Origin of the sequence: Buttiauxella sp. WJP83 (assembly GCF_027594725.1) — a bacterium.
GTDB classification, from domain to species: domain Bacteria; phylum Pseudomonadota; class Gammaproteobacteria; order Enterobacterales; family Enterobacteriaceae; genus Buttiauxella; species Buttiauxella selenatireducens.
Genome location: NZ_CP110080.1, coordinates 4,202,741 through 4,260,411 on the forward strand (window position 1 = coordinate 4,202,741; position 57,671 = coordinate 4,260,411).

The 57,671-nt window shown below is 49.5% G+C and carries 57 protein-coding genes, 1 tRNA gene and 1 pseudogene (2 of these 59 running past the window's edge); 27 read left to right on the plus strand and 32 right to left on the minus strand.

Annotated features, from left to right (window positions below):
• The 15 genes from OH773_RS19415 to OH773_RS19480 all read left to right on the plus strand — a co-directional run.
• On the plus strand, window positions 1–488 hold the end of the coding sequence (locus OH773_RS19415; RefSeq protein WP_270141093.1) for an anaerobic C4-dicarboxylate transporter. The gene continues 814 nt to the left of window position 1, outside the view; only the last 488 of its 1,302 coding nucleotides appear in the window; its start codon lies off the left edge, out of view; it ends in the stop codon at window positions 486–488.
• A gap of 98 nt (window positions 489–586) precedes the next feature.
• Complete coding sequence (cutA, locus tag OH773_RS19420; protein ID WP_183272513.1) at window positions 587–910, plus strand: divalent cation tolerance protein CutA; 324 nt, start codon at window positions 587–589, stop codon at window positions 908–910.
• The gene (locus OH773_RS19425) at window positions 886–2,607 is read left to right on the plus strand and encodes a protein-disulfide reductase DsbD (protein WP_270141096.1); all 1,722 of its coding nucleotides are present in this window, start codon (window positions 886–888) and stop codon (window positions 2,605–2,607) included. Before cutA ends, OH773_RS19425 begins: the two co-directional genes overlap by 25 nt.
• Before the next feature lie 105 nt (window positions 2,608–2,712).
• Window positions 2,713–3,288 carry a transcriptional regulator gene (locus OH773_RS19430; protein WP_270141098.1) on the plus strand — a complete coding sequence of 192 codons (576 nt, stop codon included), beginning with the start codon at window positions 2,713–2,715 and terminating at the stop codon, window positions 3,286–3,288.
• A gap of 114 nt (window positions 3,289–3,402) precedes the next feature.
• Window positions 3,403–3,478: transfer RNA gene (locus OH773_RS19435), tRNA-Phe, on the plus strand.
• Window positions 3,479–3,584: 106 nt separating this feature from the next.
• Window positions 3,585–4,076: a hypothetical protein gene (locus OH773_RS19440; protein WP_270141100.1), complete on the plus strand. Its 492-nt coding sequence runs from the start codon at window positions 3,585–3,587 to the stop codon at window positions 4,074–4,076.
• A 282-nt stretch (window positions 4,077–4,358) separates the two neighbouring features.
• Window positions 4,359–4,448, plus strand: coding sequence for a hypothetical protein (locus tag OH773_RS19445; RefSeq protein ID WP_270145962.1), 90 nt, complete (start codon window positions 4,359–4,361; stop codon window positions 4,446–4,448).
• Window positions 4,449–4,550: 102 nt separating this feature from the next.
• Complete coding sequence (locus OH773_RS22380; protein ID WP_333482183.1) at window positions 4,551–4,646, plus strand: hypothetical protein; 96 nt, start codon at window positions 4,551–4,553, stop codon at window positions 4,644–4,646.
• A gap of 29 nt (window positions 4,647–4,675) precedes the next feature.
• Window positions 4,676–5,020, plus strand: coding sequence for a YkvA family protein (locus OH773_RS19450; RefSeq protein WP_270141102.1), 345 nt, complete (start codon window positions 4,676–4,678; stop codon window positions 5,018–5,020).
• A complete protein-coding gene (locus OH773_RS19455) occupies window positions 5,004–5,237 on the plus strand; it encodes a hypothetical protein (protein WP_270141104.1) in 234 nt (77 codons plus the stop codon). The genes OH773_RS19450 and OH773_RS19455 overlap by 17 nt, the downstream gene beginning before the upstream one ends.
• A 413-nt stretch (window positions 5,238–5,650) precedes the next feature.
• Complete coding sequence (locus OH773_RS19460) at window positions 5,651–6,058, plus strand: PPC domain-containing DNA-binding protein (protein WP_270141106.1); 408 nt, start codon at window positions 5,651–5,653, stop codon at window positions 6,056–6,058.
• Window positions 6,059–6,102: 44 nt separating this feature from the next.
• Complete coding sequence (locus tag OH773_RS19465) at window positions 6,103–6,681, plus strand: ECF transporter S component (protein ID WP_183272510.1); 579 nt, start codon at window positions 6,103–6,105, stop codon at window positions 6,679–6,681.
• The gene (locus tag OH773_RS19470) at window positions 6,681–7,391 is read left to right on the plus strand and encodes an energy-coupling factor transporter transmembrane component T (RefSeq protein WP_270141109.1); all 711 of its coding nucleotides are present in this window, start codon (window positions 6,681–6,683) and stop codon (window positions 7,389–7,391) included. Before OH773_RS19465 ends, OH773_RS19470 begins: the two co-directional genes overlap by 1 nt.
• Window positions 7,376–8,050, plus strand: coding sequence for an energy-coupling factor ABC transporter ATP-binding protein (locus OH773_RS19475; protein ID WP_333482175.1), 675 nt, complete (start codon window positions 7,376–7,378; stop codon window positions 8,048–8,050). The genes OH773_RS19470 and OH773_RS19475 overlap by 16 nt, the downstream gene beginning before the upstream one ends.
• Entirely contained in the window at window positions 8,044–8,718 is a 675-nt protein-coding gene (locus OH773_RS19480) for an ABC transporter ATP-binding protein (protein WP_270141111.1), read from the plus strand. The genes OH773_RS19475 and OH773_RS19480 overlap by 7 nt, the downstream gene beginning before the upstream one ends.
• Before the next feature lie 16 nt (window positions 8,719–8,734).
• Here the strand turns inward: OH773_RS19480 and OH773_RS19485 are convergent, their stop codons facing one another.
• The 5 genes from OH773_RS19485 to OH773_RS19505 all read right to left on the minus strand — a co-directional run bounded on the left by OH773_RS19485 (window position 8,735) and on the right by OH773_RS19505 (window position 13,649).
• A complete protein-coding gene (locus OH773_RS19485; RefSeq protein WP_270141113.1) occupies window positions 8,735–9,193 on the minus strand; it encodes a GNAT family N-acetyltransferase in 459 nt (152 codons plus the stop codon).
• A gap of 97 nt (window positions 9,194–9,290) precedes the next feature.
• Entirely contained in the window at window positions 9,291–10,412 is a 1,122-nt protein-coding gene (locus tag OH773_RS19490) for a DUF4056 domain-containing protein (RefSeq protein ID WP_270141115.1), read from the minus strand.
• Entirely contained in the window at window positions 10,412–11,545 is a 1,134-nt protein-coding gene (locus OH773_RS19495; RefSeq protein ID WP_270141117.1) for a BamA/TamA family outer membrane protein, read from the minus strand. Before OH773_RS19495 ends, OH773_RS19490 begins: the two co-directional genes overlap by 1 nt.
• The gene (locus OH773_RS19500; RefSeq protein WP_270141119.1) at window positions 11,545–12,507 is read right to left on the minus strand and encodes a hypothetical protein; all 963 of its coding nucleotides are present in this window, start codon (window positions 12,505–12,507) and stop codon (window positions 11,545–11,547) included. Before OH773_RS19500 ends, OH773_RS19495 begins: the two co-directional genes overlap by 1 nt.
• Before the next feature lie 47 nt (window positions 12,508–12,554).
• Window positions 12,555–13,649, minus strand: coding sequence for a BamA/TamA family outer membrane protein (locus tag OH773_RS19505; RefSeq protein WP_270141121.1), 1,095 nt, complete (start codon window positions 13,647–13,649; stop codon window positions 12,555–12,557).
• A gap of 252 nt (window positions 13,650–13,901) precedes the next feature.
• Here OH773_RS19505 and OH773_RS19510 point away from each other — a divergent pair, with 252 nt between their 5' ends.
• Window positions 13,902–14,996 carry a GGDEF domain-containing protein gene (locus tag OH773_RS19510; RefSeq protein WP_270141124.1) on the plus strand — a complete coding sequence of 365 codons (1,095 nt, stop codon included), beginning with the start codon at window positions 13,902–13,904 and terminating at the stop codon, window positions 14,994–14,996.
• Window positions 14,997–15,052: 56 nt separating this feature from the next.
• Here OH773_RS19510 and cspE read toward each other — a convergent pair whose 3' ends face one another.
• From cspE to OH773_RS19530, 4 genes are all read right to left on the minus strand, one after another.
• On the minus strand, window positions 15,053–15,265 hold the full coding sequence (gene cspE, locus OH773_RS19515) for a transcription antiterminator/RNA stability regulator CspE (RefSeq protein ID WP_034461105.1): 213 nt from the start codon (window positions 15,263–15,265) through the stop codon (window positions 15,053–15,055).
• Window positions 15,266–15,573: 308 nt separating this feature from the next.
• Window positions 15,574–16,410 (minus strand): shikimate dehydrogenase family protein, encoded by an 837-nt coding sequence (locus OH773_RS19520; protein WP_270145964.1) that lies wholly within the window; start codon window positions 16,408–16,410, stop codon window positions 15,574–15,576.
• A gap of 57 nt (window positions 16,411–16,467) precedes the next feature.
• The gene (locus OH773_RS19525; protein WP_270141127.1) at window positions 16,468–17,784 is read right to left on the minus strand and encodes an MFS transporter; all 1,317 of its coding nucleotides are present in this window, start codon (window positions 17,782–17,784) and stop codon (window positions 16,468–16,470) included.
• 55 nt (window positions 17,785–17,839) lie between these two features.
• Window positions 17,840–19,723, minus strand: a complete 1,884-nt coding sequence (locus OH773_RS19530; RefSeq protein ID WP_270141129.1) for a bifunctional sugar phosphate isomerase/epimerase/4-hydroxyphenylpyruvate dioxygenase family protein — start codon at window positions 19,721–19,723, stop codon at window positions 17,840–17,842.
• Between the two features lie 194 nt (window positions 19,724–19,917).
• Here OH773_RS19530 and yghU point away from each other — a divergent pair, with 194 nt between their 5' ends.
• The gene (gene yghU, locus OH773_RS19535; RefSeq protein ID WP_270141131.1) at window positions 19,918–20,784 is read left to right on the plus strand and encodes a glutathione-dependent disulfide-bond oxidoreductase; all 867 of its coding nucleotides are present in this window, start codon (window positions 19,918–19,920) and stop codon (window positions 20,782–20,784) included.
• Window positions 20,785–20,920: 136 nt separating this feature from the next.
• On the plus strand, window positions 20,921–21,316 hold the full coding sequence (locus OH773_RS19540) for a hypothetical protein (RefSeq protein ID WP_270141133.1): 396 nt from the start codon (window positions 20,921–20,923) through the stop codon (window positions 21,314–21,316).
• A 55-nt stretch (window positions 21,317–21,371) separates the two neighbouring features.
• On the opposite strand, the gene OH773_RS19545 is transcribed toward OH773_RS19540, so the two are convergent.
• The 4 genes from OH773_RS19545 to OH773_RS19560 all read right to left on the minus strand — a co-directional run bounded on the left by OH773_RS19545 (window position 21,372) and on the right by OH773_RS19560 (window position 25,008).
• The gene (locus OH773_RS19545; protein ID WP_183272496.1) at window positions 21,372–21,773 is read right to left on the minus strand and encodes a Spy/CpxP family protein refolding chaperone; all 402 of its coding nucleotides are present in this window, start codon (window positions 21,771–21,773) and stop codon (window positions 21,372–21,374) included.
• Window positions 21,774–22,485: 712 nt separating this feature from the next.
• On the minus strand, window positions 22,486–23,028 hold the full coding sequence (locus OH773_RS19550; RefSeq protein WP_270141136.1) for a YfaZ family outer membrane protein: 543 nt from the start codon (window positions 23,026–23,028) through the stop codon (window positions 22,486–22,488).
• 109 nt (window positions 23,029–23,137) lie between these two features.
• Window positions 23,138–24,193 carry a porin OmpA gene (gene ompA / locus OH773_RS19555; protein ID WP_183272494.1) on the minus strand — a complete coding sequence of 352 codons (1,056 nt, stop codon included), beginning with the start codon at window positions 24,191–24,193 and terminating at the stop codon, window positions 23,138–23,140.
• 185 nt (window positions 24,194–24,378) lie between these two features.
• Window positions 24,379–25,008, minus strand: coding sequence for a winged helix-turn-helix transcriptional regulator (locus tag OH773_RS19560; protein WP_270141140.1), 630 nt, complete (start codon window positions 25,006–25,008; stop codon window positions 24,379–24,381).
• Window positions 25,009–25,333: 325 nt separating this feature from the next.
• Here OH773_RS19560 and OH773_RS19565 point away from each other — a divergent pair, with 325 nt between their 5' ends.
• From OH773_RS19565 to OH773_RS19580, 4 genes are all read left to right on the plus strand, one after another.
• Window positions 25,334–25,654: a DUF3302 domain-containing protein gene (locus OH773_RS19565; RefSeq protein WP_183272492.1), complete on the plus strand. Its 321-nt coding sequence runs from the start codon at window positions 25,334–25,336 to the stop codon at window positions 25,652–25,654.
• Between the two features lie 24 nt (window positions 25,655–25,678).
• Window positions 25,679–26,818: an HlyD family secretion protein gene (locus OH773_RS19570; protein ID WP_183272491.1), complete on the plus strand. Its 1,140-nt coding sequence runs from the start codon at window positions 25,679–25,681 to the stop codon at window positions 26,816–26,818.
• A 23-nt stretch (window positions 26,819–26,841) separates the two neighbouring features.
• Window positions 26,842–27,753 carry a DMT family transporter gene (locus OH773_RS19575; RefSeq protein WP_270141144.1) on the plus strand — a complete coding sequence of 304 codons (912 nt, stop codon included), beginning with the start codon at window positions 26,842–26,844 and terminating at the stop codon, window positions 27,751–27,753.
• Window positions 27,754–27,831: 78 nt separating this feature from the next.
• A complete protein-coding gene (locus tag OH773_RS19580) occupies window positions 27,832–28,797 on the plus strand; it encodes a sensor domain-containing diguanylate cyclase (RefSeq protein WP_270141146.1) in 966 nt (321 codons plus the stop codon).
• On the opposite strand, the gene yghX is transcribed toward OH773_RS19580, so the two are convergent.
• Complete coding sequence (gene yghX, locus OH773_RS19585) at window positions 28,794–29,681, minus strand: YghX family hydrolase (RefSeq protein WP_270141148.1); 888 nt, start codon at window positions 29,679–29,681, stop codon at window positions 28,794–28,796. The genes OH773_RS19580 and yghX overlap by 4 nt on opposite strands.
• Before the next feature lie 64 nt (window positions 29,682–29,745).
• Complete coding sequence (locus tag OH773_RS19590; protein ID WP_270145968.1) at window positions 29,746–30,633, minus strand: DMT family transporter; 888 nt, start codon at window positions 30,631–30,633, stop codon at window positions 29,746–29,748.
• 388 nt (window positions 30,634–31,021) lie between these two features.
• Here OH773_RS19590 and OH773_RS19595 point away from each other — a divergent pair, with 388 nt between their 5' ends.
• Window positions 31,022–31,786, plus strand: a complete 765-nt coding sequence (locus OH773_RS19595) for a hypothetical protein (protein WP_270141150.1) — start codon at window positions 31,022–31,024, stop codon at window positions 31,784–31,786.
• A gap of 72 nt (window positions 31,787–31,858) precedes the next feature.
• On the opposite strand, the gene OH773_RS19600 is transcribed toward OH773_RS19595, so the two are convergent.
• From OH773_RS19600 to tssB, 17 genes are all read right to left on the minus strand, one after another.
• A complete protein-coding gene (locus OH773_RS19600) occupies window positions 31,859–32,317 on the minus strand; it encodes an adhesin (protein ID WP_270141152.1) in 459 nt (152 codons plus the stop codon).
• 1,033 nt (window positions 32,318–33,350) lie between these two features.
• The gene (locus tag OH773_RS19605) at window positions 33,351–34,220 is read right to left on the minus strand and encodes a hypothetical protein (protein ID WP_270141153.1); all 870 of its coding nucleotides are present in this window, start codon (window positions 34,218–34,220) and stop codon (window positions 33,351–33,353) included.
• Between the two features lie 18 nt (window positions 34,221–34,238).
• Entirely contained in the window at window positions 34,239–34,718 is a 480-nt protein-coding gene (locus OH773_RS19610; RefSeq protein ID WP_270141154.1) for an Hcp family type VI secretion system effector, read from the minus strand.
• A gap of 24 nt (window positions 34,719–34,742) precedes the next feature.
• Window positions 34,743–36,083, minus strand: coding sequence for a VasL domain-containing protein (locus OH773_RS19615; protein ID WP_270145969.1), 1,341 nt, complete (start codon window positions 36,081–36,083; stop codon window positions 34,743–34,745).
• A 17-nt stretch (window positions 36,084–36,100) separates the two neighbouring features.
• Window positions 36,101–39,625 (minus strand): type VI secretion system membrane subunit TssM, encoded by a 3,525-nt coding sequence (gene tssM / locus OH773_RS19620; protein WP_333482176.1) that lies wholly within the window; start codon window positions 39,623–39,625, stop codon window positions 36,101–36,103.
• Between the two features lie 19 nt (window positions 39,626–39,644).
• Window positions 39,645–41,051 (minus strand): type VI secretion system protein TssA, encoded by a 1,407-nt coding sequence (tssA, locus tag OH773_RS19625; protein ID WP_270141156.1) that lies wholly within the window; start codon window positions 41,049–41,051, stop codon window positions 39,645–39,647.
• A gap of 3 nt (window positions 41,052–41,054) precedes the next feature.
• Window positions 41,055–41,789, minus strand: coding sequence for a type VI secretion system-associated protein VasI (vasI, locus tag OH773_RS19630; protein WP_270141159.1), 735 nt, complete (start codon window positions 41,787–41,789; stop codon window positions 41,055–41,057).
• On the minus strand, window positions 41,786–44,452 hold the full coding sequence (tssH, locus tag OH773_RS19635) for a type VI secretion system ATPase TssH (RefSeq protein ID WP_270141161.1): 2,667 nt from the start codon (window positions 44,450–44,452) through the stop codon (window positions 41,786–41,788). Before tssH ends, vasI begins: the two co-directional genes overlap by 4 nt.
• 8 nt (window positions 44,453–44,460) lie before the next feature.
• Window positions 44,461–45,276: a type IVB secretion system protein IcmH/DotU gene (gene icmH / locus OH773_RS19640; protein ID WP_270141164.1), complete on the minus strand. Its 816-nt coding sequence runs from the start codon at window positions 45,274–45,276 to the stop codon at window positions 44,461–44,463.
• Between the two features lie 4 nt (window positions 45,277–45,280).
• A complete protein-coding gene (tssK, locus tag OH773_RS19645; protein ID WP_270141166.1) occupies window positions 45,281–46,624 on the minus strand; it encodes a type VI secretion system baseplate subunit TssK in 1,344 nt (447 codons plus the stop codon).
• Between the two features lie 2 nt (window positions 46,625–46,626).
• Window positions 46,627–47,151 carry a type VI secretion system lipoprotein TssJ gene (tssJ, locus tag OH773_RS19650; RefSeq protein ID WP_270141168.1) on the minus strand — a complete coding sequence of 175 codons (525 nt, stop codon included), beginning with the start codon at window positions 47,149–47,151 and terminating at the stop codon, window positions 46,627–46,629.
• On the minus strand, window positions 47,148–48,446 hold the full coding sequence (tagH, locus tag OH773_RS19655; RefSeq protein ID WP_333482184.1) for a type VI secretion system-associated FHA domain protein TagH: 1,299 nt from the start codon (window positions 48,444–48,446) through the stop codon (window positions 47,148–47,150). Before tagH ends, tssJ begins: the two co-directional genes overlap by 4 nt.
• A 16-nt stretch (window positions 48,447–48,462) precedes the next feature.
• Entirely contained in the window at window positions 48,463–49,509 is a 1,047-nt protein-coding gene (tssG, locus tag OH773_RS19660; protein ID WP_270141172.1) for a type VI secretion system baseplate subunit TssG, read from the minus strand.
• Window positions 49,476–51,296, minus strand: a complete 1,821-nt coding sequence (gene tssF, locus OH773_RS19665; RefSeq protein WP_270141174.1) for a type VI secretion system baseplate subunit TssF — start codon at window positions 51,294–51,296, stop codon at window positions 49,476–49,478. Before tssF ends, tssG begins: the two co-directional genes overlap by 34 nt.
• A 5-nt stretch (window positions 51,297–51,301) precedes the next feature.
• Window positions 51,302–51,727, minus strand: coding sequence for a type VI secretion system baseplate subunit TssE (tssE, locus tag OH773_RS19670; RefSeq protein ID WP_270145970.1), 426 nt, complete (start codon window positions 51,725–51,727; stop codon window positions 51,302–51,304).
• A gap of 5 nt (window positions 51,728–51,732) precedes the next feature.
• A complete protein-coding gene (tssC, locus tag OH773_RS19675) occupies window positions 51,733–53,208 on the minus strand; it encodes a type VI secretion system contractile sheath large subunit (RefSeq protein WP_270145972.1) in 1,476 nt (491 codons plus the stop codon).
• A 29-nt stretch (window positions 53,209–53,237) separates the two neighbouring features.
• Window positions 53,238–53,738 (minus strand): type VI secretion system contractile sheath small subunit, encoded by a 501-nt coding sequence (tssB, locus tag OH773_RS19680; RefSeq protein ID WP_270141176.1) that lies wholly within the window; start codon window positions 53,736–53,738, stop codon window positions 53,238–53,240.
• A gap of 660 nt (window positions 53,739–54,398) precedes the next feature.
• Between tssB and OH773_RS19685 the strand changes: the two genes are divergently transcribed.
• The 4 genes and pseudogenes from OH773_RS19685 to OH773_RS19700 form a co-directional block, all read left to right on the plus strand.
• Complete coding sequence (locus OH773_RS19685; RefSeq protein WP_270141178.1) at window positions 54,399–54,917, plus strand: Hcp family type VI secretion system effector; 519 nt, start codon at window positions 54,399–54,401, stop codon at window positions 54,915–54,917.
• Window positions 54,918–55,001: 84 nt separating this feature from the next.
• Window positions 55,002–57,023, plus strand: coding sequence for a type VI secretion system tip protein TssI/VgrG (tssI, locus tag OH773_RS19690; RefSeq protein WP_270141180.1), 2,022 nt, complete (start codon window positions 55,002–55,004; stop codon window positions 57,021–57,023).
• A gap of 86 nt (window positions 57,024–57,109) precedes the next feature.
• Complete coding sequence (locus OH773_RS19695) at window positions 57,110–57,394, plus strand: type VI secretion system PAAR protein (RefSeq protein ID WP_270141182.1); 285 nt, start codon at window positions 57,110–57,112, stop codon at window positions 57,392–57,394.
• Window positions 57,395–57,428: 34 nt separating this feature from the next.
• Window positions 57,429–57,671 (plus strand): annotated as a pseudogene (locus OH773_RS19700) (type VI secretion system Vgr family protein); it runs 1,940 nt beyond the window's last position.

Genomic DNA, 57,671 nt, shown 5'->3' on the forward strand with positions numbered 1-57,671 from the left:
TTATCTGCGTCACCTGTAAAATTGATACTGGCGAAATCCTCAACGCCAGCACCTTCAAATCGGGCATGAGTGCATGTATCTGCGTGCTGGGTGTGGCCTGGTTGGGTGATACCTTCGTCAAAAACCATATCCAGGATATTCAGGCTGTTGCAGGCGACTTGCTGCAAAGTTATCCGTGGTTGTTAGCGGTGGTATTGTTCTTCGCTGCAACGCTGCTTTACTCTCAAGCGGCAACGACTAAAGCCCTGATGCCAGCAGCCTTGATGCTCGGCGTAAGCCCGCTGACGGCCATCGCCTCTTTTGCTGCGGTTTCTGCATTGTTCGTCCTGCCGACCTACCCAACATTGTTGGCGGCGGTGGAAATGGACGATACCGGCTCGACGCGTATTGGTAAGTATGTGTTTAACCATGCGTTCTTAATTCCAGGGGTGATTGCTATCACGCTGTGCGTCATCCTCGGTTTTATCGTCGGCGGCATGGTTCTGTAAATCTTTTAAAACACGGGTCGCGCTGCGGCCCGTTTAACACCTCCCTTCTCTCCGCCATGCTATAGTCAACCGCTGTTTCCCCAGATACGAGGTTTGCTATGCCAACGACCCAGGCTGTTGTCATCCTTTGTACTGCCCCTGACGAAGCCACCGCCCAGGACCTTGCCACCCTTGTGCTGTCTGAAAAACTGGCCGCCTGCGTCACCTTATTACCTGGTGCCACTTCGTTGTATTACTGGGAAGGGAAAATGGAACAGGAGTATGAGGTGCAGATGTTGCTAAAAAGCGATATCGACCATCAAGAAGCCTTGATAGCGTGTCTCAAATCGCATCACCCATACCAAACCCCTGAATTACTGGTTCTGCCAGTTACCCACGGAGATAGTGATTACCTCTCATGGCTCTACGCATCTTTGCGCTAATCTTTGCGCTTTTCAGCACCCACGCTTTTGCAGGCCTGTTCGATAACCAGAGCAAATCTCAATTTGTTCCTGTCGACCAGGCTTTTGCTTTCGATTTTCAGCAATCAGGAAACCAGCTCAACCTGAACTGGCAGATAAAACCTGGCTACTACCTTTATCGTCAGCAAATCAAGCTGACCCCGGCGCAAGCTGAGCTCGCACCGCTAGAATTGCCGAAAGGCACCTGGCATGAAGACGAGTTCTACGGCAAGACCGAGATTTACACCCAGCAGCTCAATCTGCCCGTCACGCTTCAAACGACAGCCAAAGGCGCGAGCGTCAGCGTGACTTACCAGGGTTGTGCCGAAGCAGGGTTCTGTTATCCACCTGAAACGCGCGTCGTGCCGCTGAGTGCGGTGGTTGCGGGTGATGAAAACCGCCCTCACCCTAACCCTCTCCCCCAGGAGAGGGTCGGGGTGAGGGACTCAGACAATTCAGCCACTACCCAGCTCCCGTTTTCCGCACTCTGGGCATTCCTGATCGGTATCGGCATCGCCTTCACGCCTTGCGTGCTGCCGATGTACCCACTGATTTCCGGCATCGTGTTGGGCGGAAAACAGCGCTTATCCACCGCCCGAGCCCTGCTTCTGACCTTTGTTTATGTGCAAGGGATGGCGCTGACCTATACCGCTCTGGGCCTGGTCGTCGCCGCTGCTGGCCTTCAATTCCAGGCCGCGCTGCAACACCCTTACGTGCTTATCGGGCTGTCAGTCCTCTTTGTGCTACTGGCCGCCTCGATGTTTGGGTTATTTACGCTGCAACTACCATCATCACTGCAAACGCGTCTGACGCTGATGAGTAATCGCCAGCAGGGGGGATCAGCAGGTGGCGTCTTTGCGATGGGTGCCCTGGCCGGATTAATTTGCTCGCCTTGTACCACCGCACCATTGAGCGCCATTCTTCTGTATATCGCCCAAAGCGGGAACATGTGGCTGGGTGGCGGCACGTTGTATCTCTACGCGTTGGGCATGGGTCTGCCGCTGATGTTGATCACTGTTTTCGGCAACCGTCTGCTGCCAAAAAGCGGCCCGTGGATGGAAACTGTCAAAATCGCGTTTGGTTTTGTGATCCTCGCACTACCAGTATTTTTGCTGGAACGCATACTGGGAGAAACATGGGGCATTCGTTTGTGGGGATTGCTCGGCGTGGCGTTCTTTAGCTGGGCGTTTATCACAAGCCTGCACGCCAAAAAGTCATGGATGCGCATCGTGCAGATCGTTTTGCTCGGCGCGGCGCTGGTTTGTGCTCGCCCTGTGCAAGACTGGGTATTTGGCAGCACTGTCACGACAAGCCAGGCACACCTCAATTTCACGAAAATTGCCAGCGTTGAACAACTTGAAACGGCTCTCGCTAATGCGAAAGGCAAACCCGTGATGCTCGATTTGTACGCCGACTGGTGCGTGGCCTGCAAAGAGTTTGAGAAATACACCTTTAGCGATCCTAAAGTGCAGCAACGGTTGGCAAATACTGTTTTACTGCAAGCGGACGTTACAGCCAATAACGCGCAAGATGTCGCATTGTTAAAGCATCTACAGGTTTTAGGGCTACCCACTATATTGTTCTTTGATGATCAAGGCCGCGAGCAGCCGGAAGCACGCGTGACAGGCTTTATGGATGCAAGCACGTTTGATGCGCATTTGCGCAATCAAGCACCGTAAACAACACTACTATGGGACGTACACTAAATAGTTCAAGTTGCATCGCAGCGGCAAGAGAACGCAGAAGCAGCTTGAAGTATGACGGGTACAAGGGAGGAGAATACCGTGCAACGCGAAGACGTACTTGAGCACGCCCTACACGTCCTTGAACGTGTGGGGATTGCAAGCACCACTCTGGAGATGGTCGCGAATGAAGCTGACTATCCGGTAAAAGAAATTCGTCAATTTTGGCCCGATACAGAAGCCGTGCTTTACGATGCCCTGCGCTATCTGAGCCAGCAGATTGATGTCTGGCGTCGTCAGTTAATACTCGACGATGAGCTATCGCTGGAACAAAAACTACTGAAGCGCTACCAGGCGTTGACCGAATGCGTTAACAACCAGCGCTATCCGGGCTGCCTGTTTATCGCCGCTTGCACGTTTTATCCAGAAGCAGCACATCCCATTCATCAACTGGCCGATCAGCAGAAAAAAGCCGCATGGGAATTCACCCACGAGTTGCTGACGCAACTGGAAGTAGATGACCCAGCGATGGTGGCTCACCAAATGGAACTGGTGCTGGAAGGCTGCCTGAGTCGTTTACTGGTGAAACGTAGCCAGGCAGATATCGAAACCGCTCGCCGACTGGCCGAAGACATTCTACGGTTTGCGCAGTGCCGACAGGGTGGCGCTTTAACGTGATGAGTGATTTTCTCGCCACTCTGCATGAAAAGCAGGCAGTTAAACGCATTTAACACCTTTTTTATGACAAAGCCGTTGACGGCAAACGGCCTTTACGGTTTAATGCGCCCCGTTGCCCGGATAGCTCAGTCGGTAGAGCAGGGGATTGAAAATCCCCGTGTCCTTGGTTCGATTCCGAGTCCGGGCACCACTATTTAGAAGAACCCGCCTATGGCGGGTTTTTTGCTTTCTGAGTCGACAACTTGTTGGTTTTCCAGTAGTTACCACCCTTATCTTTCCTCCGGCCCTTCTTCCCAGTGGTACAAAATGGGCATTATGATAAAGCCAACCAAAGACCGAAACGGCACCTACTACATCCGCAAAGCGGTTCCTCAAGTGCTACGTTCGTTATCCGCAAAGGCGAACTAAAACGCTCCCTTGAGACGAAAGACCTTGAGCAAGCCAAACTCACGGCTCCTGCCGCACTGACTGAAATCAACGCCATCAGCCAGAACGCCAAAGCAGATCGTACAGTGACACAGGACGATACCGAGGTTATCGCTTCGGTATCGATGACCCGAATCCTCCAGCAACCAGAAACCATCAAAGCACGTTATCTGCGGCGTTATTATTATGGTATTGGCCTGACTGCTGATAACGAGCAGCTAAGCAAATGCCTGCGTAAAGGCGAGCAGGCAAGCGAAGCCGACTTCCAGCTAGTCACCCAGCTTCTGCTGCCAGAACTCGAAGAACCCCTCCAGTGGGCGCCTGTCGGGATTACGCCGTCGTGGAAACAGAAACTCGCATGACGTCTTGCAGAGTACAGAATCAGTGCAGCGGAAATGTATATTATTGATGAGCTTCCTGCGTACACCGTCATTACCGCCACGCAGAAAAAGAAAGTCTGACCTCGCTGGTCTTTTCGAACGTTACAAAGCACACATAAAGCGGACCGAAGAAGACAGAGAGGAATCACGTCTTCGGGACTACACTCCATCGGCTAAAAAAGCTGGACCGCCTCGCCCGTAACACTCGCCACCTGCTGGAAATTTCGGAATACCTCTAAGGCGTTAAACATCCTCAATATCGGTATCAACACGGCAATACCGACAGGAAAGCTGATGCTCACATTGATTGGAGCTATCACCACATTCGAACGTGAAATGATTCTGGAACGTTAGGCCGAAGGTATTGCCCTTGCGAAACTCAAAGGCAAATACAAAGGCCGGAAAGCTACTGCCAGAAGTAAATCTCAAGAATTTATAGATTTGGCCGAAAAAGGTATGAGTAAACCGGAGATTTCCCGGCAGTTAGGTATTGGGATCACAAGTATTTACCGGATTGATCGGAACGAACGCCCTGATCTGCTAGATAAGTGATATGAAAACACTAATGTGAGGAAATGTTAATGGATGAGACTGGCAAGATCGAGATTGAGGACTATAGCGAAGACGGTTTTTGGTCAAAAACTAAAAAATACTGCAAGACTATCGGGAAAGATTCCCTTGAGCAGGTATTCCGTCTGTATTACGGCTTAGAAAGTGACAACTGCACAACTAAACACAGGGCAACCATTTACGGGGCGCTGGCTTACTTAGTGTCACCGATAGATATTATCCCCGATTTAACACCGATCCTTGGGTATACAGATGACATGGCTGTAATAGCCGCAGCCCTTGTAGCAGTGGCAAATTGCATAGACGATGCGGTTAAAGGCAAAGCAAAGGAGAAGGTCGATGAGCTTTTTGACTAGAGTAGCGAATAAGCTACTGCCTGATACTGCAAAAGAAAAAATCATCAAGCACGAAGCAAAAAAACTGGTTAACGACAAACTTAAGCTTGATGGTGAGTTAGACAAGCATGTTGATGCCTTAGCCGAAAAGGTAATGGGTAAGGTGGATGCCTCGGCTATATTCGATGCCAAGGATATCTACGACAAGTTCAAGGCTGCTAAATCCAGCAAGGATTAATTGTCAGCTCGTCAACATTCATACCGTTGAATATGATACAAAATAGTGGTGCATTCGGAATCGAATGCGTAAAGGTAACTTACTGTTATTCGTTGATTTCGTTGTCGCAGAAACGAATCCTTGGTTCGATTTCGAGTCCGGGCACCACTATTTAGAAGAACCCGACTACGGCGGTTTTTTTACTTGCTGGATTCTCTGCCTCCTTAAAAACTACACCCGCTTTAACTGATGTACGTCATATACATCGCTAATATCCGTCCTTATGATGTGCCCCAACGTCCGAGGTTCGGAGTTATCTGGAAATAATTACCCTCCCAAATGCTGCATCCTGCCCTCCTGACGCCACTTTTACCTATGCTTTGTCCTGAGCTTTAATTTTCAGTCTCTCAGAGGATTTCATCGTGGTGACATCTATGCCATCAACGGCTCGTTTCTATGCTCTACGTCTGCTGCCACAACAAGAAGTGCTCAGTGCGTTGCGCGATTTTATCCGTTTAAACGGGCTTCGTGCCGCGTGGATAAGCGGTTGCGTCGGTAGTCTGAGTGACGTCGCTTTTCGCTTTGCCGGGCGTGAAGAAACCACCTTATTGAGCGGGAAGTTTGAAGTGGTGTCGCTGATTGGCACGCTGGAAAAAGGTGGCGAACATCTTCATTTGTCGATAGCCGATGAAAATGGGCAAATGACTGGCGGCCATGTGATGGAGGGTTGCCTGGTGCGCACAACACTTGAGCTAGTGATTGGGGAATTAAGCGAGATTTCATTTAGCCGACAACCTTGTACGCATTCGGGGTATGACGAACTCATCGTCACGCCTCGCTAAAAAACGCTAAACATTACTTAGTTCTTTTTATCTTTGAGGTATTTATGGCACGTAAAGGGTTGTCGAGTCAGACACTGGTTTTGATTGTCATTTCTATCGCGATCAACATGATTGCGGGTCAGTTAGTGTCGATGTTGAAATTGCCTATTTTCCTCGACTCTATTGGGACATTGCTCAGTGCGGTGCTGGCGGGGCCAATTATCGGCATGCTGACAGGCTTACTGACGAATATTATTTGGGGATTATTAACCGATCCTATGGCGGCGGCTTTTGCCCCGGTAGCCATGGTCATCGGCCTGGTCGCAGGTTTACTGGCGCGTATTGGCTGGTTCCGTTCGCTGCCAAAAGTTATCGCCAGCGGCGTGGTGATCACTCTGGCAGTTACCGTCATTGCCGTGCCGATTCGTACTTATCTGTTTGGTGGGGTGACGGGTAGCGGCGCTGATTTCCTGGTTGCCTACGTGCATTCAATGGGCAACGACCTGATTGAATCCGTTGCCATGACGGTGCTGGGCGCAAACCTGGTTGATAAAATACTGACCGCGATAATTGTCTGGCTGCTGGTGCGTAATATGCCACAACGCACGTTACGTAGCTTCCCAGCCATGGCAGCCGTTCGTTAATGCACCCTTTTACCTCCCTGACAATCTGGGTGGTGCTCGGCATCAGTAGTTTACTGATGCCGCTGGGTTATCCACTACTGGTCTACAGTCTTGCCATATTCCTCGCGCTCATCCTGATGAAAAGCACCCGCCACCGCTGGCGTTATGTGGTGTGGATTATGCTACCGATGGCGGGCGGTTTATGGCTGGTACACAGTGGTTGGCTGGCGTGGTGGTTACACGGTGAAGCGCGAGATAACAGTCAGTTGCTGAGAGCCGCCGCTTTATGGTTACGATTGCTCGCCTTGCTCAGCAGCGGACAAATCCTGCTGCAATTTATGCCGACACAACGCTTTATTCGCGCGCTGTTTGCCAGCCGATTACCGCTCTGGCTTTCCTATTTACTTGCTGGACCTCTGCTGATTGTCGAGCAATTACGCGCACAACTGGCAGCCATCTATGAGGCACAGCTGGCACGCGGTGTTCCCCTTGATGGCCGTTGGTATCAGCGCCTGCGCTACATCCCGGCGCTCGTGATGCCACTGGCCCACAGTGCGCTGAATGATTTAACGGCCCGCAGTTCCGCACTGGATATGCGTGCATTCCGCCTGCACCCAAGGCGCACCACGCTTTGGGCTCCACCTGATAGCACTTTTCAGCGTGGTGTTCGCTACGTTCTGTTGTTGGTGATGATACTGGAAACTGGAGTCTGGCTATGGCTGTGGCATTGAGTGCGCTGGGTTTTACCCCGCAAGGTAGCCGAAGCTGGCAACTGCAAAATATCAATTTGCACTGCTCCATACCGGGGATCTACGGCATCAGCGGGGGCAATGGCAGCGGAAAAACGACGCTTGCGCAGCTTCTGGCAGGCTGTTTTCCGGACTTCTTACCGGGAACGTTAGTAGGCGAAGGACGAGTACTGGATACGGTATTGGGCTCGCGCCCTCTGGTGGAAATGGCGCAGCAAGTGCAATTAATTCAGCAAGCGCCACAACTACACCTGTCAGGATGCACCTTTAGCGTCGAAGAAGAGGTTGCCTTCGGGCCAGAAAATCTGTGTCTCAGTGAAGCTGAGATTATGGAACGCATCGACGAGGCGCTGACGTTTACCGATTGCCATGCGTTACGTTTACGCCATCCGGCCACCCTTTCTGGTGGTGAAGCGCAGCGTGTCGTGATGGCCTGTGCATTAGCGATGCGCCCGAAATTATTAATCCTTGATGAAGCCTTTAGCCGTCTGACACCGCAAGCAACTGCGACATTGCTGCAACGGCTGGCAGACTACGCCCAGCAGCAGCAGTGCATCATTATTCTTTTTGAACGATCACTGGCACACATTGCTGTCGAGTGCCGACAAACCTGGATGCTGACTGAGGGGACGTTATGCTAAACATTGAATCGCTGGAATTTCAGTGGCCCTCGGCGACTCAGCCCACAATTAAAGGGTTGAACCTGACGGTTAACACCGGCGAATGGGTAGCGTTGATTGGCGATAATGGTGCGGGGAAATCCACACTGCTGCGTTTAATGGCCGGATTATTAAAACCGAACAGCGGGCAAGTCAGTTTGCAGGGAAAAAACATCGCAAGCCTGAAAGCCGCACAGCGGGCACCGTTACTGGGGGTGTTATTTCAGGAAGCTGAGCGGCAAATATTTCACAATCGGGTTCAGGATGAGATAGCGTTTGGTTTACGCCATCAAGGGATTAAAGGTGAGGCACTGGACGATAAAATTGCGCACACCCTCGCACTGTGTGAATTAACAGACGTTGCAGATGCTCATCCTCTGGACTTGCATGCCGGTCAACGCCGCATGGTCGCCGTAGCAAGCCTCGCCGCCGTTGCACCACCGTTACTGCTATTAGATGAACCCAGCCGCGATTTTGATAGCCACTGGTTGGGGATTTTTAACAAGTGGCTCACGTGCTGCCGCGCTCAAGGTACAACCATTCTGACTATCAGCCATGATTATACGTTTGTAAAACAACACTTCGCCCGCACCATCCGGCTTGCCGATGGGCGGATTGCAGAGGATGGAGAAACTCAGCACATCCTCTGAGAGCGGTAAATATTCACTACAACACCCGCGTCATAAAACGGCTGTTCGGGTCGAATTGATAATCAGCAAACGGTTCGCAATCGACAAAACCATGCTTGAGATAAAGTTGATGGCAGGCCGCAAATCCCGGTTGTGTCCCCGTTTCTAAGCTCAGGCGCTGTAGACCACGCTCGCGGGCAACGTGCAGGATGTGAACTAAAAACTGGTTAGCGACGCCACGGCGTAAAAATGCCGTGGCCGTGCGCATGGATTTCAGCTCGCCATGTCGTTCATCCAGCATTTTTAGCGCCCCAATTCCGGCTAACTGCTCCCCTTCCCACGCCGACCAGAAAGTCACCACAGGGTCACGCAACTTTTGCACATCCAACGCATGGCTGCTTTCAGGTGGGGACTGTTCCAGCATTCCAGAAATATGAATAGCCACTAATGACTGCACCGAGTGATGTGTAAGATCATCAACTTTGATAGTGAACATGCTCTGGTTCCAAATGAGTGTTTTGAGAATCTACAACATATTTGCAACATCAAAGCTGACATCAGAAACCTCGTCCAATACAAAGTACTTATGACACTTACTTATTCATTCGCTGGAGCTGAATCTGATCGGCAGCTTTAGCCTGCTCTGCCAGCTCGGAAAACTGCGATGGCAGATAAAAACGCTCAGGCGCTTTAAGGCTGTGCATATCACTGCCGGTATGGATTTGTAGCTCCCCGAGCTGGCTTAGCGTAACGCCTGCAACTGTCGCGGGCATCTCCAGACGATAAGCCTGGGTATTTTCGAACGGCACTTTGGTCGGATAGCGGTTTTCGCTCAAATCGTAGTTACGATTGAGCACCAAAAATTTATCCGGCACGCGGCGCTTACTGTTCCACCAGTCACCGTCAACGGCGCGGAATTGCCTTTCGGTTTCTGCTTTACTGACAGCGCCAAGTTGCACCAACGCCTTGTGGAGCGCTTTATCCATCGCTTTATTGTATGAATCAACCGACCCGGCATTGCCGTGCAAAATCACGTTTATCGCAAGCCTTGCCCCTAATAAATTGGAATAGAGATCTTCTGGTGAGAAAGCGGATATTTCCTCAGGAAACCCCGGTACAGACTCGAAACCGTACCACTGGGCAATCTCATGCCATTGCGCGAGTTGAAATGCGAGATGTCCCGCAAGCCACGCCGCAATTGTGTAGCGCTCAACCATGGAAGCTGGCGGTGTAAACGCATGCAATTGAATGCGTCTGACCCCCAGCTCTTCGCTGTAGAACAAGCGCCAGTCCTGGCCGAGTCGGGAGTAAATCTGCGAGAATAGATAAAAGGTATTATCAGCAGTATCACGGACGTGGGCGATGTCGATAAAGCCACCACGGTGGGTATAAATCAGGCCGCTTTTTTCTTCGCTCAGACCGACGATATTTTTGACGGCTCCCAAGGCACTATCGTTATAACGATGCTGGCCGAGTGTCCCGAGCGTCAGAATATTACCTATCTGGTAAACCGGAATCGGTACGCCAACGGCTCGTACCTGCAAGTCATAACCAAATGCGCAGCAAGGGCGCAGAGACTCAGGCGCGATCAAATTTTGCGCCACTGGCCACACTCGCCGCGCTTGCTCGATGGGCAAAATATCGGCTGACTGCGGTTGCGCACCATAACTCAAAGAGGCTACGCCCAGTAGCAGAGTAACAATCCAGACCCGCATTAAAATGCCTCCGCAACTTGAAAGTAAAAACCGGCACTCTCTTTGCCAAATCCCAGATCAAGACGGATGTTCATGTCTGGTTTAACCTCGAAACGGTAGCCCGCGCCGAAGGTGGGTAACAACGGATGATCCCCAAGGTTTTGCGGGCTATCGCCCAATGCACCTGCCCCCACCCACAGAACATAGCCATGTCGCCAGTTGAGCTTCTTGCGATATTCTATCTGAGTGCTGACCACGTCTTTATCGCGATAACGCCCCTGATAATATCCGCGCAATCTCTCGCTATCTCCCGCCTGAGATAGACGATCCCATGGCACATCACCGCGCGTAAAACGTCCCCAAAGATCAAACGCTAATACGTCCTGATCATTGAGCGGGAAGTAATAATTATATTGCATCTCCAGCGCGGTGAAATGGGTATCCGAGCCGATGGAAGGATCAAAAAGGCTGTATTCGGCGCTAAAAAATTGGCCGTGCCGCGGGCGGGTGATCACATCTCGCGTATCGTAATTAATGCTGGTGGTAACGCCGGAGCTTAGCGTCCTCCCACCTGCATCGTAGCGGGAAAAATTATCGTCCGGATTCGGATCGTCAATGTTCTCAGCGTCATAGGTTGAAAAGTCCCACCCCACGCCAACATACAGATTATCAACGATTTGGCGCATTATCTTCGGATGGAGACTAAACGACTGCTGGGTATATTTCTGCTCGTTGCCTTGGGCCGCGTCATAACCAATACCCCAAAACCCAGTTGGGATTTTCGCAAGCGATCCATCAACAAATAGCCGCCATTCGTCACCCGTGAAAAACGTGTAGTTTTTCATTCCCAACCCCAGCGCACCGCTGGTGCTGACAAATCCAGTTAAGGAAATAGATGAGTTTTGGGTTGCTCGATCGTTGGGATCAACACGGTAAACGCCCGCCACGGCAGTCCCCAAACCAAGTTTCAATTCAGGGGTATAAAACGGCCCTGGCAGCACGCTCCAGTTAATACCTTTGCTGGCATCATATTGATTATCCGCGCCTAAATTTCCCAGAAAGCCGTCAATCTCTTCGCGCGTAAAGGCTTCAGTACTCGCCGGTGCCATTATGATACTCAGCAAACCCCAAAATAGCGCGCCGCGTTTGTTCATTAGAATCTGTATTCACCCGCGATGAAGAAACTGTTGCGTTCGTTAAAACCAAATTCCGTTAACACATTGAAATTTTTCGTAATTTCATACTGCGCCCCCACCAGCATGTTCCACGGCGAACTCAGGTGTTGCTTGACGTCAAAATGCCCGTTTTCCACCACGCTGTTCAGCGCCGCAGGCAAACCTAAATCCGACAGATTCCCCTTAAACTCTTGTTCAACATCCTGATACATCGTGCCCACCCAGAGGCTCAGGTGTGAAGGGCCGGAAACACCAGGAAGCTCAAAGCGATAACCCACGCGCGGCGAAACCGTCAGCGCCGAAATTTTACCGTCGAGAATATCGAAACTGGTCTGCGTATAGTTGGTATCCAACAGCGCGAACCAGTTTTCATAGCCCCCCGCCAGCGTCATCCCTGCACCGTAGGTCGTACCTTCAAATTTCAGGGTAAAGTCGAGATCCTGTAGCGCTCCACTCTCATAGCCCGCATGCACCGCCTGGGCAATGATCCGGTTCGGATCGAAGCGACCATATTGAGAAGGATCGGCATCCACCGAGATTTGCGAAACGGAAGAGCCTTTGGTATGCCCGAGAATTCCGTAGAAGTTGAGGAACGGAAACACCCACATATCAAGGCGCAGGTTTTCGGTTTCACTGCGTTCGCGGGTATCGCCGACGCCGATATTAAACAAGTCATCAGGGATCGGTCGGCCAGCAAAGCTCAGTCCCGTCAGGGCAATACTTTCAACATCGACGTTCTGGCGCATGTTCATATAACTGAGATTCACGCCAAACGGCAGTGGAATGGAATAACCACGTGCGCGCGCTTCATCTCCCCAGATTGGAAACGTGCTGCTCTCACTCGCCGTATCCGTTGATGCCCCAAATGCCCCGCCGGATAAAAACAGCAACGGCAGCGCGTAAACCCGACACTGTTGCACACCTTTTAATATTGATTTCATTAGGTTCTCTTTATAATTTGTTTTGTCAGTCTCGCGGTAAATTCCATTTACAGACCCGCCCCCACGTTGAAATAGACCGCTTGTTCGTCGTCGCTGAATGCAACATCAATACCAGTATGTAACCCAAACTCGCGCGCTATCAGGTAACGGAAACCCCCTCCCCACGCCACTTCAGTCGTCTGATAAAGCTCATCCATATTATTTGCAGCGCTCCCTGCGCCCACAAAACCCTGCAACACCCAGCGCGGTGTCATTTGCCACTCAAGCTGCGTTTGCACGGTACCGACATAATCACCTTGATAGCGATATCGCGAGATGCCTCGCAAATAGATATAGGGTCGCGCCATCGGCGGCAGATGGCGGTCAGCATTCGAAAGTGACTGATAGTTTCCCGCCAACGCCAAAGTGAAATCGGCTCCGAGCGGCTGGAAATATTTACCGTCAATGGTCAGCATGTTGTACTGATAATCGCCGCCAAGAAAATGGGAATAAAACTGATATTCGCCAGTGACCGATAAGCCACTGCGCGGATAGAAAAAGTTATCCGTTGTGTCATATTCCATCAGCAACCCAACACCCGAGGTCGAACTTTCCTCGCCCAGCACCCGCTGAAATGTCCGGTTGATAAGCTTGTTATCGGCCGAGATTTTCATATTTGCATAGAATTGCGAACCACCAAGGAAAAACGGAGTATCTGCAACGCGGAACAGTAATTTTTGCATACCTCCGTACCCCTTTGTTTGGGTACTAATGCCTTTTCCGGTCTCAAAACCTGCAATATCACCTGAATAAATATCAATATTTACATTGGCATAGCCAAGACCAACCAGATATCGAATGCTGTCGTTGTTCCAGGTATGACGATGTCCACCGCCAACAAACCAGGTGCCGTTTTGCGTCGCCCCGCCACCAAAAGCCGAAACGGCCGGAGGAATGGGTCGCCCATTGGGATGGTTTTTTGCCCCCCGACTGTCTTCAGTGTCATGCAAAAATAGGCCAAATAGCCCGCCTCCGTAACCTACTGCGGGTTCGGTTATCACCACCGGAACCGGTAAGAAGCCGTAGCGGTTTTCGCTCAGATACTGGCTCATATCCAGCATTCCGTCGCTATCATCAATAAACCCAGATGCGCGGGCTTCCATAGCCGTCCATGCCAAAAGAAAAAGCAGCACCCTAATCATATGCATCGCCCAGTAAAATGTGATTTTGTTTTATTATTCAATCACACGAGAAATATCATTCCCGTCAAAGAACTAGTTTGAGCATAGTCGAGCCTCATGCACATTCAAGATAAAGGGAGAGAAGATAAGGGGTTGGAGAGCGCGGATTTCAACGATGGCACAGCCAAAGCAAGCACGGTATCATCGGAAAAACTTATTAAAAGGCAGGTATGAATGGATATTAATCACAGCACTGGCGAAAATGTCATTACCAGTACCAAAGGCTATATGTGGTTTTTATGTCTAAACATCATATTCTGCGCCTGGCTTTTTTTGCGCAGCACGCATAACAAAGATGTCGAATCGCTTCCCCCTGCACTACAACTCCTGTGTGGCTGTATCGTAATACTTGCCTTAATAAACCTGATTATCACTCTAAAAATAAAGAATAATATAAACGACGGTGTCTATCACTACGCCCTTCCCTTTGTGGTCTTTGCCTTTGGTTTATTGTGGTCAGTTTTGCTTTTAAACGTCACCATTTATTACCAGGACACAATGATCACATTGATTATGACCGTTTCAGTGTTATTACCCGCGACGATCACTTTCTATATTTCCGGGCGACTGCTGCTGCTGTTTTCAGCTCCATTAGCCTTGTGCTTACTGTATGTCGAATTTTTCTTGCAGGATAAATTTAGCCTCGCACAGTTCATCGGCGCGGTGATCATGCTGTTAGTTATCTATTCTTCCCGCTACATTTTGCTGGAGTGGTATCAGCGCGTACAACGTAGCGAATACGAGAAGAACATCCTGATTAAAAAGTTGGTGCAGCAGGCACACTATGATGCCTTAACAGGGCTGTTCAACCGGCTGAGCATGGCGCGTTTTTTTGAAGAGTGTGTCAGCGCCCTTTCCGGCAATAAGAAAAAGCTGTTCATGATTGTTCTGGATATCGATTACTTCAAACAGTACAACGACAGGTATGGTCATGTGGCCGGTGATAAATGCCTGATCAAAGTCTCACAATGTATTGAGCAATCTCTGCGTAAAGAGACTGACAGCGCATTTCGTTTTGGCGGTGAGGAGTTTGTTGTCATGACGGTGTGCAACGATATTTCCCAGGCCAAATCCATCAGCCACAGGATCCAACACAATATTGCTCATGCCCACATTCCTCACGAGGGTTCGGCTATTTCGTCAGTGCTTACCGTCAGCCAGGGAATTGCACAATGGAGCGAGGGAGTCACTCTGGAAGGGTTGGTCGAACAGGCCGATAAGCAACTTTATCAAGCGAAGCAAAACGGCAGAAATCGGGTTTGTTACTAAAACGAAAAAACCCGCCGAAGCGGGTTTTTAAATTTCTAGCTTAGTTAACGCTAACCTTACAGGCTAGTTACGTTACCAGCTGCTGGGCCTTTAGCGCCGTTCTCGATGGTGAAGGAAACTTTCTGGCCTTCATCAAGAGATTTGTAGCCATCGTTCTGGATAGCAGAGAAGTGTACGAACAGGTCTTTAGAACCGTCGTCTGGAGTGATGAAGCCGAAGCCTTTATCAGCGTTGAACCATTTTACCAGACCAGTCATTTTGTTAGACATGAATATTACCTTTTGAAATAAGTGTGCCTTACGGCGATTTGGTATGCTTTACAGATTTTATGAAGCGGTAGAGGAGCACACGACAAAGGGTATCCAGGGATGACTCTTGAAGGACTGCTTTACTAAGTTGCTTTAAAGGTCTGTACGTCAAACCGATGGGGCGTATTAACTCATGCTTAGGCGATGAATGACAAGGATTATTTTAACCGTCCACAGGTCTGGAGCTAAAGCCCCCCTCTTTTAGCGCTTCGCTTAGAGGGGGTAAACGGCACCACAACACACCCATGCATCGCACCGCTAATCCATTGTTAGTAATCTATTTTTGCCACCCTACGCAGTGCTTCTGGCGTGACTTCTGGCAGGCCAAAAAACTCCATATATGCAGGAATCATCTCAAATAACATATCTGTTCCAGGTTGTATCTGGCAGTCTCTTTCCAGCGCTGCGCGTAAAAATGGCGTGATTTCGCTCTTCATCACCACTTCACCGACAAAACTTCCCGGCGTTATCGCGCTCATATCCATCGGCAGTTCATCGCCAGCATTCATTCCCAGCGGAGTTGCGTTCACGACAATGGAAAACGCCTTTGGGTTGCGCAAGTGGGTCTGCACGGTGAGCAACGGATAATGGCGTCGCAGGCGTTTTGCCAGCTCTTCGCTGCTTGCCGTGCGGTTATCAAATAACGCTAGCGTATCGACACCCGCTGCCGCCAGCGACGCGGCAATAGCCGAACCAACTCCGCCGCATCCCACCACTAACGCCCGCGCCCCTTTAACCTGAACCCCTTTGCGCAACACGCCGCGAACGAAACCGTCGCCATCAAACATATCACCGCGCAAACTGCCATCCGCTTCACGACGAATGGCGTTACAGGCACCAGCAATTTGCGCGGTAGGGCTTAGGCTTTGGACTAAGTCGCAGGTCGAGACTTTGTGCGGCATAGTCACCAACGCCCCCACAATATTGGTCAGGCGAAATAGAGAAGGAATCATCTGCGCATAATCTTCGCCTTTCACCCCCATCGGTACCACTTTGATATCAATCCCTTGCTCTTCAAACCATGGGTTGTAAATCATCGGCGCTTTGAAGGTGGTGGTTGGGTAGCCCAGATGAGCGATTAACCGGGTATTGCCACTAATTTCCATTGCATCTTCCTCTTTAACGGCATCACTGGGATCTGCGACGCCGTTGCGCATCATTAATTAATCATCCAGTTCAATACGTTTGATATCGCCAAGAATAAAGACATACGACAATACGCCCAGCAGCGCTGCTCCGCCGATGTAGACCAGTGCATAGAAGAAGTTGCCCGTTGCCGCGACGATAAAACCGATGATGAGCGGCGTAATGATAGAGGCAAGGTTTGAGCAGAAGTTGAATAAGCCGCCGGTCAGCCCCGCCAGATTCTTCGGCGCCATATCGGAAATCAGCGTCCACCCAAGTCCCACCATCCCCTGCCCAAAGAAGGCAACGGACATCACCGAAATCACCAGCGCATCCGTCGGCATCCAGTTAGCCGAGATAATCAGGCTCGCCATCAACAGGCCAGCGATAATCGGCAATTTACGCGCGATGTTCACCGAACCCGTCCGTTTCAGTATTTGATCAGACACCCATCCACCAAACATCACGCCAACGGCGGCAGCGAGGAACGGCAGAATGGCGAAGAACCCCACTTTCAGCCAGGGCATATGGCGTTCGGTTGCGAGATAGGTTGGGAACCAGGTTAGGAAGAAAACTAACGTAGTATTCCCGGCAAACTGGCCGATCCCCGCACCGAGGATCTGGCGGCATTTCACCAGTTTGGCTACATTCGCCCAACTGAAGTTCATCTTCGGCTCAGGTTCTGCTTCTTTTCGGTCATGCCCGATATATTCCAGCTCAAGCTGATTGGCCGTTTTCGATTCATGCGGCTCGTGATAAAAACGCCACCACACCAACACAAATAAGATCCCCGCAACGCCGACGGTGATAAACAGCGTCCGCCAGCCGAAGGTTTCCATAATAAAGAACAACAACGGCGCAAATGCCGCGAGGCCGATGTATTCCCCTACGGTGTACACCGCCGTAGCACGGGCACGTTCGTGTTGCGGGAACCACTTGCCAACCACACGGCTATTCACCGGGAAGCACGGTGCCTCACTAATCCCCAATCCTAAACGGCATAGCAGCAGAGTTTTCAGCCCTATGGTTAATCCGTGGAATAAGGTAAATGCCGACCAGAAAAACAGCGCCAGTGCATAGGTGATTTTGTTGCCAAAGCGGTCGAGGAAGATGCCGCCGGGTATTTGCATCGCCGCGTAAGTCCAGGCAAACGCAGAAAACACGATCCCCATCGTGGCCGCACCAATGCCGAGATCGGCACTCAACTGCGGCGCGGCGATACCTAATACCGTTCGGTCGAGGTAGTTAATCATGGTTCCAATAGCCAGAAGGGTCAGGATAACCAGTCGGGTACGGGAGCGTTTCTCTACACCAGTTTTCGGGGCGGCAATGTCGCCCTGGCCATAACTCGCCATTTTTTATTCCTCTGTCTGTAGGTTGCAGGTGTTCTAATTGAACCTGATGGTTCATTTATTGTTTTAAATCGCATAAACGCATTTGCATCGCCGCCAGACGAACCGCCGCGTTGGTTGCTCCATATTGTTGATAATCTCCTCGCCGCTCGACCAATTCAAAGAAGAAACGATCGGGGCGGAAAGGAGGGGTGTAGACGTGTAAAAACTCCTGCTGCCGGGCATCTCGCTCATAAAGGATATCCAGACGTTCCAGCCCTTGTAATAACGAATTGTTTACCCCGTAACGCGCCAGCAAATCGCCATAATAATTCGCCGGGATCGGCAGCAATTCCAGTCCGTTAGCTTGCAGACTTTCAACGGTTGCCGGTAAATCATCACAGGAAAATGCCACGTGTTGCAGCCCGGTTCCCTGATAACTCGCCACCGAACGTGCGATTTGAGTATCCAGGCTGTGCGACATATTTAACGGCAAGCGAATCGAATGACAGGGGCTGTGCATGACCTGGCTTCTGACCAATCCGTACGGGTCCGGCACACTCAACTCGTTATCCAGCTCAAAGCCAAACACCGCCCGGAAAAACATAATCCAGTTATCGCGACTGCCTTCGACTAAACCTAACGCCAGGTGATCAATGCCGCGCAAAGCGCCCGAGGTCGCGGGATCTGAAAGTTTAAAATCTGTCTGATAAATATCTCTCTCGCCTAAATCTGGCGCTTCAATCAGATAAATTAAGCTGCCATCTGGGGCGCAAATTGCCGCCAGCGCTCGCTCGTCTGGACCATGTTCTTCATGCCAGATGGGATAGCCATAATCCTGCGCACGCTTGAGCACATTTTCCGCACCCTTGACGCGCCACGCCATCGCGCAAAGCGAAACACCGTGGCGACGATGAAACTCATCTGCCCAACTGTGTGACTGATGGTTGATGATCATATTCACGCCACCGTTACGCCACAGCGAAACGTCTTTTGAACGGTGCTCCCCAGCCAGCGCAAACCCCAGCGGTTGCAGCGCTTCACCCAAGGCGACGGCATCCTGGGCATCCGTGGCAAACTCTAAAAATTCGATGCCCTGATAACTGGCCTGAGGCGCACTGTGGAACAATGGCGCATCAATGTGTGGATTGTTATTCCAGGTCTGCTCTTCCAACCAAAGCAGCGAACGGTAGCCATCTTTTGCGGTTGGTGCGTTTGGCGTGGCACGGAAATTGTCGTTGAAAATTTCCAGCGACCACGGGCCACGATAGCCTTTCTCAGTCAGCAGGCGGGTAAATTCAACTACCGGCAGTTCACCTTGCCCCGGGAAGCAGCGGAAATGGCGACTCCACTCAAGCACATCCATTTTCATCAGTGGCGCATCGGCCAATTGCAGGAAGGTGATTTTCTCCAGTGGAATATCATCAAGATTAATCAACTGATCGCCGAGAGACAGCACGTGGAAACTGTCCAGCACCAGCCCTAACGCCGGGCTGTTAACTTGCTTTACCCGTTCCCAGGCCTGACGATAACGGTTCACATGTGTGCCCCAGGCCAGCGCCTCATAGCCAACAGTAATTTCATTTTGTTGTGCCAATTCAGCCAGATGTGCCAGGTCGCTCACTTGTAAATCAATATTCGCAGAGCAGTCCGGTGCCACGTTGCTGCACAGCAACATGGTGTTGCACCCCAGCTCCTGCATCAGGGAAAATTTACGCCGCGCACGTTCCAGGTTGCTGGCAAACTGCGGGCGCGATGCTCCTTCAAAATCCCGGAAAGGCTGAAATAGCGTGATGGAAAGCCCAAGATCAGCCGCCATTTTTCGCACGTCGGCGGGTGTACCTGGGTAGTAGAGCAAGTCATTTTCGAAGATTTCGACACCGTCAAAACCCGCAGCCGAGATTGCTGCCAGTTTTTCTGGCAACGTGCCAGAGAGAGATACGGTTGCAATTGAACGCTGCATGTTGGCTCCAGGGGATCGGGGGTAAGTGGGTTAATGTTGTATCATTTGGTTCATATTGCAAACTTATAGTTAATTAATTGTTACCGTAGATCACACCATCAGAAGTTAAAAAAAATAGCGGGCGATTAACGAACAAAACAAAGAAGGATTACACTTTTTAGTCACTCCCCTGGCAACTAAAAGGCCGACACAACATGTCAGATAATAACTATCAGCCCCCAAAAGTTTGGACGTGGAAAAAAGGCGAAGGCGGCACCTTTGCTAACATTAATCGCCCGATTGCAGGCCCAACCCATGAGCGCACATTACCCATCGGCAGGCACCCGTTGCAGCTCTATTCTCTTGGTACACCGAATGGGCAGAAGGTCACCATTCTGCTTGAGGAGTTGCTGGCGATAGGCGTGAGCGAGGCAGAATACGATGCTCACCTGATTCGAATCGGCGAAGGGGACCAGTTCTCCAGTGGCTTTGTTGAAGTGAACCCGAACTCGAAAATTCCGGCGTTGATGGACCATTCAGCCACACCACCGATTCGCGTCTTCGAGTCCGGCGCAATCCTGTTGTATCTGGCGGAGAAGTTCGGCCATTTCTTACCAAAGGATCTTGCGGCACGCACCGAAACGTTGAACTGGCTGTTCTGGCTGCAAGGTTCCGCCCCTTACCTCGGCGGCGGTTTTGGCCACTTCTACAATTACGCCCCCATGAAAATCGAGTACGCCATTAATCGCTTTGCAATGGAAACCAAGCGCCAACTCGATGTGCTCGACCGACAACTGGCGACACATCGCTTTATTGCGGGCGAGGAATATACCATTGCCGATATCGCTATCTGGCCGTGGTACGGCGCACTTGCAAAAGGTGGGTTGTATGACGCGGCAGAGTTCCTCGACATAGCTTCATATAAAAACTTCGCGCGTTGGGCCGATGAAGTGGCAAATCGTCCTGCGGTGAAACGTGGGCGCATTGTGAATCGCACGTTCGGGGAGCCATCTGAGCAGTTACACGAACGCCATGACGCGTCTGATTTTGAGTTACGTACCGAAGATAAACTGGCGAAATAACATTCTCATGGCAGGTTGCAACTGTGGCCTGCCTATTTTATCGTTTAAAAATAAACAAACTTAATAGTGTTTCAAGATAACCGTGCAGGTAAGTTGCCGTCTGAGTTAATCAGTAAGCAAACTGCAAGGAAATACCGTGTTCAAGAAATCTATCCTGTTATTCACCCTTATTCTCGCTGGTTGCGCTAATCCTGGAGATGATAAGGTCGAAGCGTTAAATACTCTCGACTTCCAGGCCAGCCCGAAAACGGCTGCTACCGCTAACGGCAACCCTGTGGAATTAGAAAGCCTGCACAACATCAATCAGCAAGCCATTGCCAGCCTGACGTCAGAGATTAAAGCGGCACATGTGAATGGCCTGAGAAGTGATGATGTTCTTGCTAATCGCGATGGAATCGATAACGTGTTTCAGGCGCTGACACGGCTTGAAGAGTTTAATGAGCTGAACAATATCTACCTGAAAGATCAGAATAAAAATGGTCTGGTACAGATTGGTAAGGCATTAAAACCTCTCACCGAGAAAAACTCCTGAACCTCAATTAAAAGGATGTCCTGATGACATCCTTTTATAATTTCTGTAATGCCAATCAGTAAAGTTGTTTCTCGATCAGCAACTGCTGTAAATGCTGCTTTTGTTCAGCAGTGAGCACCCGGCTGACATTAAACACGTATTTTGCTCGCTGGTAGCGTACCTGACTCTGAATGTCCCCAATGGCAGATAGTTGTTTCTTCGCCGCACTGTCATCCCACACACCAGATTTGAACATACTCACAATGGCATCCTGAGCCAAAGCATCAGTATTAATCTTACTGATCTCTTTTTGTGCCTCATCACGCAGTGCCTTCACCGTTTTTATTTGTTCTGGTGTCAGATTTAATTGTTGTGCCAGGCTATCTTGCGGCAGCGTTTCTGTTGAGGTAGATGCAGAAGCCATACCTGAAAAAGTCAGAGCTGTTGCCATCATGGCAATTTTAAACATTTTCTTCATTCGATACCCTTAAAAATAATAAGTAACAATTCCAATAGCACCCTTATATTAATAACGTAGCAAGAATGACATTGAAAATCCTTAGTCGTTTATTTTTAAACAAATAAATTAACCATTTGCTAACAACGTTCACTTAAGCATTGCAGGTATGTAATCTGGCGCACCCTATATTGGGGATAGATATCATTAGCCTGTATTTTTGTAGTGAATTATTATTAAAAGAAAAGGTGAAAATTCTTAATTTTTATTTTAATGACACTCTATCCAGTCAATATATTTGTCATGAAAAGTGTCGGAAGTATTGATACTGCTTTATATCTTGATTTGCGAAATATTATAAAAGCGTTTAATTTCAAACAGTAATAACGATGCATAGTAAAAAGCCACACTATGTTGCCATAGTGTGGCTTCGTACTGCTTACTTATTTGATGGTTGCTTCTTAGCTCACATCCCTATGAGCTACAGGCAGCATAAAGTTAATAAGTCACGCATACAAAAGCATTCTTATTTAAAAATAAATTTCATTTTTTTGATAAAAAAAACCCGCCGGACGGGCGGGATTATTGTATTGGCACTGCAAGATGCACAAACAATATTAAAGGATCGAATCACTCGAATTGATGATATCAATGAGGCTTGATGTCTCAACGTGATAATTGTAGTGCGTGATAATTTCTGCGGCAAATTTATTCATGTGTAAAAATAAACTTCTCAGAAGCTAAAATTAACCCCAGCATAAGCACCGTCAGCGATGATATTGTCGCTGTGGCCATCTTTCCCTTCCATACCGACATAACGGTAGCCGCCATCAACGGAAAATGTTTTGTTGATATTCCAACGCAGGCCCGCATTGGCCTCGCCGTACTGTGCCACACCACTTGAGAGTGAATCAGGTGAAAAATAGGCATCACCAAACAGAGTAAAATGTTCACCAAGTGGAAGTTGTGCACCACCACCAACCGCTACGGCATAACCTTCGTCGTTATCATCTGGGTTCAAATAAATTGTTTTGCCCCCGAGGGTGATCAATACGGAACCCAACGGAATATTCCAGCCTAATCCCAGACTCGCAACATCACCGTCATTATCGTTATGTGCCCAGTTACCACTGAAGGTAAAGCCGGGTTCATTTGCGCCAAAACTCATCCCCAGGTTGGTCCATTTAGAACCCGCCTCGCCGTGAAATGAAACTGCATTTGCCGAACCTGCGGCAAGTGTCGCAACAACCAGATAAGCCACTTTTAAATATTTCATCGTTTCCTCTTTTCTACATAGGGTTTTCAGATCAAAAAAAAGCCCGATAGGCACATATGCATCGGGCAAAACGGACGTTACTGCTATTTTTTTAATGGCATATTAGTTCTTACTGCTGTGCTGCTACACCGGCGATTTCAACAACAACGCGGCGATCAGGTGCCAGGCAGTTAATCAATTCTTGACGCTCAGTCACTGCATCACAGGTGGTGCCAGTTACCGGCTCGCTTGGGCCACGGCCTTCAGCCTGGACGTGTTGAGCTGGCATACCTAAACGAACCAGTTCATCCGCAACGGCTTGTGCACGTTTAGTAGAGAGATCCAGGTTGTAATTCTGTGAACCCAGACGGTCTGTGAAGCCAATCACCACTGTGGTTTTCTCTTTAGACGCCTGAATTTCTGGGCGGTTGTAGAGATCACGTACTGCAGCTTCACCTGCTGGTGAAAGCACTGCAGAGTTGAAGGCAAACATAACGTCTGACTTGAGGTTGAAGCGCTGTGGCTCAACTGGAGCTTCTTCTACAACTGGTGCTGCGGCAACTGGAGCTGGAGTATTTTGACCAAAGCGGTAAACCACGCCTGCTGTCACAGTACTAACATCTGCAGTCATACCAATTTGGTTGGAGTTACCAACATTGCTAACCCACTGGTATTCCAGACGGCCAGCCCAGTTGTCGTTAAACTCGTATTCGGTACCAAATGCCGCCAATGGGCGAACGCCGGTTTCAAACTTGGTGTTGCCATCTTGTTGTGCTTCAGCACGGTATGCCATTGCACCAGCACGGCCGTAGATGTCCCAGTTTTCATTGAATGAATAGCTGGCTTTCATTGACAGTTGCAGACCTTGAGAGCCCAGTTTAGCACCCGCTACACCGTTGTTGCCTTCAACTTGCATGTTGCCAAGGTAGTCGTAGCCACCTTCAACAGCCAACCATGGAAGAATTTGGTAACCACCAAATACACCACCGCCGACATTATCGCTGCTCAAATCAAAGTCGGTAGCGTTGCTCAGATTATCATTGAAATCATTGTTACCATTGCCGTCAAAATAATGTGACCAACCTAATTTAGCACCGCCATACCAGGTATTGGTATCGGCTGCGGCATTAGCGTTCGTTACTGCGAAGGCGTTGAGTGCGATTAACGCAATAAGAGTCTTTTTCATCATATTCCTTGAAGTCGCTGCTGTGAGATTTACTCAATGGTATTAATGTTCTAGCAACGAATAGTATTCATATTCCACAACATAAGGAATTTGTACTTTGTTTAAATTTAAATGAAAAACAAGTAGATGAGATTATTGCATTAACGCACCAGTAAAATTAATAACGCTCCAATAATTAGCCTGCTTTAGAATTTTTCAGGCAAATTTATAACTTCTAATAAATAGCCACCACGTCGAATATCAATGTAGCCGCCATTTTTTAAAGCAAACATAACATTCAAAATACTGCTACGCGATAAGTGCGTTCTTTCCTGAATGTAATCCAGAATTGAAGTTCTTAAACGAGATTCTTCCGGCAGACGACTCATTTCAATTAGGTGACCACGAATGATGGAATAGGTGCGTTGTTGCACCACGACCGAGTCACGGTAGAAAAGATGGCTGGTGTAATAAGCGAGAATAATAGCAACGTCTTTCCACAGCCCTTCTTGAGTGATTATCTCATGCGCAAGGCTGGCATCAAGACGAAGCATGGTGCATTCGGTTTCTGCACGCAGGATATGGCTACGTAAAGGTTGGATGCTCTCTGCAATACCAAACAAATTTTGACCGGCTACTGTCGCAATAACCAAACCGTCCGTTGCGCGGAGTACTGAAATCTCACCTTTCTTGAAAACATAGAACTGCGGGACATCCTTATATTCCCAGTTAATACGCTTGCGGGGAATGATCTCCATCGGCGTTCCATGGGGCTCAAGGATAGAAAGCAGACGCTGAATGGCGGCTTCTGGTCGTGTAGGAGGAGGTATAATCATTTCTTTTCCTGAAATTACTTACTATACATGCAGGTTCCTTGAAGTATATACCACGCCAAAGATCTAGCTGGGAGCCCCTACCTTAGCGGTGTTTAGCGTTTAGATACAAGTATGTTTTGTAAAATAAACACACTATTCGATAAAAAATTTACAACTATGTCCATGATGAAAAGAAGTGTAATTTCTGACTTTTCCTCTTGCACATTATTGTGATTTTGTGCAATTAAAAAATCGCTAAATGTTTATTTTTAAACAAAATAAATGTGGTGCCATGCACACCTTCTCATTAGTGTCTCCGAACATTTTCTTACGGGGGCACCCATCTATGATTCTGGACTATCTTGCCTTAGGCGCTCTTATATTTGTGGGACTCACGCTCTTTTACGGTGTCATTGTTGTTCACGACATCCCCTACGAAATTGCGGTACATCGTAACCACCCGCACCAGGATGCGATTCATGCCGCAGGTTGGGTGAGTTTATTCACATTGCATGCACTATGGCCGTTTTTGTGGATCTGGGCGATGTTATATCGCGAAGACCGTGGCTGGGGATTTGCGACAAAAAACCATGAACTCGACGCACTTCGTGAACGTCTGGCTCAACTGGAAGCTCAGCAAAAAAATAACACAGCAAACCATCAGTAACCGAATTATTGAGCAGGATTCATTGTGGATTTATTACTTATTCTTACATATACCGCGCTTTGCGTTGGTATATTTAAATTCTTCAAAATTCCATTAAATAAATGGAGCGTCCCTACTGCAGTTCTGGGTGGGATTATTCTTATTGGCTCTCTGCTTTTATTAATGAATTACAACCATCCTTATACTGAACGCGCCCAGATGGTTACCGTTACGGTACCTATTATCCCTGAAGTATCGGGTACAGTGGTAGAAGTGACCACTAAATCCAATACCATGCTGAAAAAAGGCGATTTCCTGTTCCGTATTGACCCAACGGCTTATCAAGCAAAAGTCGAGTCAATAAAAGGTGAGATTGAAAGCGCGCAGCAAAATGTTGAAATGCTTAAAGCGCGTCTGGCTTCCGAAAATGCCGATATCGCCCAGGCTAAAGCGCAACGTGATTTAGCCATGAAAGATGCTGACCGTTACCGCAATGGCAGCCAGGACAAAATGAAAAGCCCGTTCACCGACCAGGAAGTGGTTCGTGCGCAGCAAACTTATCTGGCGGCACAAGCTCAATGGCGCTCTTCTCTGTCGAAGAGAGACCAAACAGCAGCGGAACTTAGCGCTCTGATTAACGGCGAAAATGCCGTGGTGTATCGACTGAAATCCAACCTCAAAGAAGCAGAATACTTCCTTGAGAAAACCGTTATTCGCGCCCCTACCGATGGCTACGCGACACAACTATTCCTGAAACCAGGCATGTTTGTACGTCCGATACCATTGCGCCCTGTCATGGTGTTTGTACCGGATCAGAAAACCAGTGTTTACGCCGTTTTCCGTCAAAACTCAGCGCTGCGTTTAGTCGCAGGTGATGAAGCCGAAGTGGTGTTCAACGGTCTGCCAGGCAGTGTCGTGAAAGGAAAAGTGAAACAAATCCTGCCAGCCATTGCCAACAGTAGCTACCAGGCACAGGGACATCTGCAAGGCTTAAGCCTTGACCCGAAACTCGACGGAATCTACGCAGAAATTGAACTCCACAACGTGGCAGATGTTGAAAGATTACCTGCAGGTACCATGGGACAAGTTGCCGTCTATTCAGATCATTTCGAGCACGTTTCCATTATCCGTAAAATCCTGCTGCGTATGACCAGTTGGATGCACTACCTGTATATCGATCATTAACAGAGGTAAACCAGGAGCTCCCCATGCAGAAAGCAAAAATGTTCACTCTTTTCGCCATCGTTATTCTGACATGGGGGAGCACCTGGCTTGCGATGAAGTTTGCGTTGGTCAGCATGCCACCTATCTTTGCCACCGGCCTGCGTTTTTTAAGCGCAGCGCCGCTGCTACTGTGGCTATTGAGAATCACACGCTCTTCGTTGTTATTCCCACCAGGCCACCGTATTTTCCAGTTCTGCGTATTCCTGTTCTGTTACTGCCTGCCCTTCACATTGGTGCTCTACGGTGAGCAATATGTCGATCCCAGCACCGCTGCGATAATTTTTGCCGTGATGCCTGTCGCCGTAATGCTTATTTCGATTGTGGTACTTAATGCCCCTACCAGCTTGTTGCAACTCATGGGTGCCATGCTGGCATTGCTATCACTGTTTTGCATCCTGCAAGAGGAGGCAAGAGTGAGCATGAGCAACAATTGGAAAGGTGCTTTAGCCGTGGTTCTCGCCGTATTTATGCATGCTTTTATGTATGTTCAGTGCAAGAAGCGCAGTTGCCAGGTATCGCTTTTCACGTTTAACACCCTGCCTTGCCTCGCCGCTGGATTAATCCTCACGATGATTGGCGCAATCGTGGAGAAACCGATGTTGGAAAATATTACGTTGCTGTCGTTTGCCTCGATTATTTACCTTGGCATCGTGGCTGGCGTGTTCGGGATTTTGTGTTATTTCTCGCTGCAAAAGCGCATTTCGACGTTCAGTACTTCGTTGGTATTTATCTGTTTTCCGGTTATTACGGTCTTTCTCGAATGTCTGTTGATGGACAGCGTATTCTCACAAACATCATGGGCTCTGCTCGCGATGATGCTGGGCGGCGTCTTCCTGTCTCTAATCCCTGTAGAGAAGAGAAAAAGAGTCTCGACATCGCAACAGCAGTGGAATTAGCACGATTTTTTCTTTCCCATATTTACAACTTATTAATAACTGTTAAGAATGAATATTATTTGAACATAAATATGGTCAATGTCAGAAGAGATCCTCAGGCAGCAGATCCAGAACCTTAAAAAGCACAACGCCCGGCTCAGAAGAATCGCCCATGACTCACGCAACAAGCTGAGTGCGGCTCTCGACGGAACAGGTTTGTGCTTGTGGCAACTCGATGTAAGCAGCGGCAAGCTGGTTATTTTCAATCGCCGCTGGGGTTCCATGTTAGGTTATCGCCCCAAAGAACTCAGCGCTCATTTTGATGTGTGGCGTGAGCACCTGCACCCTGAAGATAAAGATAGGGTGCTCGCTGCGTTCTATAACCATCTCGAAGGAAAAGCGCCATATTACGAGGCGCTACACCGCATGCAGGCTAAAAACGGCACCATCACCTGGGTGCTCGACCGGGGTAGAGTGACCGAATGGAGCGATGAGGGAAAACCGTTGAAAGTTACCGGAACCCACATCGATATGACCAAAGAAAAGCAGTACGAGGAACAGCTTGCGAAGCTCGCCAACCACGACCCACTCACCGGTCTTGCCAACCGCCACGCGCTGCATGCGCAGTTCGATCTGTTAAAGAAACTCGGCCCGCTGTCAGTGGCTTTTATCGACCTTGATGATTTCAAAAACGTTAACGATACCCTGGGGCATCGCAGCGGCGACGAAGTTCTGTTGCAGCTCAGTCAACGTTTGTCCGAAGTCTGCCCTCCAGAAGTGACCATTGGCCGCATAGGGGGCGATGAGTTTATCCTGCTGATTCCGTGGGCGCTGGGCGATGCCCAAATCCAAACCCTCACCCGACGCTGCCTGGATGCTGCTATCACTCCGTTTGAATTGAGCAATGGCGCAGCTAAAGTCGGCGCATCCATTGGTGTTAATGAATCCTGGGCGAGCGATAACTTTGCCGACGCGGTGATCCGTGCCGATGAGTCCATGTACCTGATTAAACATACCGGCAAGAATGGCATCGCCCTGGGCGCCAACATCCTGCTTCACTGTTAAGCCAGATATTTGCGGAACCAGTCGAGAGTTCGCGACCATGCCAGCTCCGCCGCCGCCTTGTCATAACGCGGTGTCGAATCGTTATGAAAACCATGATTCACACCTGGATAGATATAGCCTTCGTACACTTTATGATTCGCTTTGAGCGCCCCTTCGTACGCAGGCCATCCTTCGTTAATGCGCGAATCCAGCTCTCCATAGTGCAGCAATAATGGCGCTTTAATACGCGGCACATCTTCCGTTTTTGGCTGACGTCCATAGAACGGAACAGCCGCGGCTAATTCTGGATAGGCGACCGCTGCGGCGTTAGCGACCCCACCACCGTAACAAAATCCAGTAATACCGACTTTTCCGGTCACCGCTTCGTGGTGCATCAAGAACTCAATCGCGGCGAAGAAATCATTCATCAGTTTGGTGGGGTCTACCTGAGATTGTAGTTCGCGCCCTTTTTCGTCATTCCCCGGATACCCCCCGACCGAGCTCAAACCATCGGGTGCCAGCGCAATAAATCCCGCTTTGGCAACACGCCGTGCCACATCTTCTATGTAGGGATTTAGCCCACGGTTTTCATGTACCACGACAACGCCCGGCACTTTGCCCGAGGCTTTCGCGGGGCGCACCATGTAGGCTCTCACTTGCCCGTGCCCTTGTGGACTTGGGTACTGAATATATTCAGCCAAAATATCGGGATCGGTAAATTCCACCTGCTGCGCGAAGGCGTAATTTGGCGTCAGCAAAGTGCCAAGCGCAACTGCCGAAAGCCCGCCGACCACAAACTTCCCTGCAAGGTCGAGAAACTCACGTTTGCTGATTTTGCCGTGGACGTAGAAATCGAAGTATTCGAGTAATTCAGGAGGGAAATCTTTTGCGGTAAGTCTGGTCATTTGCAGGCCCATTATCGATAAAAGATGGATAAATAATGGCCTGCATTTGATGATTTTGCCTGTTCTAATTTAAGCGGGATTTCACGACATTCACTCGCCAGATCCCGAAGCACACCAGCACCAGCGCAAGGGCATAACGCCATTCCAGAATGCTTTCTTGCAAGAAGATGGCGGAAAGCACCGCGCCAGACACCGGGATCAGGAAGTTAAACGGCGCAATCATTCCCACGCGATTGTGTTTGAGCAGCAAGCTCCACAACGCAAATGCAACGGAAGACAACAGCGCCAGATATCCCAGAATCGCCACTGATTCCAGGCCGTGAAACTCAAGCCGCCCGCCGCATACGTAGCCTCCGACGGTCAGCACCACCCCACCGATGGCGAGTTGCCAACCGGTCATGATGGTCGGATCCATCGTTTGCGAAATTCGCTTTCCATACAGCGACGCGGCAGAAAGAACAAACGCCGCCAACACAACGAAGCCGTCACCCATCCAACTAAAACTAAAATCCATCAACTGGCTGTTGAAGTTCACTACCATGACACCGGCAAACCCCAGCACACAGCCCACCACTTTGTTAATGCTGAGCTTGTCGTTTTGATAGATAAAATGCGCCAGCAGTACGCTAAAGAAAGTGCCTGTGGCATTCATAATTGAGCCTTTCACACCTGTGGTATAGGCGAGACCAATATAAAAGAAGATGTATTGAATGGCGGTTTGGGTAACACCTAACACCGCGAGTTGCGAAAACTGGTGGCGGGATAAACGTGAAATCGACTTGCCTTGCAACATAGCAAACACCAGCAATAGCAGGCCAGCGATGACAAATCGGTAACCGGCGAACACAATTTTTCCCGGTAAGTCATCCGTCGCTATTTGGAAAATCTCATAACCGTTTTTAATTGCCGGGTAAGCACTTCCCCATAACAAGCAACAAAAAGCGGCACCCATCCAGGCGAATTTCTTGTTAGTAAAAAGTGACACACTGTTATTCACAACGTCATCCTATGAACAATTAAACACAGTTTTTATGCCAGCCATTATCCTGATAAATGACATAAATTGCTTGTTTTTAGTTCTAAGAATGCTTCATTCCGTTCCAATACACCACGCGGTGTATACACAAGTCTCATCCTGGAGCTACGATGCGACGAACCCCACAAAAAAAATAACATTATTACATTCACTACATGCCATATATTTCACGTGATATATTCAACGAATAAATATTTCATATAAAATATTTTATAGTTGTAGGCTTATGATACCGGTATATAATCCATCACAGCTTTTAAGGAAATAATAAAAATTACCTTTCAAATATAAGGGAGCAGGCAACATGAATTTCAGGTCAACAATATATTTATGTGCGACGGCATTTTTACTGGCCGGTTGTGCACCACGTTCCCCCATTGATGCGAAGAAAACAGGTGTATCCAGAACAGAGAGCAGCGCAAACAAAAATACATCTGCACTGCTCACGGACAAAGATATATTTGGTAATGAAACTACTCTGGCGGTTTCTGAAGAAGATATTCAGGCAGCACTTGAAGGGGAAGCCTTCCGCGTACCGCTGAATTCTACGGTTATCCTCGTTCAATCAGGTAGTCATGCACCAGAAACCGCTATACAACAAGAAATGAGTAAGTATTACACCGTTTCAACTTTTTCTGGTATTCCAGACAGACAGAAACCCGTTGTCTGTAATAAGACAGAAGAAGGAGAACCTGTAGCTAGCGAAAATATGAATTACATGCAGGCACTGCGTTATATTGCAGCCAAAGGGCATCAGAAAGCGATCATTGTTTACCAGGATACTTTGCAATCAGGTAAATACGACACACTGACAAAAACAACAGTATGGTCTGACTATAAAAATGAGAAACTTCCTGATGCGGCGTCATTGCGCTATCTGGTTCGCTTTACTTTAGTGGATGTAGCAACAGGTGAATGGGCCGCCTGGTCTCCGGTGAATTATGAATATAGTGTGCTCCCGTTACAGGCTGGCAAAGCGGATGCAGGTAATACAGATCAACAAATTAATCAGCTAAAGCAAAAAACGTATGCAGCGGTAGTTAAAGACCTGGTTAATCGGTATCAATAAATAAAATTTAGCAGCCGCTGATCGTTTTTGGCGGCTGCTGATATATTCTTATGATCTAAGATAGATCTATATCTAAATACCACAGTATCCAGACATATTAACCTTCTTTTCACCATTTTTTGTTTTGATGACAATAACGGCATTAACGTCGCCGTTCTCTCGATCATTATTTTTTTCAATAAAAGTATATTTTGTAACAATAGTCATATCATCATTTTTGAAAACCTCTGCACCGTTGTCTGACGATACCTGTTTCAATATCGTTATATTCCCATTCAGTTTCATAATTGCAGAGTAAGTACATTCCCTACCGACAGGACAGATTTCTCCTTCAGCATATTTATAAAAACCCTCTTTCTTATCGCCATCCAGGTTCAAACTGCAAACAGGATACGCTAAATCAACAACTTTATCAGCATCAAAACTATTTGTGACAAGGTCGTTCAACGATATACTGCTGGGTTCCGCTACCACGCTTGCAATATTACTCGAAGATATCAGAGCTAAAATAAGTGCTATATTTTTGAACATTTTTACTCATTCCTTGAATGTTTGAGGCGCCTACTTCACCCCTGGAGAATATTTCATCTGTTCACATATTTCCTTACTCCTGGCATAATAACTGCCAGATGAAATCATACTTGTCGATTTACATTGATAATAATCAGAACCGAGAGGGTAGATAGAGATTGCCACAGCCAAAAGAAGACCAACAATAAGAGCACAGATACTATACACCACCACTGGAATCATTAACCTCCGCATAACCATGTCCGTTTTTTTTCTGAACGGCAGAAACAGACACACTATAAATAAGTCTCCAACAACCATCACCGGAAGAAAGAGAAAAAGAGGAATTCATTTTGGGTCATAGTAAATATAATCGTCACCTTTAATTAACCCCATTATTGTAGAAATCATGCTGTCATATAGTGTCACGATTGCATATGTCAGGCATACAATAAGTATTACACCATATGTATACCCTTTGATTTTTGTCCAATTTATCATTTCAATAGAGTTCTTTTATCATAAAAAGCATATGGGTTGCTGTGATTAAAATTCAAACCGATCAACTTCTATTTTTTCCATTCATTCCTTGAATATTAGGGAGGCCTATTTCTCCGCAGGAGAATATTTCATCTGCTCACATGTTAATTTACTCTTCGCATAATGACTACCCGACATGATACCTGCATGGTCACATTGGTAATAATCTGTGCTAAGTGGATAGATAACAACCAAAAATGAAAGAAGAAAACCAATGAATAATGCAACAATAGCATAAGTTGTAATTGGAATTGTATACTTTAGCAAAAAAGGAACAGTTATAGATTTGTATGGCAAAAGCAAACACAAGAAAAAAAAATCCACACAAACTAGCACAGGTAGTGCTAATAGTGCAGGTATACTTCCCCTAGTATAAAATATGTAATCATCTTTATTAATCAGACTTAATATGTCAGCACCACACCACTTCAAGATAAAAAATATCAACAAAGACAAAAAAGCGACAAGACAAATCGCTGAACACACTCCCCTTAATTTTATTAGATTCATAATTCTAAAGTCCCCCTCCTCTTGACAAAGAAAGGCCATAATGGTTATGGCTAATGTTCTGTTCTATCATTTTCTGATGCTCCGCCATTGCTTCTCTGACACTTTTAATAACTTTATCAGATAAATGATAGTGTTCATCTAACCTAGATAAAAGAGTGGTAACAACAACCCCCAAAACAACAACAAGAACCATTCCCAATGAAATAGGAAGTGTAACGCTGAATGCTATTGCTGTTACAGCCCACCTTACCCCCGCCACTGCGAGTTTTGTCACAAAAATTGTCACAATCACCTTTGCAACATCTACGTCAATATTTCCGATAAATGCAGCCACATCATGCTCGGATGAAAGTATCAGTTCAAGAAGCCGTTGCCCCCCAGAAAAATAAATACAAAACCTTCCTCCATCCATTATACCAAAATTAATCCCTGCCTTACCGATTCCCAACTCCAGGATCTTCAAATTATTACTTTTATAACGAGTACCAATCAAAATACGACGTAATGACGGATAACCAGTTACTTTAATATAGGTAATACCTTTATAAATATACCGTTCAGCCTTAACACCTAATCCTTTCAATCTAAAAACAAGCTTTCCAGCGTCTTGATAACTTACTAATTTAAAAATGTTCTTTGCAGCATTTTTTGTATCTCTAATGTTCCCAGCAAAGGTAGTTCCTTTGTTATAAAGGTCATTTGCAATTGCAAAAGCTTCATCTGTGGTAAACAACATAATATGCTGAGTGTTTTTTGATAATTGAACTTCAAAATCATAACTCCCTGACTCCCAAGCATCAATCAAAGAACGATCTCCGCCTCTGGCAATAGAATCTCTTCCATCGCTTTCTAACCATTTATAATAATTTTTCATTTACATACACCTTTTTATTCAAAAAATGCGCTCTTCCCATAAACTAAATGCACTTGTACCTGCGATACAATGTTCCCAGTTAATTGACTCATAGGTAAATTCAATAGTTTCCTCAGACTGGCCTTTACTATCATCTATAGCGTGGGGGACTTGAAGATGAATACTCGAAATTCTTGCATTAATTAATTTCAACTGATAATAACATTCATTTATGCCAGCACGATTTGTACGGAAAAAACTGAACTCGCAGGACAAGCACTCATTTTCAGAAATAGATTTCCCCAATAAAGGCGATGATTTATCAACGGGTTTAATAATAGTAAGCCCTTGATGATTCACATTTTGTGTCCGCGTTAAACCATGGCTCAACCCCAGCACCATAATCTGATCCATATGCGCAATTTGTGCCTTATTGCCAATGGAAGCCTGCGAAGAACATCCCGCAGAAATTAATCCCTGCTGTTGTCCATTCAGTGTTAAATAAACAAGGTTTGCCATGTTAATACTCCTTGAGGCCGGTGATTATTTCCCGGCTTTAGTGTCAGTGGTTGTCGTTTCCGGCAATGTGTTATTTTTCAGTAGTAGCCAGCGACTTAATACGCCATCCAGCCGTGTATTAATCTCTTTTTCCAGGGCATCTGTATTTTGCCCCTGTGCGCGGGCTTCCTGATATTGAGTTAACAGGAACTCCAGCGGTGTCTCCTGGCTTAGTGAACGTTCCGCTTTCCAGACCACATTCTTGATGTAAGAGAGGGTGAGCCCCTCTTTTTCACGCTGCATCACCAGGTCGGCAAAAGCACGCAGATCCTGGCGGGTTTGCTGCCAACCTTTAAGCTGAGGGGCATTCACTGCACGAGTTTTCAGGATATCGTTCCACTGCGCACTCGATTGTTGCTGCTGCAAGCTTTCTGGCCACAATGTGTCTGCCTGATGCACCATCTGCATCCCGGTTTCCAACGGTTGTAACGGGGAAGCATCAGGGAGCCTTTCCAGTCTTTCCTCATAACTCGTCAGTTCAGGTGAAGCCAGCCAGAGAGTCGCAGCCCCCTGTGCGGTATCACTAACCTGTGTCAGTTGATGCTGTAGCGGGTGAACTTGCCACCACCAAAGGCCTGTAGCGATAGCGGTTGTGCAGGCAACACCCGCTATAAAACCTTTGATGCTACTACCTCGCGTTGGTGCGGCCCCAGCGTCTAACATGCTGCGAACTGACACCTTCATTTCAGGCAAATCGGGCAGAGGAAACATTGCCTCCGGCACAGCGGCGGACTGAGCGCTCTCCGGCGCATACACCAGAGTTCTGAGCGTGGTCTCCGAGGATCCCACGGCACTATTTTTTGGCGGTGGTTCAAGCCGCTTTCGCGTGTTCTGCACAAAATACAGCAGGTTTTCCACGCGCGGCTGGCGCTTGAGTTCCACTTGCTGAAGCTTGTCGCAGATAAGCTGCAATGCCCGCTCGGTACGGTAGAGGAGAGGCAGATCAGAACCAATAAAAGAGAGTTGCTGGCGCAGGATATTGCCAGTGCGCACATTGAACCAGTCGAGCATTTCAGCTCGTGCGATGCCACCCTGTGGCCAGAATTTTTCCCATTCATGGCTTATCATCGCGGCCAGCAGTTCAGTCCCCTCACAAAACCCTGCCAGACCCTGCGTACGAGTACGCGCCAACGTGTAATAAGAGGCGGTATGCAAATCCACACCATTAGATTTGAAAATCGTCAGCGCCAGCGATTCCACCAGCCGCCAGTTCAGTTCCGGTTGCGACGGGTGATTCGCTTTGTTGATTTCTTCACGGATAGCACTGAACTCCGGCAGGTTGCGCGGATCGTTCCCCGTGATGATTTGAATTTCAGATGAGTTCATCATTTTGCATCCCTGCATCAATACAGCGTATCCGGCAGTCGGAATTCACTGAGCAGCCCGCCAGTGAACGGATTGTCTTCAGTATCGGTATGAATCCGGTACACCATCGCACCACCATCCACGTTAAACCGAACGTTGAAAGTGCCATTTTGCACACTGGTCAGTTGCCCGGCCCCGAATAACCGGAACTGCGCCCACGGCCCATTGAAGCTGATGCTGCGCGGTGAGTTTCCGCCCGCCCCGACTAGTGTCAGCTTACTTTCGTTGCCTTCACGCATGTTGTTCGGCCAGACAAGGTGCGACGTAAAATTCCGCCCTTGAGAGTAATCGACAAGCTGACCATCAAGGTTCAACACGCTGCGGCGTTTATTGCCTGACAGTGACACGGTTTCCACCGCAAATTGCGTGCCCAGCCCGTTTTGCTTACTGAAAAAGATGTCACGAATTTTCTGTGCGGTGTCCAGTTGCTGGCTAATGTCCTCACGGATAATCACGCTGTTATCCCCATCTTCCAGGGTGAGGTCGTTCTCCATAAATAGCTTCAGGTTATGCTGGTAGAAGCTGTCCAGTATGCCGTCCGGTTTAAAGAAACGTTCGAACGCATCCAAAGACGCATCTTGTTGGCCGTGTGGGTTAAACGGATAGTTGTTTGCAAGCTGCTCGTTGAACGGTTTCACCACGTTGTCGCGCCAGTCCACTTCCATATAGTGAACGGCTTCCACCATCACCACATGCCACGCCTGGTCGGCCAGTTTGCCCACCCAGCGGTTGAGCGGTGCAGGCAGGGTTTTTGCCATCTGGCGCGTAGTAAATATTGGGTCGCTGCTGTTCTGATCCAGCCGCAGTTGCACGGCCTTTAGGGCCGACTTACCCGGCATCGGCGCGTTTTGTACCGCCAACAGGTAACGATGCAGTTCTGTCAGTTGCTGATATACCGCCTGCATCGTGTTTTCTTTATCTTTCTGTACTGCCAGCGTGCTGTTCTCTGCGGCAAACTCATGCCCCAACCGAGTCAACAAACGGTAGTCTGGCTCGGCCTGCGCTTCATCCCGCGCTTTGTCGTCCAGTTTTTCAGAAAGCAGGGCAGGCTGTGTGTTATCCCGCAGCGCGGTCAGCGCACGCTGGAGTGGCTGGTCGCCGCTGATCACCTGCTCCAGAGTGCTGGTCAGTTGTGCAATCGATTCATACTCGCGCACGTTGAGATTATCCATGCCAGCCCGCCAGGTCGCGGTGTAGTCGCTGATATATTGTTCCGTCAGTTGACGCTGGATTTCTGTGCGGTCGGCATCACTGTATTTTATGCTTCGAGTCAGGTTCAGCACCCACGAGTCCATCGCCGTCAGCTCTACCAGCTCATCACGCTGTTTTACGAAGTAGCTTTGTAGCCCATAGCGAGTGAGAAACTGCGGGATGACGAGTTTATTGTCGTCTGCGGAGGTAAACACCGATTCAAAAGTGGGGCCAACCTGGTCGCGCAAGTTTAAATCCGCAGGCAGTACGCCCAGCGCCCGCGTTTTCAGACTCTGATAGACTCGCTGGTAGACCGGCAGCTTGCTCAATTCTTTTTGTGCCGCCACCACCGGGCTATCATAAGGCGTCCAGCGGCTTATAGCGTCCCCATCACCTTTCTCACGATCTGCATGCCAGTCCGTGTGTAATAGTGCGTAATCCAGATGGGACATCAACTGTGCCTGGATATCACGCTGGCCGTGGAACTCTTCGCTCCAACGCTTCGCCATATACTGTTTAACCACTTCATTATTGCGACCGCTTTTGTCCTCCAGCATCCTGATGACGCGCAGTACCGCGAGTTTTTCCTCACTTTCCGCAGGGGCGGCATTCATTGCTTTTACAAGGCCATTAAAAAGGGAGGGCAGATAACGCTGTTCTAATAGTTGAAGGTAAGTCTGTTCCACATACGGCCCGATGCGTTTGCCCTGGTACAACCCCATATCAGCCAGACGACTGCGATCGCCCCAGTCACCATAAGCCAAAGTGGCATCACGAACCGGGTTAAGTAGTGGCAATTGAAGATGGCCATCTTCGTCAATTCCCTGCGGGGGCGGCACTTCCATAAAAGCTTTAGCCTGCGCTAAAACCTGGACGCCAGCGCGCCAGTTACTGTTGTAGTAGTGCTGCCAGCCGGTGACTGCCAATACGGCAAGCACGGCACTACTGGCAGAAAACACCATCATTCGGCGACGGGCATTCCCCAGCCAGACACTGTTTTCCCCGGACAGATTGGGTTCTGCCAGCAACGCCTGTGGAAAAAGATTGCGGGTGAAATACGGCACCGTATCCACCAGCGGCCAGGCCGCGAGTGGCCCGCTACCCAGTTGATACTGGCGAGCGGCAGACTGCATAAAGATGTCGTCCACCTGACCGCGCTGCAATGAAGAGGTCAGATACACACCTCGCAGCATCACATCCATGTTTTCGCCGTCCAGCAGGCCGCTGAGTAAGGCAATGAGATGCTCACGACCACCCTGCATCTGGCGAGCAAAGCTGAACAGAGAGCTACGGGAGTGGTTCTGTGCCAACATCAAGTCCGGCAAAGAGTGATTCATCCGCTCTCCCCATGCCTGCCAGAAGCTGCTCAATTCGGCCTGCCAGTCATCACTCTCGTGGGCATGGCGAGTAAAGGTGACGCCGAGGATGGCATCACGATCCTTTCTGGGCAGCGACTGGAATAACGCAGCGAAACCGTGCAAAAGATCCAGTTTCGTCAACACGATATAGACTGGCAACTGGCAATGAAGGTGTTGGCGGATCTCTTGTAATCTCTGGCGCAGCATCTGTAACAGGTATTCACGACGGCGCTTATCGGCGGTCAGCAAGTCGGGGAGATCAAGCGTAAGAATGAGTCCATTAAGCGGTTGGCGGGCACGTTTTACCACCAGCCAGCCCAGAACATGTTCCCACAGACGACGAGGCAACACATCCGCATTAACCTGTTCCAAGAGTGAGCCATCAACATCAAAAATCACCGCTTGTTTTCCGACGTACGGGGTAATGTAAATATGCTGTTCTGCCCCTCGAATGGCGTCTGGGGTATAAATAATATCGGACGGAAAACCTTCGCGTAATAGCGAGGTTTTACCGCTTCCGGCAGCCCCAATAACCATGTACCACGGCAACTGCCACAGATAACGGCGACTGTCGAGATGGCGCTGCAAACGCAGCAACCAGCGATCGAGGTAGCGCTGTTGGATGTTCAGTTCCACTTTAAGCGGGTCCTGAGTCTCCTGACGCTGTTGCTTCTGCTGATGTTCAAGCTGTTTCAGGCGATTCATCACACGGACGGTAAGCCACGCTAGTGCGATAAATCCCCAAACTGCCGTTGCCAGCCAGCGACTGGTCAGCGACTGCAACCAATGTTCGCCATATAGCGTCCATGTCGGCCCTTTCCACCAGATCCATACCAGCAGAAAAATCCACGCCAGCACGAGTAGCCAGGCTGCGGAAACTTTGAATCGGGGCATCGCCGGTCGGAGGGCAGACTTTAGCCCGCTGAATAGTCGGGGGGTCGGTAATCTGAACACAAAAACTCCTGGTTATTTGTTACTGTTCTGCCGTGAACTTTTTTTCTAATTGCTCTAACAGGGATGGCTCCCAGTCAGGCAGCATCATTTGTCGTGCAGTTTTGAACAACATCCGGTAATGCTGCTTCGCCAATTTCCCCATCCCGGTTTCTTCCATCAATTGCGCACCAAGGTACTGCCGGTAAAACTGGTCGCGGGGATCGCCTTCGGGTAACGCATCCAGATACCGCAACGCAGCCTCCAGCCCATGCTCGTTAAAGCACTGGCGTGCAGCTTGTGTATATTCATCTGTCTCAGGCACAGCCTGACTACCAGAAGGCGATACCAGCCACTGTGTTGTTTGTGGATTCATAAACGGGATTCGGTCGTTAAACAACAAACCAGCAAGCTGGGGCAATCGGGTAACAAAACGCCCTGCCTCATCGCGGATGGCCTGTGCCACATCCTCATAACCCAGGCGTTGTGCAATTTGTGCAGAAAGATGATGGCCATCCAGCCAGTACGGGGCCAGCAGCAGGCTGTTTTCCACCTGTTGCCACAGCGCGATATCCGCACTGGCAAGTCGGGCTTGATAATCCGCCACCATATCGACCGGAACGCCCGCAAGCGGTGTCCGCCCATCGATCTCCGCCTGCGGCGTGCCAGTAATGCTCTGCCACAGCGCATGACGACGCAGACGGTAGCCCTGTGGCAAATCCGGCTGGCGTTCACAGAGAATAGCGGCGACTTTCAGCAGCGTGTCTCGCCAGGCTTTATCGTCGTGGCTATCGATGAATACCTGCGGTGCAGGAGCAACAGCAGCGGGCGTATTCCCTACTGTGGTGTTCTGCTGTAACTCCCGCGAGGGTGTGGTGGCAGGCGTCGCAGACGGTGCTGATGCGATATCACGAAATGCACGCGGGTACAGAGCAAACAGATCGTCCGTCACCTGCGCCAGTTCTGGGGCATTATCGACCTGCCAGCACTGCGCTAACTTCGCCAGTTCCCCCAGTAAGGCATCGCGCTGTACGGTATCAGCGCTTTCTGCAAAATTGGAAACGCCGCCTTCAAAGCGTTTTACCACCTGAGTGGCAAAACGCTTTTTGTGCGCCATATTTTGCGGCGCGGCGACCATCCAATAATGTTCTACATATAACGTCAGCAGACGCATCGCCAATAGCTGTTCACCAGCATGTTGCAAGGTACGCAATAGATGCGCCAGCAGGCGGAAATCCTTGGTTTCTGTGGCCAGAAGCATCAATCCCCGACGCTGGACTTCTGGAATATCGAGCTGACTGTGAGCCAGCGAACCCAGCTTGACGATTTCGCCGTCTATATATTCCCAGTTCGGGTTATCGTCTTTCAGTGCCGCGCACAGTTTCTCTTCTGGCAGGTTTTCCAGCAGGTGCGAAATCCAGGTATCCGGATTGCTTAGATCCATTGTCATTAATTATTCTCCCGCCCAGTGGCAGGCTTCACGCAGCGGCCTGATGGCCTGTGCCAGCCCGTCGATATTAAAGGTCAACTTTCCGGCGGTGCTGTTCGTGCCCGTATCCACAGTCAGCGTTTTGGCACCGAACAACTGGGTAATTTCATCTATACCGGACAACCCTCGGCTGGATTCGAGCAACACGCCGTTCTCACGCACAAACCAGCGGCTTTGGAATGTCTTGTTATCCGCAGTCCGAGTCACGGCGATATCATGCGTCTCCAGTGAGTGCATCATCGCCACTTGCATCCGGGTAATGTTGTCCACACAGCTGAACATCAGCACCGGGCGCGGCGGGACATTGCCAATCGCAGGGGTAGTTATGACCACAGTCGCGCGATCTCCCGGTATTTGCGTTACCAACAGCGAAGTGGTGTTACCTGAACGTTGCTTTTCCTGCTCAGTGGCACGTGTCCACGCTTCACCCTGATAGCGGGCTTTGACCAACGCGCTTTCGAATCCGGTCTGCTCTGGTGCGAGGATATGGTCATAGCAGGCAAGACGTTCCAACGCCGCAGACTCATGGCGACAAGACTGCATTGCCTTCATGGTGGCCTGCGCGTCCGGAGAGGCCGCACTTGCCAACCCCACACCAGATGCAGGTGGCGCATCCGCATAGGCAGCACAGGCAGACAGTCCTGCTAACAGGCCCGCCATCAGCCATCCGCTTTGCCGGAAAACGCGCACCCAGCTCATAAAACAGTTTCTTCCTCTGTCTGCTGCAAGGTGTATGGAACGTCCTCTACTTCTGCTGTAAACGTACCTTCGGCGGCCGATAGCCGAATACGCGCGATCGCCGTATTGGCTGCCATTTTCTGGAGTAACAACAGCGAGAGTGGCGGCAGCATGTCGCCATCAATCACCGACTCCAGCATCCTGGCTCCGTTCTCTGCACGGGTGACGCACTTCATGATTTCGTCTGTCACTTCCGGCTCAATAACGACTTCCGCGCTAAAGCGGCTGCGCAGCACGTTATCGAGCCGCGTCAGTTTCCCTGCGATAATTGTGGCGAGCGTTTCACGCGACAACGGTAGATATGGCACGACTTCCATTCGCGCCAACAGAGCCGGTTTGAAGAAATCAGCGAGTACCGGATACAAAGCCTCCTGCATCAACTCCGGGTTATCAGCATGCTCAACAATGGTCTGATAGCCGAGGTTAGAGGTCAGGAAGAAGACGATATTTTTACAATCAATCAGGCGCCCTTCTCCATCGGCCATTTCGCCTTTATCAAACGCTTGGTAGAACAGGTTGAGTACATCAGGGTGGGCTTTTTCTACTTCATCAAGCAGCACTACCGAGTACGGTTTCTGACGAATAGCCTCGGTCAATACGCCGCCTTCACCATAGCCGACATAGCCTGGAGGTGAACCAATCAGCCGGGAGACAGTATGCTTTTCCTGGAATTCCGACATATTGATTGTGGTGAGATACTGACGGCCGCCATAAAGCAGCTCTGCCAGTTGCAGCACGGTTTCAGTTTTACCCACGCCGCTTGGTCCGGCCAGCAAGAATGCGCCCAGTGGTCGACCCGGACGCCGCAGGTCAGCACGCGCGGTGAGCAGATGTTTATGCAGGCTGGCAATCGCCAGATCCTGGCCTTTGATGGTATCGCCAAGCCACTGCGGCAAATCGGTGATGACTGACATCTCGTTCTGCGACAGGCGGTTAAGCGGCACGCCAGTCCACTCGGCAATAACCGCAGCAATCTGTTTTTTGTCCACATGCGGTGAGACCAGCAACTGTGTGTGATGCAAAGCGCCCAGCTCCGTCGTCAGTTTTGCCAGACGTTCAGCCAGTGAAGGGGGTTCTGGCTCGATATCACTGACAGCTTCCATATCAGGTGTTGCGTTCAACAATTGCTGGCGTAGCGCAATAATTTCCTGCACCAGCGCCTGCTGCTGATGCCATGCTTCTTCCAGATTTCGCAGCTCATCCTGTGTGGCTTCGTGCTGCGCATGAACCTCGTCCAGCCGTGTAGTATCAGTACGCAAGCCAATACGGATTTCACGCATAAGCTGGCTGATTTCGGCCTCACACTGATGAGATAACGTAGTCAGCGCGGATATCTGTTTCGGTGGAGAAGAGAGGTTAATCGCCACCCGGGCACAGGCGGTGTCGAGCACGTCGATAGCTTTATCCGGCAACTGACGGCCTGACAGGTAGCGTTCGCTCAACGTCGCCGCAGCCTGTAACGCCTCATCATCAATCAGCACGCCGTGAGATTGTTCATATACCGCCGACAGGCCGCGCAAAATAATCGTCGCTTCCGTAGCGTTGGGTTCACTCACCTTCACTAACTGGAAACGGCGCGACAGCGCGGCATCTTTCTCAAAGTATTTTTTGTATTCGCTCCAGGTGGTTGCAGCGATGGTTTTCAGCTCGCCACGTGCCAGCGCGGGTTTAAGCAGGTTGGATATATCAAGCCCGCCTTGCTGGTTACCTGCTCCAATAAGTGTATGAGCTTCATCAATAAACAGGATGACAGGAACCGGCGAGGAAATGACTTCAGCCATCAGCCCCTTAAACCGTTTTTCGAACTCCCCCTTCACCGATGCCCCGGCCTGCAATGCGCCCAAGTCGAGCGTCATGATGTCGGTATTTTTCAGTTTATCCGGCACCTGGCCTGCCACAATTCGCAGCGCCAGGCCTTCAATTAACGCACTTTTTCCAACGCCCGCTTCCCCGACTACTACCGGATTATTCTTGCGACGGCGGCAAAGAATATCGATCATCAAGTCGATTTCACGATCGCGACACAACACCGGGTCTAGCCGATTCTGACGAGCCTCTTCAGTCATGTTTTTCGCATAACGGGCCAGCAGGCTATCGCTATTGTCCGTTTTCGCACTGACAGCCTGGGAGTCAGTATCCAGTGCAACAGATTCAGCAGACTCGCGTGTCCATTCTGAAAACGCCTGGCGCAACTGGTCACGATTAATACTGGTTAGCAGTCGGGCGGCAGCAACGGGAATATAGCGCAGCGGTGAGTGCAACAGAGCCATCAACAAAACGCCACCGCGCAGTTCGCTGTGCTGCATATCAGCAGATGCCAGCAGCCAACCCTCTTTCAGCCACTCGCCAAGCATCGGGGAAAAAGCAGGATAGTTATCCGGTGTACGAGTTCCAGGCCAGTTTTCCACCGTCAGCGCCTGGCGCAGCGCATTGATATCAATTTCAGCTCGTTCAGCTATCACACGCAGATCGCTGCGAACAGAGGCCAGCATTTGCAACAATACATGTGCCACGGTAATTTCCGGCGCCTGCTGACTCATGCACTCCGCAGCGGCAGCTTCCATCGCCTGGCGGGTAAAAAGGTTCAGCCGTTTTACCAGCGTGGGGAGATCAATCTGGATCATAAACGTCCTTATCGCAGTAATTTGTTAAGCTGCTGCAGAATGTCCTGTGCCTGGTTGTCCAGGCGCAGCAGATAAAACAGATAAAAAAACACCAGCACGGTAACGCTGCCGAAGAAAATATGTTTGATGGTCAACCGTTTGATTAACTGATAGCGCCCGCCCTGCGTTTTTTTATCTTGATGCAGCAACGGGAACTGGGCATCGCCGCGCAGCCCGTGCAGTACGTGGTGCAAACGGCGGTAAATCTGTTCAAACTCATCCTGACTCTGTACTGCGACTTTATAACGCCCGCGAAAACCCAACGAGAAACAGAGGTACAGGAACTCAAGCAGATCCTGGTAGCGCTTCGGCTCACGGATCAGGCGTTCAAGCAGGATAAAGACCTTTTCGCCACCCCATGCTTCGTTGTGAAAATGAACCAACAGCGATTGCTTGATCCACTCATTCTTGTTTGACCAGCCATTACCCAGCGCGGCTTCGTCTATATAGGTACAAAGGATGTAGCGAAAGGAGACAATCACACCGGGTTCGTAACCTTGCTCCTGAAGCAGTTGCTCCACAGCCTGGACGTCCGTCACCACCTGAGAGAAAAGTTGCTCCGGCATGGCGTTACTGTTCATCCCCGCAACGCGCATCACCATACCCAGTAGGGGTGTGGCAGCATCGATCATTGGATTGAGGCTGTTACCACGCAAAGTAAGCCGGTACTGGCGACGGGTGGTTTCTCCCCCTATTTCTGGCGAAAATGCCTGCCCTGGGTCTGGCACGTCGGTCGTGCTCAAGAGGTCATTTCTGTCGGGCAGAAGAACGGACTGTTCGCTCATAGCCTTAACCTCTTATCGCCCACAACTGCATATCCAGTTCCGGGAAGTTGCCGGAAATATGCAGCGCCAGCGCACCGGCTTTCACCACGTCTTGCCAGGCCGTTGCGCCTTTGTCGAGATCGAAATAGACGTAGCCATCGTGATACGGCAACTGGCGTGGAGCAGCAGTCAATGAACGTAATGGCACACCCGGAACCTGTACGCTAACCACGTTGCGGATTTTATCGGTGGCAGCAATTTTCGACTGCTGGGTGAACTGGAGAATAATTTGGTTATGTGGCATCCGCGCACGTACTGCCAGCACAAAGGAGCCGGACTGCAGCAGTGTTGGGTCGTTAACGGTGGCGATATAAACCCCATCACTAAAGATGAGCGGCAGGTTTTGCGCCCGCGGCATCAATACAGTATTAAGAGCCCGACGCAGTTCTGGAATCACCGTTTTAAACGATTGGGTGAGATCGCGGTGACTGTAAACTTCGACAGGACAGGGGAGACGGCTGTTTTCGGTAAACGTCATTAGTTCGCCCAACAGCCTGACTAGATCCTGATAAAAGGCTTCCGGATGCAAGGTATGCAGGTGTGACCGATGAGTGAAGTGCATCTGGCTGCGGTTGAGCATCTGCAGCATCATAAATTCCGACACATCAGCGATACCACTTTGCTCAGGCGAACCAATGCGCTTTGCTAGTTCACTGGCGCGATTGCTAATAAGCCCTTGCACGTCACCGACAAACCCGTTTAGTACCGAGCTAACCCGGATTGCCTGACAAGTGGGAATAAAACTATCGTCCAATACCAGAGCACCATTGGGCAATTGGTTACGGATACGACATAGCGGCAACGTCACCATCGCACTGAGATCATCAGCGCCACTAACAATTTTCAGGGCCAGTTGCCCCAACACTATCTGCTGTACATCACCACCATCCGAGTGCAGATCACGAACGTCAGCACGGGCCAGTCGATAACGCTCAGTTCCTTGTCCGGCGCTTTTGTAACCTTCAATTTCACAAGTGATATCGCTTAACACCGGTAACGCCAGGTAAATATCATGGCTTCCTGGCGTCGATAGACCGAGTGGCTGATACGGCGTAGGAAGCTGGTCCTCTTCAGGTACGCTGAATACAGTCCCATCCGGCATGCAGCCCGCAGCGCTGTCGAGCATAATCTTGCCCTGAGCCAGCAATTCGGTATTGAGAGCCAGTGTCGTAAATCCCCAGACAAAGTCATCCAGCGCATTCATGCGCTGGTTCAGCAGATATTCATGGTTACGCTGCTGTTGCTGAAAATGCTGCGGTATGGCAAACAAACCTTCCTGCCAGAGCACCTTATTTTTCGTGGTCGCCATCGTTAGTTGTCCTCTTTTTTCATTTCGATGCTGTTCTGACGTACATGCACTAGCAGGCGGTAACTGTGACCGATTCCTTCTACTGGCTCGATTTGCTTCCATTCAGTGGTCTGGTCGTCGGAAAAATAAGCAATAACGCCAATAAACTGCGTTTTCGTATCCATTTTCACTGGTGGCAGGGTTTTCATGATGTCCGGCAGCAGACTGAGATCCTGGTGATCGATATAGTTTTTCCCCAGAACATCTGGCAGCGGCGTACTGGCAACCTGGTCATAATCAGCGGCCTGTAATTTTGAATCGTCACTCAGATAAACCAGTTGCACATCCACTGGAGCAGCTTCACCATCAGCGTTGACATTGGTGTCTGGTTCAGTGAGTAGTGTGACGGTAACTTCTGAGGGCTGATCCACCGTCTTTCCAACCTGTATATTCGGGTTGCTGATCACCTGGCCAAGTTTCTTCGCCGTTTCGCAACCGGTTAATGCAACACTAATCAGTACGAAGGCCAGAAGCGCCTTTGTATTCATGCTTCCGGCTCCCGCTGATTCTCACGTAATACCCGGTCATAAACTTGGGCGTAAACCTCGTTGAACAGCATGGAGAACCCCTGCTGGCGGTCTGATGCCAACTCGTCGTAATAATGGCTATACATCCGCCAGGCCTCAGCGTCATTCAACGGCTGGCGTAGTTCGTGACTACGGCGATACTGCACAAAACGACGCATCAAATTTTGCGGCGAAAAAGCGTCGAGCATCACGCGCAATGCCTCGCTAATCGCCACCCGGTTGGCATCGTCGTGATGGCAAATATTGCGCAGGCTCTCTCCAATAGCAGCGGGAGCCGCCAGATGCACTGGGCTTTTACCTTCGGCAAACATCACGTCCAACGCGGTGGCGTAATCCATGTTCAGACGTAGCGGGTTATCCTCTAAGGGTCTTAAATGTTTGTCCGACAAGCTATTCTGGCGGTGTTGTAAATCGAGTAATCCCTGAATTGCCGCTCTCAGTGCGCGGCCAGCCTCCTCCAGGAAATCATCAGCATCTTGTGAATTACGCACGGCAAGCGAACAACCCAATCCGCGCAACAGTGGAGTAACGGCAAGATGGAGTTGCGCTATTTCAGCCGGGGAAATTGCTTCGTCATGACTGTGATGCGGGTCGGCATATATCGGTGGCAGATCCATAAACTGGTTATTGATCCCACCATTCCTGGCAAGATCGGACTGCGGTGCGGAAGAGCGAACATGCGTTGCACTAGAAAATAAATCACCGGCTGTGGTCAGGCTTTCGGCCTGCAATGCCTGTAATGGGTCAGCCGAAAAACCGTTTACTACAGTGTCAACCAACTGGTGGCGATGAGGCATTCCAGGGTAAGCAGGCTGACCATCGGTGGTTAACAATGCATCTGCCAGTCGATCGCGGTTACTCACGATAGTTTCCGGTGCTGCCATCTGCTCGCTATAGCTAATCAGCTTTCCTTCGTGAATAAACACCTTCAGTGCAAGTGCACCGAGAACTATTTCATCCCCCTGACGCAGCCGTACTAACCCTGTATCCACAGAGACAGGAGCCAGATTGATCATCAGTCCAGGCATCAAACTGCGTAAGCAAAATGCACCGTCATGCAGGACAACCTGGCAGGCACGGCCAGGGATCGATCCGGCCCGATCTTGCATTGGCCAATGGCACGTAGAGGAATGACCGATATCTCCGCCTTCGGCAGTAAAGACACATTTTGCGGCACGCCCGCTTTCCAGTTCATTGCCGTTCATTATCTGCAAAGTCAATGACAGTGCAGAAGACTGTGGTTTTTCCTCAGCCATATGCTGTTCCATAGAATTATTCCCTGATGTGGAGGGTGACTGAAGGCGGTGCTTTCGGTTGACCAATAAATGCAGTACGTCCCACACAAGATCTAGACCGATCGCCCAAACGCATTCCTTTTGCCTGATCCGGAGCCAGGCACAACCGTAAATCCCAGGCGAATTGGTCACGCAACAGGAAGGAAATAAACATCATCAATGCCTGGTGGTTTTCACCGTCCGGCAAAAACGAGAGATAGCGCTCCATTGACAGGTTGCCAATCTGCAACAGAAATTTCCCACTGCGATCTGGCACGCGGGCACCAAGCGTAAAATTAACGCCAATCACAGAACGCCCAGGAATATGACCGGCTGTTTTCTTTTTCGAATTACGCACGCCCAGGCGGTTCTGCTGCGAAGACTCAATCGGCACTTTGCGCAACTGCCAGTTCTCAATAGTGACTTCCTGCAGATCAAAACAGTGAGATACCAGGTTGCACACTACATCTGGTGAGCGCCCCGGCGTTGCCAGCACGCCCGCGTAAGCCAGCATTTTGCTGTGGTTTATGGTGAGCTTGTCACGCACACTTTTATTGCCCAGCCCGACGAGCGCGTACATCCGTTGTGAAAAAACATCCGTACCACCATTGCGAAAACAGATGTAATAGCGGTACTTGCGCCAGGCGTGGTACACAAACTGTGTCCAGCGGTGGCTGAACAAGTCGAGAAACGCCGCCATTCCCTCTTCATTCTGGGCAGACTCCCGCGCCATCCGATCCAGGTAGTAACCAGGCAACGGCGATTGGCTGCCGGAAAAGCCGAGAAACTTAGTCGTCATGGTGAACTGCCCGACGTCGTTACGTTCAAGCACATCCAGATCGCTGCCCGGAAAAGCAATACTGGCGCTGGATTTGAACAGCGCAACTTCCCGCTCAGGTTCAGTACGCAGGGAGGGTTCCTGATTCGGCTCACCGTACTTGCGGTACAGTGCATCCATCAGCACATAAAAATTTGCCCCACGTATATCTGACGGAAACGACGCAGGTTTCCCTACATCAGTGCGTGCTGGCCGGTGTGTTGCCATTCCCAGTACTCCTGACTTTCCGTGTTAATGATTTTCAGACAGTGAAACGAATTGATGCTGGCATACAACGAGAAGAATTCAGACAGCACGGTTCCCAGCAAATAGATCTCTCCCTCGCAAATAAAAGGCTCAGGGTCTATCCACAACGTGGTTGATAACCCCCGCACAGGTACCCCCTTAAACAACCGATCGATAGGGCGAGATTCTATCTTTGCAATGGCATCTAACTTTTGGCCGGAGAGTCGTGCCTGCTGCGGATGATGAATGCCGGGCAAATCGAATGTGCGCAGCACCTGAACCAGCGCCTCTCGATCCAACAGGGAGAGATAGTTCAGGTTCATGCAGGAAATCAGCGACCAGTGCATATCGCCGTCTGTTATCGGATACAGCGGCCTGGTCGGTCGAGTGACATTGCTAAAGGACGCTACCGCTGGATTTTTATTAACGGCAACGCAGATGTCGCCAGTATGCAGTTGAACTGGCAGCATTCGGTTGGTGCAAACCAGTGAAGCAGTGATGACTTCACCACCCAACAGGGAACTATCCGGTTGGCTACCGTCAGCATGGACAAAAGCAATGGAATGATCCTGACCACTATGGAAAAGTGAGTTTTTTGTGCGGTGATGCCAGTAAATAACCTCGCGCTTGAGGCTGTATTCGATCTGATGTTGAAAGCCTTCAAACTCAGGCCAGAGACGAACACGTTTATCCTTAACGCTGTCTGTTATATTGCTGGAAACCGATTTTACCCAAAAAATATCATAGGATTCCGGGTGCTTTTGGCTGGCTCGCAGTGGATACTGCGATGCACTGTTATCAGGACTGACGGGTTCAGCATGATGGGCAAACAGGTTTACTGCTGGCGTACAGTAGAGGCGTAAAGAATTTTTACGCAGTTTGACATCAACAGGTAGCGGATGATTAAAGCGCAGGCGCAACGTAAAATTAGTGACCGGAAAATCTTCCGGCAGTGGTGTAGCACACCGTAGATGAAAGAAGAAAAAACTCTCCGGATAACAGAAATATTCCTGAAGAACGCGGTAGCCGTTATGGACATTTTTCGGCCAGGGTAGCAGGGCATCTTCCCGCTCAAATCCGGCCGCCTCCAGCCACAGTTCCGGTTGTGGCACATGACGATCTCCGGCGACCAATTCAGCATCCATTAACCTCTCACTGAACCATAAATAAAGCTGATGGCGGGTATAATCGTCTTCGTTGCCCAACCAGAAAGTGAGTTTATTCAGGTCCAGTGCACCAGGAGCTACGTTACCGTCAGTAAACAGATCTATTTCAATACACCCATCTTTCATGGTGCTGCTGTTACGCACATCCCCGGCATGCAAGGGTTGTAACCAGATATCACGCGCCAAAGTAAAATGGCAAGCAGGTGGCGAATCTTCTATATCGTCGGCCAGCGTACCCTGAGTGGCGGACAGTGACCCTCTTTTGGTCTGGGTTCTTACCAGTTCATCACGGCAAACCTGAACTGACGTTTTCAGTTCATTTTTAGGCTGATATTCAATGACCGTCATGGCCGGTACAGGGCGCAAATAATTAGGCCACAGCATATTAATTAAGCCGTGTGTGAATTCAGGGAATTCATCCTCCAGCTTTTGTCGCAGGCCACCAGAAAGAAAAGCGAAACCTTCCATCAGGCGCTCTACATCTGGGTCACCTTCTTTATCAGCCAGAAAGCGGGCCAGATAAGGTTTTTCCTGCGCCAACAGCTTTCCTAGCTGACGCAGGTAATCCAGCTCTTCACGATAGTAGCGTTCTTCGAAGGCCATCAGGTTTACTCCACACGCCAGTGCTGATGGTTATCCAGTAGGATGTCAAACTCCAGAACATCCCTGCTATCACTGAAATCCATTGTCGCAACAATATGAAAACGCAGTTCCAGCGGGGCATAACCATCCTCTGCCACTGCCGTCACACTCACATCTGAAATTCGTGGTTCAAAACGCAAAACGCAGTTGCTGATGGTATTTTTGATTCCCTCTCTGAAATCACCGGACACCAGGACACTATCATTTAAGTCGGTGATCCCCAGCTCCGGTGACCCATGACAACTGCCGGAACGAGTGTTAAGCACATTTTGCAGGTTGTTCAGAACAGAGCGCAGTAGCGCTTCTTTCGGTTTTCTGCGTAAAGGCGACTCAGCCGCCTCCCGAATACGTTCAAACAGACTGCCTGTACATCCTGACTCTCGTTCCATCATCATGGTTATTCCCTATCCAGACGCCCTACCAGTGACAATTCGAAACTTGCACCCATAAACTTGAAGTGAGGGCGAACGCTAAGCGCGACTCGGTACCAGCCCGGCTCTCCTTCCACGTCCATCACTTCCACTTTCGCCTGGCGTAACGGTTTACGGCTACGCACCTCAGAAGGTGGATTATCCTGGTCGGCAACATACTGGCGGATCCACGTATTCAGCTCGCGTTCCAGATCGCCACGCACTTTCCATGAACCCAATTGCTCACGTTGCAACACTTTGATGTAATGAGCTAATCGGTTGATAACAAATAAGTAAGGAAGCTGAGTACCCAGTTTGTAATTGGTTTCTGCAGCCTTTCCTTCTGGGGTTTTACTGAATGTTTTTGGCCTCTGCACGGAATTTGCAGAGAAGAAAGCAGCATTGTCGCTACCTTTACGCATAGTCAGGGTAATAAACCCTTCCTCTGCCAACTCATATTCGCGACGATCGGTGATGAGTACTTCTGTCGGGATTTTTGCCTGAATCTGCCCCATCGCTTCATACATATGGACTGGCAAATCTTTTACTGCCCCGCCACTTTGCGGGCCAATGATATTTGGGCACCAACGAGTAGAAGCAAAGCTTTCCGCCATATTGGCTGCCAGCAGGAATGCGGTGTTACCCCACAGGTAATCTTCATGACTACGGCTGACATTCTCTTGGTAATTAAAACTTTTTACTGGATTTTCGTACGCCGCGTACGGATGGCGCAGCAGAAAACGTGGTGCCGTCAGGCCAAGATTGCGAGCATCATCTGAATCGCGCAGGTTGCGCCATTTGGTGTAAGACGGGCCTTCAAAAATAGCCGCTACATCCCTAATCCCCGGCAGTTCGGTGAAGGAGTTCAATCCGAAAAATTCAGGTGAAACTGAAGAAAGGAATGGCGCGTGTGCCATCGAACTGACCGCACTGATATATTTCAACAGCTTCATATCAGCAGAGGTGTTTTCAAAAGCATAGTTGCCAATGATCGCTGCAACAGGCTCGCCGCCAAACTGACCGAAACCGCTGGAGTAAACATGCTTATAGAAGCCAGATTGAGTGATTTCTGGGGCAAATTCGAAATCGTCCAGTAATTCTTCTTTGGTGGCATGCATCACATGAATTTTGATGTTTTCGCGTGGATCGGCATGGTCAACCAGTAACTTCAGTGAACGCAGGAAAGATTCCAGCTCCTGAAACTTCGGCTCATGAAGAATGAGATCCATCTGACGGCCCGTGCGCTCATCAATGTCGGCGATCATGGCGTTGACAGCCAGGATATCAATAGATTCTGCGCTATCGTCACTCTGCAACAGGGCGGTAATAAATGCCGTCACACCCTGGCGGGCAACATCGTAACTTTCTGACTCAGGTTGGAAGCGAGTCTGCGCCATAATTTCGTCCAGCAAAGATGATGCAGCGGCTGGATTCGTGGTAACGGAGTCTTCCTGTAATAAGATGTCTGACATACTGAAATCCTTGTACAAAGTTATTTCTGGCCAGCAAGGCCTAACTCCGCAATCAACTGCTCGCGGGTTTCTTCGTTATTCAGCAACGCCTGAAGCCGGGCGCGAAACGCTGGCACGTTGCCCATAGGGCCGCGTAGAGCCACCAGTGCTTCACGTAGTTCCAGCATTTTTTTTATTTCTGGCACCTGGGCTGCAATATTGTCGGGCGTAAGATCGGCCATCGACTTCACTTTCAGGCTGATATTCATCAAGGCATTGGGGTCTTCACTAAGTGCTGACGAAACAGCGAACTCCCGTTCGATCCCTGCACGTTCCAGCACCGAGTTAAAATTGTTTCGGTTGATGGCAACTGGGTGGCGTTCATCCAGCGGCGTGTCCTCTGTTCCACCTTTCAGATCCCCAGTAACCAGAAGGTTAAGCGGCAGCTCAACCTCTGTCATTTGTCCATCAGTTTTTGGGGTGTAACGTATATTGATGCGCTCTTTAGGCGCGATACTGCCATCGTTTTTATTGCTGCTCATAAAAAAGTCCGTCAGGTTATCGTTCAGGCCATGAATACAACATAACCCGGACAGCGATTAAATACCGGGAACGCCTACTCGGTGGCAGTAAATAATTAAACAACTACTTAATCGTGTCGCATATTACGCACTAAAAATAATTTTAAAAGAGTTTTATATGAATATATAAAATACAAATTCAAATTAAGAAAACATATGAAAAATTAATTAATTTATAAAATAACCAATAAAAACAACATTATAAAACACTCATCAACTTCATTTATTTTAATTTCAAATATCAAGATAATCATTCATAGCTCAGGTAAATAGTGAATTCATTTACATTAATTATTATTAACGTGAGTGACATTGATGAACACTTAAAAAACCATCGATAATGAGATTAAAATCATAAAATGCAATGTTATATATGATCCAATATTGTCCTAAGTCGGATATATTTAAAATAGCACCAACAATACTAAAATATTTATGGGAACATATTTAAATAGCATTGGTAAGTATTTACACAGTTATCTGGTCTGGTGAAATTTATTCGTAAACCGGATACAGGAACAAAGCGGTTCTCGATGTATAGCCGTACCGCTTTCGCCTGCCGAGGATTAACGGCAGGCAGCCATAAGAGCAACTAAGACCATCCACAAGGAGTTAATGATTATGCCAACACCATGTTATATCTCGATGACAGGACAAACCCAGGGAAACATCACTGCGGGTGCATTCACCGCTGATTCTGTCGGTAACATTTATGTACAGGGCCATGAAGATGAAATGCTGGTGCAGGAATTCCTGCACAACGTTACCGTGCCGACCGATCCGCAATCCGGTCAGCCTTCAGGCCAGCGCGCGCATAAGCCGTTTATCTTTACTGTTGCGCTGAATAAAGCAGTTCCGCTGCTATACAACGCCTTAGCTTCAGGTGAAATGCTACCAACCACTGAGCTTAAATGGTGGCGTACTTCGATCGAAGGTAAGCAAGAGCACTATTTCACCACCCGTCTGACTGACTCGACTATTGTCGATATCAACCTTCATATGCCGCACTGCCAGGATCCTTCACAGCGTGAATTTACACAGCTTCTCGCCGTGAAGCTGGCTTACCGTAAAATCGAGTGGGAACACGTCAAGTCTGGTACTTCCGGTGCCGATGACTGGCGTGCACCTCTGGAAGCATAAGCATCAATTAACAGCCCTCTGTCCCTGCGGACAGGGGGCTGTTTTGTATTACGCACTCAGCCGCAGAGAGTGCACGGAGGTCATATGTCATTAAAAGGATTGCGCTTTACCCTCGAGGTCGACGGTCTGGGACCCGAGAGCTTCGCGGTCGTGAACTTTAGTCTGGCCCAGCATTATTCTCTGCCGTTTGTCCTGGATATTGATGTTGCCAGCGACGTTTTCCGGCTGACTGCGGAGAGAGTGCTGGAGAAGAACGCCACTCTGACCATCTGGCAGGGCGATACGCCTCAACGTTATATCACGGGTGTAATCACCACCTTCGGAATGAAAGAAAACACCGGCTGGCAGATGTTGTATCGTTTTCAGATTCGCCCACCTCTGTGGCGATGCGGCTTGCGCCAGAACTTCCGTATTTTCCAGCAGCAGGATATTCAGACTATTTCAGCTCTCTTGCTGCAGGAAAATGGCATCACTGACTGGCAGCCCTGGTTTTATGAAGACCATCCGGCCCGGGAGTTCTGCGTACAGTATGGTGAATCGGACCTGGATTTTTTGTCACGCCTGTGGGCTGAGGAAGGCATTTTCTTCTTTGATAAACATTCCCCGGACGGTGCGAGCCAGACATTGACGCTGTGCGATGATAAGGCTGGCCTGGCCCGGGCTGAAAACCCTCTACCATTTAACCCGAACACCCGCGAAGTCACGGATGAGTGTATCAGCGTGTTTCGCTATGAAGCCAGCGTCAGCCCCTCATCCGTAATAAGCCAGGACTACACCTTTAAAATACCCGACTGGCCGGGTCTCTATAGCCATGATGGCCAAAACCTGAACGGCCAGTTCTCGCAATATAAAATCTTTAATTATCCGGGGCGTTATAAAGACGAGCAGCACGGCAAAGATTTTACCCGCTACCGGATGGACGGCCTGCGCAATGATGCAGAAAAAGCCAGCGGCTCGACCAATACGCCGAAACTGTGGCCCGGCGTATGCTTTACGCTGACAAAACATCCGCAGGAAAACCTCAATCGCGACTGGCAGGTGGTCAGCAGCACGTTGTTGGGTAGCCAGCCACAGGCGCTGCATGGCAGTCAGGGAAGCGGCACCACCCTCAGCAACCAGTTTGAAGTGATACCCGCCGACCGCACCTGGCGCTCTATGCCCCTGCCGAAGCCGAAAGTGGATGGCCCGCAAAGCGCGGTGGTTACCGGCCCCCCAGGCGAAGAAATCTTCTGCGATGAGCACGGGCGTATTCGCGTCAAATTCATCTGGGACCGCTATCACGGCACCACCGAAGACAGCTCCTGCTGGATACGTGTCTCCCAGGCTTGGGCGGGCACCGGATTCGGCAACCTCGCGATCCCACGCGTCGGCCAGGAAGTGATTGTTGATTTTCTCCATGGGGACCCCGACCAGCCGATTGTGATGGGGCGGGCGTATCACGAAGACAACCGCTCACCGGGAGATTTGCCAGGCACCAAAACCCAGATGACCATTCGTTCGAAAACCTACAAAGGCAGTGGGTTTAACGAACTGAAATTCGATGACGCGACCGGCAAAGAACAGGTCTATATCCATGCGCAGAAAAACATGGATACCGAAGTTCTGAACAATCGCACTACCGATGTGAAAGTCGATCACACCGAAACCATCGGCAACAACCAGATAATCACCGTGGGGTTGGGCCAGACGGTGAGGATCGGTAAAGAAAATGCGGGCGGTCATGACCAGAAAATTACCGTATCCCACGACAGAGAGGTGAACATCGGCAACAACGAGACGCTGAAAGTAACCAACGACCGCATAGTCAGCATCAGTCACGACGATGCTCTGTCTGTCGAGAATGACCGCAAAGTAACAGTGGATGGCAAGCAGGAGCACAAGACCACTGGTAACCATAGCAGTCAGGTGGAAGGGAAACACAGCCTCGAAGTGAAAGGTGATCTGGCTCAAAAAGTGGCTGCTGCACTCAATATCGACGTTCAGGGCGAACTGGTGTTGCAAAGTGACAGTGAAATCAGCCTGCGGGTGGGAGGATCGTTCGTGGTTATTCATGCCAGCGGGGTGGACATCATGGGGCCGATGATAAACCTGAACAGCGTGGTGTAGCCCAAAAGCATCCGTGCAAACAGGGCAACTCACTCTCCAGATTGGCTTGAACAGAACATCTTAATTTCAGAAAAAAGGAACTCAATATGCCTATAGCAGCCAGACTCAGCGACAAGGGAACCCAGCATGAGGGCTATTGCGAAACCACCATTACCGCAGGTTCGCCCACGGTCTTGATCTGCGGCCTCCCTGCCGCCCGCATGGGCGACCCGCTAACACCGCATGCCAAACCCGAGCATCCACCCCATCCCCGCAAAATAGCAAGTGGCTCACCTACCGTCTTTATCGATGGCCTGCCTGCGGCCAGAACCGGTGATGCTATCGACTGCGGTGGTGTCGTTATCGGTAGCGGGACCGTTAACATCGGGTAATAGCTTTTTCTTGTATATACACCAGGGAGGTTTTATGTCCTTAAAAGGATTACGTTTTACCCTCGAGGTTGACGGTCTGGGGCCCGAAAGCTTCGCGGTCGTGAACTTTAGCCTGGCCCAGCATTATTCTCTACCGTTTGTCCTGGAGGTTGATGTTGCCAGCGACGTTTTCCGGCTGACTGCGGAGAGAGTGCTGGAGAAGAACGCCACGCTGACCATCTGGCAGGGCGAAACGCCTCAACGTTATGTCACGGGTGTAATCACCACCTTCGGAATG

Excerpts from the sequence above, each read along its gene's own strand:
- OH773_RS19510 (WP_270141124.1), top strand. The coding sequence starts at position 13,902 with ATGGATATTAATCACAGCACTGGCGAAAATGTCATTACCAGTACCAAA.
- tssG (WP_270141172.1), bottom strand. The coding sequence starts at position 49,509 with ATGGCAACACACCGGCCAGCACGCACTGATGTAGGGAAACCTGCGTCG.
- OH773_RS19595 (WP_270141150.1), top strand. The coding sequence starts at position 31,022 with ATGAATTTCAGGTCAACAATATATTTATGTGCGACGGCATTTTTACTG.
- OH773_RS19590 (WP_270145968.1), bottom strand. The coding sequence starts at position 30,633 with ATGGGTGCCGCTTTTTGTTGCTTGTTATGGGGAAGTGCTTACCCGGCA.
- tssA (WP_270141156.1), bottom strand. The coding sequence starts at position 41,051 with ATGACAATGGATCTAAGCAATCCGGATACCTGGATTTCGCACCTGCTG.
- OH773_RS19505 (WP_270141121.1), bottom strand. The coding sequence starts at position 13,649 with ATGGAAGCCCGCGCATCTGGGTTTATTGATGATAGCGACGGAATGCTG.
- yghX (WP_270141148.1), bottom strand. The coding sequence starts at position 29,681 with ATGACCAGACTTACCGCAAAAGATTTCCCTCCTGAATTACTCGAATAC.
- OH773_RS19480 (WP_270141111.1), top strand. The coding sequence starts at position 8,044 with ATGCTAAACATTGAATCGCTGGAATTTCAGTGGCCCTCGGCGACTCAG.
- icmH (WP_270141164.1), bottom strand. The coding sequence starts at position 45,276 with ATGAGCGAACAGTCCGTTCTTCTGCCCGACAGAAATGACCTCTTGAGC.
- OH773_RS22380 (WP_333482183.1), top strand. The coding sequence starts at position 4,551 with ATGAGTAAACCGGAGATTTCCCGGCAGTTAGGTATTGGGATCACAAGT.
- OH773_RS19580 (WP_270141146.1), top strand. The coding sequence starts at position 27,832 with ATGTCAGAAGAGATCCTCAGGCAGCAGATCCAGAACCTTAAAAAGCAC.
- OH773_RS19465 (WP_183272510.1), top strand. The coding sequence starts at position 6,103 with ATGGCACGTAAAGGGTTGTCGAGTCAGACACTGGTTTTGATTGTCATT.
- tssB (WP_270141176.1), bottom strand. The coding sequence starts at position 53,738 with ATGAGCAGCAATAAAAACGATGGCAGTATCGCGCCTAAAGAGCGCATC.
- OH773_RS19500 (WP_270141119.1), bottom strand. The coding sequence starts at position 12,507 with ATGAAATCAATATTAAAAGGTGTGCAACAGTGTCGGGTTTACGCGCTG.
- OH773_RS19550 (WP_270141136.1), bottom strand. The coding sequence starts at position 23,028 with ATGAAATATTTAAAAGTGGCTTATCTGGTTGTTGCGACACTTGCCGCA.
- OH773_RS19575 (WP_270141144.1), top strand. The coding sequence starts at position 26,842 with ATGCAGAAAGCAAAAATGTTCACTCTTTTCGCCATCGTTATTCTGACA.
- OH773_RS19610 (WP_270141154.1), bottom strand. The coding sequence starts at position 34,718 with ATGGCAAACCTTGTTTATTTAACACTGAATGGACAACAGCAGGGATTA.
- tssH (WP_270141161.1), bottom strand. The coding sequence starts at position 44,452 with ATGATCCAGATTGATCTCCCCACGCTGGTAAAACGGCTGAACCTTTTT.
- OH773_RS19685 (WP_270141178.1), top strand. The coding sequence starts at position 54,399 with ATGCCAACACCATGTTATATCTCGATGACAGGACAAACCCAGGGAAAC.
- OH773_RS19525 (WP_270141127.1), bottom strand. The coding sequence starts at position 17,784 with ATGGCGAGTTATGGCCAGGGCGACATTGCCGCCCCGAAAACTGGTGTA.
- OH773_RS19490 (WP_270141115.1), bottom strand. The coding sequence starts at position 10,412 with ATGCGGGTCTGGATTGTTACTCTGCTACTGGGCGTAGCCTCTTTGAGT.
- vasI (WP_270141159.1), bottom strand. The coding sequence starts at position 41,789 with ATGAGCTGGGTGCGCGTTTTCCGGCAAAGCGGATGGCTGATGGCGGGC.
- OH773_RS19520 (WP_270145964.1), bottom strand. The coding sequence starts at position 16,410 with ATGGAAATTAGTGGCAATACCCGGTTAATCGCTCATCTGGGCTACCCA.
- OH773_RS19530 (WP_270141129.1), bottom strand. The coding sequence starts at position 19,723 with ATGCAGCGTTCAATTGCAACCGTATCTCTCTCTGGCACGTTGCCAGAA.
- OH773_RS19495 (WP_270141117.1), bottom strand. The coding sequence starts at position 11,545 with ATGAACAAACGCGGCGCGCTATTTTGGGGTTTGCTGAGTATCATAATG.
- OH773_RS19695 (WP_270141182.1), top strand. The coding sequence starts at position 57,110 with ATGCCTATAGCAGCCAGACTCAGCGACAAGGGAACCCAGCATGAGGGC.
- OH773_RS19470 (WP_270141109.1), top strand. The coding sequence starts at position 6,681 with ATGCACCCTTTTACCTCCCTGACAATCTGGGTGGTGCTCGGCATCAGT.
- OH773_RS19560 (WP_270141140.1), bottom strand. The coding sequence starts at position 25,008 with ATGATTATACCTCCTCCTACACGACCAGAAGCCGCCATTCAGCGTCTG.
- tagH (WP_333482184.1), bottom strand. The coding sequence starts at position 48,446 with ATGGCTGAGGAAAAACCACAGTCTTCTGCACTGTCATTGACTTTGCAG.
- cutA (WP_183272513.1), top strand. The coding sequence starts at position 587 with ATGCCAACGACCCAGGCTGTTGTCATCCTTTGTACTGCCCCTGACGAA.
- tssK (WP_270141166.1), bottom strand. The coding sequence starts at position 46,624 with ATGGCGACCACGAAAAATAAGGTGCTCTGGCAGGAAGGTTTGTTTGCC.
- OH773_RS19475 (WP_333482175.1), top strand. The coding sequence starts at position 7,376 with ATGGCTGTGGCATTGAGTGCGCTGGGTTTTACCCCGCAAGGTAGCCGA.
- OH773_RS19545 (WP_183272496.1), bottom strand. The coding sequence starts at position 21,773 with ATGAAGAAAATGTTTAAAATTGCCATGATGGCAACAGCTCTGACTTTT.
- tssF (WP_270141174.1), bottom strand. The coding sequence starts at position 51,296 with ATGGCCTTCGAAGAACGCTACTATCGTGAAGAGCTGGATTACCTGCGT.
- OH773_RS19605 (WP_270141153.1), bottom strand. The coding sequence starts at position 34,220 with ATGAAAAATTATTATAAATGGTTAGAAAGCGATGGAAGAGATTCTATT.
- OH773_RS19485 (WP_270141113.1), bottom strand. The coding sequence starts at position 9,193 with ATGTTCACTATCAAAGTTGATGATCTTACACATCACTCGGTGCAGTCA.
- tssI (WP_270141180.1), top strand. The coding sequence starts at position 55,002 with ATGTCATTAAAAGGATTGCGCTTTACCCTCGAGGTCGACGGTCTGGGA.
- tssJ (WP_270141168.1), bottom strand. The coding sequence starts at position 47,151 with ATGAATACAAAGGCGCTTCTGGCCTTCGTACTGATTAGTGTTGCATTA.
- cspE (WP_034461105.1), bottom strand. The coding sequence starts at position 15,265 with ATGTCTAACAAAATGACTGGTCTGGTAAAATGGTTCAACGCTGATAAA.
- yghU (WP_270141131.1), top strand. The coding sequence starts at position 19,918 with ATGTCAGATAATAACTATCAGCCCCCAAAAGTTTGGACGTGGAAAAAA.
- OH773_RS19460 (WP_270141106.1), top strand. The coding sequence starts at position 5,651 with ATGCCATCAACGGCTCGTTTCTATGCTCTACGTCTGCTGCCACAACAA.
- OH773_RS19455 (WP_270141104.1), top strand. The coding sequence starts at position 5,004 with ATGAGCTTTTTGACTAGAGTAGCGAATAAGCTACTGCCTGATACTGCA.
- OH773_RS19425 (WP_270141096.1), top strand. The coding sequence starts at position 886 with ATGGCTCTACGCATCTTTGCGCTAATCTTTGCGCTTTTCAGCACCCAC.
- OH773_RS19565 (WP_183272492.1), top strand. The coding sequence starts at position 25,334 with ATGATTCTGGACTATCTTGCCTTAGGCGCTCTTATATTTGTGGGACTC.
- OH773_RS19600 (WP_270141152.1), bottom strand. The coding sequence starts at position 32,317 with ATGTTCAAAAATATAGCACTTATTTTAGCTCTGATATCTTCGAGTAAT.
- tssE (WP_270145970.1), bottom strand. The coding sequence starts at position 51,727 with ATGATGGAACGAGAGTCAGGATGTACAGGCAGTCTGTTTGAACGTATT.
- OH773_RS19450 (WP_270141102.1), top strand. The coding sequence starts at position 4,676 with ATGGATGAGACTGGCAAGATCGAGATTGAGGACTATAGCGAAGACGGT.
- ompA (WP_183272494.1), bottom strand. The coding sequence starts at position 24,193 with ATGAAAAAGACTCTTATTGCGTTAATCGCACTCAACGCCTTCGCAGTA.
- OH773_RS19615 (WP_270145969.1), bottom strand. The coding sequence starts at position 36,083 with ATGAACTCATCTGAAATTCAAATCATCACGGGGAACGATCCGCGCAAC.